The sequence below is a fragment of the Streptomyces sp. NPDC026301 genome (assembly GCF_055567935.1).
This window is the reverse complement of record NZ_JBVHPN010000018.1, coordinates 1-57,671: the sequence shown is the minus strand read 5'-3', so window position 1 is coordinate 57,671 and position 57,671 is coordinate 1. Positions and strand designations below refer to the sequence as shown.

The window sequence follows — 57,671 nt, the reverse complement described above, 5'->3', positions numbered from 1 at the left end:
GGTCTGAGTGTGCTGGCGCTCGTCCGAGCCGTCCCCGGCGTCGGGCAACGCGCAGCCGTGCCATGACGCCGGGGAAGGAGCGGCCGCGCCCCCCTCGGCGAAGGGAGTGCGGCCGCTGTGCGGCGAGTGGGTCAGAGGCGGTCGAGGATCTTGTTCATGCGCTCGACCTCGGCCTTCTGGTTCTTCACCACGTCGTCGGCGAGCTTCTTGGCCGTGGCGTTCTTGCCGTTCTTCTGCTCGTCCTCGGCCATGTCGATCGCACCGTTGTGATGGTCGATCATCATCTTCACGAACATCGTGTCGAAGTCCGTGCCCGTGGCGGCCTTCAGCTCATCCATGTCCTTGGCGGACATCATCCCGGACATCCCGGAGCCGTCCGAGGATCCGGAGCCGTGGTCCATCCCGGGCATGCTGGAGCTGTCCGAGCCGGAGCCGTGGTCCATGCCGGGCATGCTGCTGCTCGACTCGGGCTTGCCCCACGCCTTGAGCCAGGACCGCATCTTCTCGATCTCCGGGCCCTGGGCCTTCTCGATCTCCGTCGCCAGGTCCTTGACCTGCGGGTCCTTGGCGCGCCCGTCGGCGAGCTCGGACATGGCCACGGCCTGCTGGTGGTGCGGGATCATCAGCTGCGCGAACTTCACGTCCGCGTTGTTGAACGCACCCGGGGCGGGGTTGTCCCCGGCGCTCCGGGTGGCCGACGCCGATGCCTTGGCCCCGTGGTGCTCCGGGGTGCTCGTGTCGTTGTTACCGCACGCGGCGAGCACCAGCCCGGCGGTGGCAACGACGCCGACCAGGGCGACACGGCGGGCTCGGGGACGGCGCATGCTGCGCTTGATGGCGGTCATGTCGAAAAACCTCGTGTCTGTGTGTTCTGCGGAGTGGGCGAACGAGAGACGCGGGCAGTGGGAAACGCCCGCGGTGGCGTTCGGCCTAAATCCGCAGGACAGACAGGTGAGCGAGGTCCGGTGGTCTGGGCGGCGGTGCATTGGGCCGCAGCGCGGCCAGGACCTCGGCGCGAAGCCGTACCAACCAGTCCTCCCGGCGCGCCAGCGCCGCCCGGAGGAGGCCGAGGAGAATGCCGGCACCGAGCACGGCCACGCACAGAGACGTCATGTCCATCCCCGCTCCCGGGGCGTTGGAGGACGTCTTGGTGTTGTGTTCCGAAGCGTGCGCGGCAGCCGTGACGTACTGAGGTGAGACCGTACCGGCGGCGTCGTTGCCGGCGTTGCCGTGAGTGGTCATGGCGGGCGCGTGAGCCGCGGCCCCCATGGCCGGGCCGGAGGTGTCACGGGGATGGCCCACCGTGTGCATCACGAAGACGCCCAGCGCGAGCACGACGACGAGCAGCAGATGCCCCCAGGCACCGGCCGTCTGCATTCGCCGATTCACACTCACAACAACCTCCGCGGTCGACAATACCGAAGCGAGCCCGCTCGCCGAACGACAGGTCGTCCTGCTTCGCTCAGTGGTCTGCTCAGTGGCCTCCGTGTCAGTGGTCCGCCGCTTGGAATCCGCGCAGTCGCAGGCTGTTGCCGACGACGAAGACCGAGGAGAAGGCCATGGCCGCGCCGGCGATCATCGGGTTGAGCAGGCCGGAGGCGGCGAGGGGCAGGGCCGCGACGTTGTAGGCGAAGGCCCAGAAGAGGTTGGACTTGATGGTGCCGAGGGTGCGGCGGGAGAGGCGGATGGCGTCGGCGGCGGCGCGCAGGTCGCCGCGTACGAGGGTGAGGTCGCCGGCCTCGATGGCGGCGTCGGTACCGGTGCCCATCGCGAGCCCGAGGTCGGCCTGGGCGAGGGCCGCGGCGTCGTTCACGCCATCGCCGACCATGGCCACCGACCGGCCCTCCGCCTGGAGGCGCTTGATGACGTCGACCTTGTCCTGGGGGAGTACTTCGGCGATCACCTCGTCGATGCCGACCTCCGCGGCGACGGTCCTCGCGACGGCCTCGTTGTCACCGGTGAGGAGGATGGGCGTCAGGCCGAGGGCGCGCAGTCGCCGGATGGCCTCCGGGCTGGTGTCCTTCACAGCGTCGGCGACCTCCAGGACGGCGCGTGCTTCGCCGTCCCAGGCCACCGCGATGGCCGTACGGCCGGCCGCCTCGGCTGCCGCCTTCGCACGCTCCAGATCGGCCGGCAGTTTGATCGCCCACTCGGCGAGCAGCTTCTCGCGGCCGACGAGGACGGCATGGCCGTCGACGACGCCTTGGACACCGAGTCCCGCGATGTTCGTGAAGTCCTCGGGAGTGGGGAGGGCGCCGACCTTGGCGCTCGCTCCGGCGGCGACGGCCTGCGCGATCGGGTGCTCGGACGCGTGCTCCAACGCGCCTGCCAGCCGCAGTACTTCGGTTTCGTCCGTGCCGGTTGCGGCGTGCGTGGCGAGCAGTGTCATGCGTCCCGTGGTCACCGTGCCGGTCTTGTCCAGCACGATGGTGTCGACCTTGCGGGTCGTCTCCAGCACTTCCGGGCCCTTGATCAGGATGCCGAGCTGGGCTCCACGGCCGGTGCCGACCATCAGCGCGGTCGGCGTCGCGAGGCCGAGGGCGCAGGGGCAGGCGATGATCAGTACGGCGACGGCGGCGGTGAACGCGGCCGTCAGGCCCGCGCCGTTGCCCAGCCAGAAGCCGAGGGTGGCCAGCGCGAGGGCGATCACGATCGGCACGAAGACCGCGGAGATCTTGTCGGCGAGGCGCTGGGCGGCGGCCTTGCCGTTCTGCGCGTCCTCCACCAGCTTCGCCATTCGGGCGAGCTGGGTGTCGGCGCCGACGCGGGTGGCCTCGACGACGAGCCGGCCGCCGGCGTTGAGAGTGGCGCCGGTGACGTTGTCGCCGACCGTGACCTCCACCGGTACCGACTCGCCGGTCAGCATCGAGGCGTCCACGGCGGACGCGCCCTCGACCACCGCGCCGTCCGTGGCGATCTTCTCGCCGGGCCGCACCAGGAAGCGGTCGCCGACCTCCAACTCGGCCGTGGGCAGGGTCACTTCCCGTCCGTCGCGCAGTACGGTGACTTCCTTGGCGCCGAGTTCGAGCAGCGCCTTCAGGGCGGCGCCCGCCTTGCGCTTGGAGCGGGCTTCGAAGTAGCGCCCGGCGAGGATGAACGCGGTGACGCCGGCGGCGGCTTCGAGGTAGATGTTGCCCGCGCCGTCGGTGCGGGCGATGGTCAGCTCGAAGGGGTGCGTCATGCCGGGCGTGCCGGCCGTACCGAAGAACAGCGCCCACAGCGACCACAGGAACGCCGCCGTCGTGCCGACGGAGATCAGCGTGTCCATCGTGGCGGCGCCGTGCTTGGCGTTGGTCCAGGCGGCGCGGTGGAAGGGCCAGGCGGCGTACGTGACGACGGGTGCGGCCAGGGTCAGTGAGAGCCACTGCCAGTACTCGATCTGCAGCGCCGGGACCATCGCCATGGCGATCACGGGGACGGCGAGCGCGGCGGCGGTGATCAGGCGCTGGCGCAGCGGCCGGAGTGCGTCGTCCGACTCGTGGCCGTCTTCGGCCAAGCCCCCGGACTCACCCGGCGTCCGGGCCGGCGGGGCGGGCTCCTGAGCGGTGTACCCAGTGGCCTCCACCGTGGCGATCAGGTCGCTGACGGCGACGTCCGTACCGCGGTAGCTGACCTTGGCCTTCTCGGTGGCGTAGTTGACGGTCGCCTCGACGCCTTCCATGCGGTTGAGCTTCTTCTCGATCCGCGCGGCGCAGGAGGCGCAGGTCATGCCGCCGATGGCGAGCTCGACTTCGGCGGCGCCGGAGGGGTTGCCGGAGCGGGTGCCGGGACCGGTGTCGGGGCTGGTGGTGGTCATGTCTGTTCCTCCTGTAGAAGGGTCGCTACGGCCGACCATACCCCCCGGGGGTATTGCCTGGCGTGATTCATGTATACCCCCGGCCCGTATGTATGGCAAGGTCGGGATCACGCTTGACCTAGTACCCCCCGGGGGTATGGTGAGGGCGATTGGTCGCCGTCGGGCGGCCCAGGAGAAGGGGATGCGTCATGCACACCGGACTGAAGGTCGGCGCCTTCGCCGCCGCGCTCGCCGCGACGTTCGGCACGGCATACGGAGTGGGAAGCGCGGTGCACCCCGTCGTCTCCGATCCCGCTGCCGCGCAGCACGGCCACGGGGGAGATGCCGCCGAGCACGGCGCGGCCACGCCTGGCGGTCTGCAGGTCGCCGAGCGCGGCTACACGCTCGACCTGAAGACCCCTGAGCTCAAGGCCAAGGCCCGCGCCGAGCTGCGGTTCGCCGTTGTCCGGGACAGCACCGGCCGCCCAGTGACCGCGTACCGGCGCGCACACGGCAAGGAACTGCACCTCATCGTCGCCTCACGCGACCTGACCGTGTACCGGCACCTCCACCCGACCCGCGCCGCGGACGGCACCTGGTCCACGCCCGCCGAACTGCCCAAGGCCGGCGGCTACCGGGTCTTCGCCGACTTCACCCCGAAGGGCGAGAAGGAGGGCCTGACCCTCGGCTCGGACCTCGCCGTGACCGGCTCTTATGAACCGGCCGAGCTGCCGGAACGCGCCACCACCGCGACCGTCGACGGCTATCAGGTCAGCCTCGACGGCGAGTTGACCCCGACCAAGCCGAGCGAACTCACGCTGCGCGTGACGAAGAACGGCAAGCCGGTGCGGGATCTCCAGCCGTACCTGGGCGCGTACGGCCACCTCGTCGCCCTGCGCGCGGGCGACCTGGCGTACCTCCACGTCCACCCCAACGGCGAGCCGGGCGACGGGGAGACGAAGCCCGGGCCGGAGGTCTCGTTCACCGCGACCGCGCCGAGCAAGGGCGCGTACCGCCTCTTCCTGGACTTCCAGCACCGGGGCACGGTCCGCACGGCGGCCTTCACCGTCCGCACGGCGGCCTTCACCGTCCACGCGGACGACAGCCGAGCCACCGGTGCCGGCGACGACGCCGCTGACCACGCGTGACCCACCGCGCCAGGACCGGCTGTCCAGCGGCGGCAAGCCAGGCGCGTGCGTATGCCGCCGATATTCACCCTCATCGGTGAGAGGTGTGATTGGTCGGTGGCCTTTGGGGAACCAGGAGGCAGGCAAAGCAGACAAAGGCAGTCACCGGAGGCGGTATGAGCGAGGAGCAGTCGTCGTCGGCAGGCAGGCTTCCGGGACCGCTTCGCGCGTTCTCGCCGGACCACCTGCGGCAGGTGCCGGGTGTCAAAGAGGTGACGAAGGCGGCCGAGGGCGCGCTGAACGCGGTGGGCGTGGTGTCACCGCGCGGGCGACGCGTCGCGGCGTACACCGGCGTGGGGCTGCTCGGCGTGGCCGGTGTCATCGAGTGGCCGATCGCGGTGGCCGGCGCGGCTGCGGTGTGGCTGACACAGCCCCGTCCCGAAGAGGACGGACAGGGCGGCCAGACCCAGAGCAAGTCCCAGAGCAAGGCCCAGAGCAGGGCCAAGCCCCAAGCCAAGCCCCAGCCCAAGCCCAAGCCCCAAGCCAAGGCGACGGGGAAGGCGGCGGCGGCGACGAGTGGTGGGCGGTCGCGTTCCGCTTCTGGTGCGCAGGCGGCGAAGCGGCAGTCAGCGCGGGGAACGGCCTCCTGACCGTGGGTCTTTTCCAGGGGGTGGTCGGCGGCACGACGTCCGTACCTCTGGAGGCGCGTGCCCGTGTGCGTGGGATGTTCGATGAGGGTGGGACATGGTTCTTGGGTTACTGACCCGCTTGCCCGCGGCCGGACTGGGCGCAGCCCTGTCCGCGCCCGGCTACGTCGCCCGTGGGCTGGAGGCGTGCGCCACGGTGGCCGGAGACGCCCTTGACGTCGGCTTGCGCGCGGCGTCGGACGGTGCGGCGGCGGTGGCGGACACCACCGTCCACGTGGCTCACGTGGCGCGCAACGCGCTGCCCGGTGGGACGGAGGAATGGCGGGCCGGCTCACGGGTGCACCTGGCGTTGGAGCCGTCCTCCGACGCCCGGGTACGGCGTGCGGGCGGAGTGGAGGCGGTGGCCAAGAAGGTGGCCACCGCGCTCGCGGAACGTCCGGACGTACTGCTCGCCTACTGGGACGGCGGCCTGGCGCGGCTGGTGGTCACCGCCTCACAGGACGCGGCCACCGACCGTGTGGTGAAGAAGGCCACAGAGCTGGCCGAGCGGTACGGGCTGACCCATGCGGCCGCGCCGTTGCACGAGTTCGCGCACCCGGAGGGCACCACGGCGGTGCGGGTCGCCGCGACGGCGCTGGCGATGGACGCCGTCGGCGTGGCGGCGGCGATGGCCGGGCGCGCGTGGCGAGTACCGCGCTCGTCCAGGGTGGTGACGGCGGGTGTGACGCTGCTGCGGGAGAACCCGCGGTTCCGGGCACTGCTGAACAGCCGGCTCGGTGCGGCGGGAGCGGACCTGGCGCTCGCCGCGGCGAACGCCGCGGTTCAAGGCGCGGGGCAGTCCCCCACCTCGTTGGTCCTGGACGGAGTGCTGCGCGCGGGACAGTTGGTGGAGAGCGTGGCACGGGCGGCCGTCTTCGACGCCGCCCACGACCGGGTGTGCGCGCCGGAACGCTGCGGCATGACGAAGCGGGAGGTGGCCCGGCCGCCGCTGCGTCCGACCGCGGCGCAGCAGTACGCGGCCCATGCCGCCACCGGCAGCATGCTGGGCGCCGCTGCGACGCTGTTGCTCAGGCGGAATCTCGATGAGGCGGCGGAGGCGGTGCTGTCGGGTTCCCCGAAGGCCGCCCGGTACGGCCCGGTGGCCTTCTCCACGGCCCTGGGCAGTGCTCTCGCGCGCTCGGGCGTACTGGTCCGTGACCCCGAGCGGCTGAAACAACTGCAACTGGTGGACACGGTGGTGTTGCATCCCAGCGCCCTGCGCGGCAGCAGGCGCACACTCTGCGAGGTGCATCCCAGTGCGGAGGGCTGGGACCACGACCGACTGTGGCGGGCTGCCGCCGCGGCCCTGAGCCGAGGAGAGACCGCGGCCCTGAGCCGAGGAGAGACCGCGGCCCTGAGCCGAGGAGAGGCTGCGATCCCGAGCCCGGGGGAGAGCGACGAGGGGCTCGACGGAGAGAGCGACGAAGCGCTCGACGGGGAGAGCGACGACACGCGTGAGGTGGAGCTGCGTCCAGTACCGGGCGAGCCCTCGGCCGAGACGACCGAGACGGGCATGATGATCGCCTCGGTCGGCGGGCGGGACGTCGGCACGGTGACGATCGGCTGGGAACCGGACCCGCTGACCGAATCCGTACTGGACGCGGCCCGGCAGGCGGACCAGTACACCATCGTGGTGGACGACCCGGCGCTGGGCGACTTCGCCGCCCTGGCCGACGAGGTCGTCTCCTCCGAATACCCGCTGGCCGACCACGTAAGGAGCCGGCAGGCAGACGGGCATGCGGTGCTGACCGTCGCGCGAGTACCGGCCCCGCACCCGCACGATGCGGAAGGCCACGCCGAGGAGGACGAGGAGCTGCAGACCGGGCTGCTGAGCAGCGACGTGGCGGTGGCCCTCACCGACGACGACAGCGCCGTCGTGTGGGACGCGGATGTACTGGCCTTCGGTGGCCTGAAGGACGTGTGGCGGCTGCTGGTGGCCGTTCCCGCGGCACGGTCCGTGGGCCGGCAGTCGCAGATACTCGCCCGGGCGGGCGCGGCACTGTCCGGTCTGCTGGTCGCCACGGGCGCCCAACGGCGCGGGCTGGCCTTCCTCACCGGCTCGCAGCACGCCCCGGTCAACGCCGCGGCCATGGGAGCACTCGCGGCCGGGTGGTGGGCGGCCCTCGGCGTGGCCGCCACATCGGCCCCGCAGCCCCGGCCCCGCGTACCGTGGCACGCCCTGGAACCCGACGAGGCGGTGGCCCGGCTCGAAAGTGGCCGCCCCGGTACCCCCACACCACTGGCCGGTGCGGTGACGACGACCCGGGCCGCGGCCGCACGGGTGACGGGCCACCCCGTCTTCGCACCGGCCCGCTGGTCGGTACGGCTCGCGGGCGCGGTACGGGCCGAACTGGACGACCCCCTCACCCCCGTTCTCGCGGTCGGCGCGGCAGCCTCCGCCATCGTGGGATCGGCCGTCGACGCGACCCTCGTCGTCGGGGCGATGGGCATGAACGCGCTGGTCGGCGGCGTGCAGCGGCAACGCGCCGAACAGGCACTGACCGCACTGGCCAGGGGCCAGAAGCAGCAGGCCCGACGCGCCGACAGCCGCGACGACGACGCGCCCGCCACGGTCGACGCGACACGGCTGGTGCCGGGCGACGTGATCAAACTGGACGTGGGCGACGTGGTCCCCGCCGATGCGCGCCTGCTGGAGCTGACCGGCCTGGAGGTCGACGAGTCCTCGCTGACCGGCGAGTCCCTCCCCACCACCAAACAGCTCACCGCGACCCCGCGGGCAGCCATCCCCGATCGCCGGTGCATGGTCTTCGAGGGCACCACCGTGGTCGCCGGCCAGGCCACCGCCGTCGTGGTGGACACGGGGGAGCACACCGAAGCCGGCCGGGCCGTCACGCTCGCCTCCCGCACGCCACCGGCCGCCGGCGTCCAGGGGCGCCTGCAGGAACTCACCCGCAAGGCACTCCCGCTCACCTTCGCGGGCGGGGCCGCGGTCACCGGGCTCTCCCTGCTCCGGGGCCGTCCGATCCGCCAGGCCGTCGGCGGCGGTGTGGCCGTCGCGGTCGCGGCCGTCCCCGAGGGACTTCCCCTGGTGGCCACGGTGGCGCAGCTGGCAGCCGCCCGCCGGCTGACCCGCCGCGGCATTCTGGTACGTACTCCCCGGGCCCTGGAGGCCCTCGGGCGGGTGGACACGGTGTGCTTCGACAAGACCGGCACGCTGACCGAGAACCGGCTGCGCGTGGTCCGTCTCACCACCGCCGACGGCACCGTGTGCGAGCCGCACGACGAGGAAGCCGTCGACGTCCTGCGGCTGGCGGGGCGTGCCTGCCCGCAGGAAACCGAGGACACCGCCGGCCGGCAGGCGCACGCCACCGACGAAGCCGTACTGGCCGCCGCCCCCGCCGATCCCGAGTGGAACCCCACCGCCGGCCTGCCCTTCGAAGCCAGCCGCGGCTACACCGCCGCCATCGGCGAGAACGGGGCCGGGGATCGCCTGCTCGTGGTCAAGGGAGCACCCGAAACCGTCCTGGACGCCTGCGAGGGCCTCCCGGCGGAGGCGACCGAGTGGGCCCAGTCCCTCGCCGGTGAGGGACTGCGCGTCCTCGCCGTCGCCACCCGCCGCCGCAAAGCGGTCAGCGCACCGGACGTACTCGTCAACGAACCGCTGGAGAAACTCGAGTTCGCGGGATTCGTGGCACTCGCCGACGCCCCGCGCCCGGGCTCGGCCCCCATGATCCAAGGGCTGCGGGAGGCAGGGGCAAAGCCGGTCATGCTGACCGGTGACCACCCCCATACCGCTCGCGCGGTCGCCCTGGCGCTGGGCTGGCCGGACGACACCAAGGTGGTCACCGGTGAGGAGCTCGCGGCCTCGGACCGGGCGGGCGGTGCCCGCCTGCTGCGCGACGCGGGGGTCGTCGCCCGGGTCGCTCCCGAGCAGAAGCTCCAGGTGGTCGAGGCGTTGCGGGCCGCGGGCAGGGTGGTGGCGATGGTCGGGGACGGCGCCAACGACGCCGCGGCCATCCGGGCAGCGCATGTCGGTGTCGGTCTCGCCGCCCGTGGCTCGGCCGCCGCCCGTAACGCCGCCGACCTGGTCCTGACCGACCCGGACCTGTCCGTACTGGTCGACGCCGTCACGGAAGGACGGGCGCTGTGGCGCAGCGTCGCGGACGCCATCAGCATCCTGATCGGAGGCAACGCCGGCGAGGTCGGCTTCACCGTGCTCGGCACCCTGATCTCCGGAGCGTCGCCGCTGTCCACCCGGCAGCTGCTGCTCGTCAACCTGCTGACCGACATGTTCCCCGCGATGGCCGTGGCCGTCACACCCCCGGACGACCAGCTCACCGAGGAGTCCGAGTCCGCCACCGGGGGCAGCGCACCGGTCGGTATCAGCGCCCTGGGAGCTCCGCTGCTGCGCCAGATCCGTCAGCGGGGTGTGGTGACCGCGTTGGGTGCCACCGTCGCCTGGCTGATCGGCCGCTTCACGCCCGGCACCGCGCGCCGTACCAGCACCATGGCCCTGTGCGGTGTCGTCGGCGCCCAGCTCACCCAGACCCTCACCGGCCGCCACCGCAGCCCACTGCTGTGGGCGACCACGCTCGGCTCCGCCGCCGCCCTGATGGCCGTCGTACAGACCCCCGGCCTCAGCCACTTCTTCGGCTGCACCCCGCTGGGGCCCGTGGCCTTGGCGGGCGTGGCCGCCGCCATCGCCACCACCGCAGCAGGGCCGCGCGTCATGCCGCCCATCGAACGGCTCCTCACCCGCATCCAGAGCCGACTGCGCCCGGCGACGCCCGCGACCGCGTAGCCCCGCACGAGGGCCACCGGCCGGGCCGCTCGGCCGTCCACCCTCCGCACTCACCGGTAGTCTCGGCGTCTTGTCTGTTACTCATGGTGTTTTCGGTGCTGGAGGGTATGCGTGCGAGTGTGGCGACGTTGTATGGACGCGGCCGAGGTGCGGGGGAGTGAAGCGCGCACCGACTATCTCAAGGTCGCGCAGTTCATGCAGCGCAGGGAGCCGGCCGGCTACGCGGCGGTGCGGCTGCTGACACCCGCGTACTTCCAGCCCCACGTGCTGGCCGGTTACGCGTTCGCGGCGTTCACCGACGACCTCTGCGACCGGGGCACGGTGCCGGAGCGGACCCGGCGCTTCGACGCCTGGGCGGGGCAGATCCGGGCGGCGCTGGACTCCGGCACCGCCCGGCATCCGCTGCTGCGCGCGTTCCTGTACACGTCCGCACTGCGGGACCTGCCCCGCCACTGGATCGAGTCCTACCTGGACGGCGCGCGGATCGACCTGGACTTCCCGGGGTTCGCCACGGAGGCCGACTACCAGGCGTACGTGGACCGGCTCACGTGGCCCTTCCTCATGATCACGACGGGGCTGGCGCAGCCGGGCGGCGGCACACCGGAGTTCGCGCAGAGCTGCCGGCTGGTCGCCGACGCGGGCCAGCGCACCGACATCCTGACGGATCTGGCCGAGGACCTGCGGGACGGACGGCTCTACCTGCCCCTTGACGCACTCGAGCGCCACGGTGTCGACCGCGCCGACCTCGTCGCGGGGCGGGACGTCCCCGGCGTCCGGGCGCTGCTCTCCGACGCCGCCGACAAGGCGCACGGCACGCTCCGCGAGGCGACCCGGCTGCTGGACGAACTCCCCGAGGAGTACGGGCCGCTGGTGCGGTTCGTACTGGGCCTGCACCATCAGCGGCTGGAGACGGTGGTGGCCATGGGGGCCGCTGCCACCCGGCGGCCGGCCCGGGACAATCCGGTGGCCTGCCTGCGCCTGCTGGCCAGTGCGCGGCGGCCGCACGGCGACCGGCGGCCCGCGCCGCGGCACCAGCCCGCGCCGCAGCACCGGCCAGTGGGCGGCGGCGCGACGGACGGTGAGCGCATCGCGGCCTGACCGATACGTCCGAGCGTCGGCTCTCGGCGCCAGGCGCCCGGCGCTCGGCGCCCGGCGCTCGTCACGATGTTCGTACCGTCAGCGGTCCGCGAACTCCTCGATCAGCGCCTCGGCCTGGGTGATCTCGTCGCTGAGTGGGTGGTCCTCCGCCACGTGCGGCAGGCGTTCGGCGGCCATGGTGAAGGCGTCGGTCACCGGAGCCGGGGGGAGGTCGGCCCCGGACATTCGCAACGCCCGTACCGCGCCGATGAGTTCGCAGGCCAAGACGGCGCGGTAGGCCGACACCGCCGAGGTGGTACTGCGGGCGGCCTGGGTGGAGAAGCTGGCGTGGTCCTCCAAGCCGCGCGAGATCACCGCGGTGCCGAGGGTGACCGGCGCCGCGGCGTGCCGGAGCTGGCCGAGCGCGTCGTGCGCCACGTATTCGAGGATCATGATGCCGGAGCTGCCCGCCGGGCCGGCCGCCAGGAACGGCGGCAGCCCGGTGAGGTCCGGCTCGACCAGGTCGCTCAGGCGCGCCGCCGACAGTTCCGCGGCGTGGTGCAGGGCGGCGCGCAGGCCGTCCAGGGCGAGCGCAAGGTAGGCGGTGGAGAACTGGCCGTGGTGGTGGACCTGTTCGCCGTCGATGTCGATCAGTGGGTTCTCGGCCGCGGCGTTGATGTCGATGGCGAGGACGCGTTCCAGCGCGTCACCCGCGTCCAGCGCGGGCCCGTGCACCTGCGGGAAGGCCCGCAGCCCGAAGGGGTCCTGCAGCCGCCGCCCGGCGGGCGGATCGTCGTCGAGGCGGAGCAGGCGCCGCATCTCGGCGGCGCAGTGCAGCGACCCGTGGTGCGGCCGCGCGGCGTGCACCACCTCGGAGAACGCCTCCGGTGAGCCGCCCAGCGCGCAGTAGGACAGCGCGGTGATCACATGGCTCGCCCGCAGCAGCCGCCGCAGCTCGTGCCAGGCCAGTACCGACTCCGCGAGCGTGACGGCGTTGCTGGAGATGAACGCGAGGGCGTCGCCCGGGCTGACCGGCACCGGGTCCAGGCCCTTGCCGGTCCAGGGCCGCTCGCCGGCGAGCGTCAGGGCGATCTCGGCGAGTGTGGTGAGGTCGCCGGTGCCGATGGCGCCGCGGGCGTGCACGGAGGGCAGGGCGTCCTGGTGCAGCGCCGACTCCAGGGCGCGCAGCAGTCGGGGGTGCACACCGCTGCCCGCCGCGGCCAGCTGGTTGAGGCGGATCACCAGGGCACCGCGGACGACGTCGTCGGGCAGCGGATCGCCGCTGCCGCCCGCGTGACTGCGCAGCAGCCGCAGTCCGTGCTGGTCGACGGCGTCCGGGGTGACGACGGCGTGCCGGTTGGCGCCGACGCCGGTGGTCCGTCCGTACACCGCGCGTTTCGCGCCACTGTCCCGGGCGATCTCGTATGCCCGCCCGGCGCGCTTGAGCGCCTCGTCGTCCAGGTCCACCGTCGCGCCGCGGCGGGCGGCCCGGACGACGTCGGCGCAGCGCAGGTTCGTACCGGTGATGCGGATCGGGATCGGAGTGCTGTCGGGCATGAATCTCCCTCTTGACAGAGAACTATTCATCTCACAGGCTGCATGAAACCTTCCATTCTTCAACTTGGCAAGAGCAGTTGATGCAGGTGGCACCTAGTAACCTGCGCCCTCCTCCCCGCCTGACACCGTCGACAGGCGCGGCTGTCCCTTCCGATCGGAGAGCTTGTCGAGCCATGCCAGAAGACCGGACCCTTTTCCCTCCCGCCGATGCCGCCACTTCTCCTCCCGCCGATACCGCCGATACCGCCGATCCCGCCACGGCCGGGCGCCCGCCCGGCGACGCCCACCCCGACACCTTCGACGACGTACCGCTCAACCGCTTCCACCTCAAGATCACCGCGCTGACGTTCGGGGCGAACTTCTCCGACGGCTACCAACTGGGCATCATCGGCATCGCACTCACCGCGATCGCCCCGCAGATGCATCTCGACTCCTGGTGGCAGGGGCTGATGGGCGCCTCGGCGCTCCTCGGGGTCTTCGCCGGCAGCATCGTGATCGGCTGGGCCGCCGACCGGATCGGCCGGCAGCGGCTCTACATGCTCGACTTCCTGCTGATCGCCGTCGCGTCCGTCCTGCAGTTCTTCGTCAACGGCCCGGTCGAACTGCTCGTCCTGCGGCTGCTGATCGGTTTCGGCATCGGTGCCGATTACGCGCTCGGCCCCACCCTCGTCGCCGAATTCGTGCCCCGCCGCTACCGAGGCGGCCTGCTGGCCTCGCTGACCTGCCTGTGGACCGTCGGCTACATCGCCGCGTTCTTCTTCGGCACGTACCTGATCGGCCTCGGCGGCGACTCCTGGCGCTGGCTGCTCGCCAGCAGCGCACTGCCGGCGATCGCGGTACTGCTGCTGCGGATCGGTACGCCCGAATCGCCGCGCTGGCTGCTCAGCAAGGGGCGGACCGCCGAGGCCCGGCAGGTGGTCGCCCGCTTCATCAGCGGCCACGTCGACTTCGACGCCTTCGCGGCACAGCAGCACGCCACCCGGCGCGCTGCGTCCTACCGGGAGCTGTTCGGCGCCGAGCACTGGCGCAACACCGCGTTCGGAATGCTCTTCTACAACTGCCAGGTCATTCCGTACTTCGCGATCTACACCTTCCTCCCGCTGGTACTGGTCAAGATCCAGCTGGACGGCGGGGACTTTCTCAGCGAGGCCCTGCTCAACGCGTTCCTGCTGCTGGGCGGGATCGCCGGACTGTGGTTCGTGGCCAAGCTGACCCGGCGGCGGCTCACCATCGGCTCGTTCGTCGTCCTCGCACTGTCCCTGGCGCCGATGGGCATCTGGCCGGACGCCCCGGCCATGGTGCTGTTCCCGCTGTTCCTCGTCTTCACCTTCACCATGTCGGCGGCGACCAACCTCGATCAGGTCTACCCGCCCGAGCTGTTCCCCACCGAACTGCGCAGCTCCGGGGTCGGCCTGCTGAACGGCATGAGCCGCATCGGCTCCGCCGTCGGTACCTTCCTGCTGCCGGTCAGCCTCGGCTCCCTCGGCTTCGCCCCGACGATGGTGGCCCTCACCGCCGTCCTGGTCATCGGCGCGGTCGTCTCCGCACTGTGGGCCCCCGAGACGAGCGGGGCGGCACTGGACTGACCCGCCCGCCCGGAAGCCTTGGTGCGGTGCGGTGCGGTGCGGTGCTGCTGCCGCCTGCCGGGTCAATTGGGCAGGCGGCGCTTCGCGGCCGCCCGCAGTTCCTCGCGGAGCCGGTCCGGGGCCCAGCCCTCGGTGACCGCCTGCCACAGGATGTCCGCCTGGGAGGGCGGAGCAAGGCCGTCGACCGGTGGGTCGAGGTCCAGGTCGGTGGGGAAGGGGTAGCCCTCGGCGCTCGCGGCGATCACCCGCAGCAGCCACTCCTCGTCGGCTCCGGCGGCCTTGCGCTCCCGCAGCACCGGATACACCGCATTGACCACCGCCTCCCGGTCGACGGTCTCCATCGCGCGGCCGAAGGCGGAGGAGACCTGCAGCAGGTTGGCCATGCGCTTGATGCCGGTGGAGTGGTTGCGGCCCGCGGCGTGGAAGAGGGCGGGGTTGAAGAACACCGCGTCGCCCTTGGCCAGCGGGAGTTGGATGTGGTGCTCCTCGAAGTACGCGATGAACTCCGGGCGACGCCAGGCGAGATAGCCGGGCGCGTACTTCTGGGAGTACGGGAGGTAGCGCGTCGGCCCGGACTCCACCGGCATGTCGCAGTGGGCCACCGCGCCCTGCAAGGTCAGTACGGGGGAGAGCCGGTGCACATGGGCCGGGTACCGGGCGGCGCGTTCCTCGGTGAGGAAGCCGAGGTGGTAGTCGCGGTGCATCTGCTGGGCCGCGCCGCCCGGGTTGACCACGTTGATCTGGGAGGTGACCTGGTAGGCCGGGCCGAGCCACGCCTCGGCGGTCAGCGCCAGCATGTCGTTGGCGTAGTAGTCGGCGAACGCCTCCGGCTGCCGTACGGCCATCTTGTCCAGCGCGCTCCAGACCCGGTCGTTGGCGCCGGGCTCGGCGAAGTGGTCGCCGCGGGACGCGCCCGTCGCACGCTCCTCCTCGATCAGTGCGGTGAAGGCGTCGGACGCCCGGTCCACCACGGCGAGGTCGGCGAACGCCCGTTGGAGGACCACGATGCCGGGGCCTTCCAGAAGGGCCCGTACCAGCTCCTCCTGCACGGTCCGGCGCCCCTCCGGGGTGCCCGCGAGCGCACGGAGCCGGACGCTGTCGTAGAGGGGGACGTTCTGCTCGACCCGCTCGGCCGAGGGGTGGTCGCGGGGGTCGGTGCGCTGCCCGACCAGCGAGCGGAACGCATCGAGGGAGCAGTCGTCCGCGCTCAGCCACGTACGTGATGCCGCGTCGGCGAGGGACATCGATTCGGCATCAGTGAGGGACACCCCGGATCCTTTCGCCGTACTTGCCCTTCTGACAGTCTGGTCAGCTCAGGACCGTCATTCAATCCGCAAAAAGCCATCAAAAACCCCTCACGCATAACCCCTCACCCATAACCCTTCACCCATAACCCCTCATCAACTTATGGAAAAGTCATGCGACACCCCTACCCGATCAGGGAGATCGCCCGGCAGGCCGGGCTGAGCGAGGCCACCGTCGACCGGGTCCTCAACAGCCGGGGCGGCGTACGGGAGAGCACCGTCATGGAGGTGCACCAGGCGATCAAGGACCTGGACCGGCAGCGGACCCAGGTACGCATCGGCGGCCGCACCTTCATGATCGACATAGTGATGCAGGCACCGGAGCGCTTCTCCACGGCCGTACGCAACGCACTGGAGGCCGAACTTCCCTCCCTGCAGCCCGCGGTGCTTCGTTCGCGCTTCCACTTCCGCGAGACCGGCCCCGTCCCCGAACTGGTCGCGACCCTGGACAAGATCGCCAAGCGTGGTTCGCAAGGAGTACTCCTCAAGGCCCCCGACCTGCCGGAGGTCGGGGCCGCCGTCGGCCGCCTGGTCGCGGCCGGCATCCCCGTCGTCACCCTGGTGAGCGACCTGCCCAGCAGCGCGCGCATGGCCTACGTCGGCATCGACAACCGCGCCGCCGGTACCACCGCCGCGTATCTCATCGGCCAGTGGCTCGGCGACCGCCCCGGCAACGTGCTCACCACCGTCAGCCGCGGCTTCTTCCGCGGCGAGGAGGAGCGCGAGATGGGCTTCCGCAGTGCCGTACGCAACACCCAGGCGCACCGCACCCTCGTCGAGGTCACCGACAGCGACGGCCTGGACGCGACCCAGTACGACCTCGTACTCGGCGCGCTCGACCGGGACCCGGCCATCAACGCGGTCTACTCCATGGGCGGCGGCAACGCCGCAACCGTGGCGGCCTTCGCCGACCTCGGGCGGGAGTGCGCGGTGTTCATCGCCCACGACCTCGACCAGGACAACACCCGCCTGCTGCGCGGGCGCCGCATCTCCGCCGTCCTCCACCACGACCTGCGCCAGGACATGCGCCGCGCCTGCCAGACCATCATGCGCGCCCACAAGGCACTGTCCGACGCAGGGCCCGCGCTGCCCTCGGCGATCCAGGTGGTCACGCCGTACAACATGCCGCCCGGAGGTCCGGTCACGTGACAGCAGCGGCCCCGGTCGGGTGTTCCATCGTTAGTCGAACTGGCCGACCTGGTAGTCGCCGGCGGGCTGCTGGGTGATGACGTTCCCGCGGTTGAAGGCGTTGATGAGGGCGATGGTGCACACCAGGTCGGCGAGTTGGTCCTCGTCGTAGTACTTGGCGGCGTTCGCCCATACTTCGTCCGGGACGCCACCGGCCGCGTCGGCGATGCGGGTGGCCTGCTCCGTCAGCTCCAGGGCGGCGCGCTCGGCATCGGTGAATACCGTGGCCTCCCGCCAGGCCGCGACCAGGTTGAGGCGCACCGCGGTCTCCCCGGCCGCGGCGGCGTCCTTGGTGTGCATGTCGATGCAGCCGGCGCAGCCGTTGATCTGGCTGGCGCGGAGCTTCACCAGTTCCTGCGTCGCGAACGGCAGCGTCGATTCCGCGAGCGCCTTGCCGGCAGCGATGATGTGCTTCATGACCTTGGCCGCGACCGGGCTGGCCATGAGATTCAACCGAGCGTTCATGGTGCACTCCTGTGTCGTTGTTGCTGGACACCCCCTTGGACGGAACAGCTCGGCGAGATGTGACATGGGCGAATGTGACGCGCGTCTCCTTGAGGGGGCGGCCCTGCGCCCGGGGGAGGACGCCAGAGTTCCGCGTACGAAATCTGTTCAGTGGAATTCCCGGGAAATTGAGCTGTGTTCAGAATTCCGCTTGAAGCGGTGTCGACGTGCGTCGAAGTGCGTCGGAGTGCGTCGAAGTGTGTCGAGGGAGGCTGGCAACCGGGGGTCCTGGGGCGCCGGCGGCCCCTTCCGCGGCGGCCTCGCCGCACCATCGGCCGGTCGGCAGGCCGCGCCCGCCGCGCCGTCGCCCAGCGGGCACCCCGAACCCCCGCGACACCACCGCTACCAGGCCATATGCCTCGCTAAACGGGATAGTGGCATTAAGGCGGGCCCGGAAACTATGAAACGGCTTGAGAGAGCCTTGAGTCGCTCAGTAGTCCAAGAGGGTGGCAGCGCGACGCAATGGTTGAATTTTCTTGTAAATCGCGACCGCTGGAGACACTGCAGGTCGAAACCGTTGCCCTGATACGCGAGCAGCCCTCGCGGCAGCGGCAGGATATGCGGAGAAAGTTTTGCAGTTCTTTACCGAACCGGTGGGCCGGGGGTCGGGCTTACAGTGCGGTGATTGACAAACCGCGCGTACCGAAATTTACTCGATCCGGCGCCTGCCGGCTGACCATGGCAAGACCTTTGCGCGCCACGAGGATTCATGTACGTACGAATGGGGGAGACGGCATGGACATCGAAGTGCTGGGCGTGTTGAAGGTCAGAGAGAACGGGGTCTCGGTCACGCCGACCGCGCCGAAGGCCCGTCAGGTGCTGGCCATGCTCGCACTCCGCGCCGACCACCTGGTCCCTGTCAGCGAGTTGATCGGGGAGCTCTGGGGCGAGCAAGCGCCGCGCAGCGCCCGCACCACCCTCCAGACCTACATACTCCAGCTGCGCGAGAGGATTTCGGCGGCGATCGAGGACGACCCGGAGGGGTCCGCGCCGCGCACTGCCAAGGACGTGCTGGTCACCTCGCCCGGCGGCTACCTCCTGAACACTTCGGGCGGCCGCAGCGACGTCCGCGAGTTCGAGCGGCTGGCCGGCATGGGCTACCGGTCCATCGATGCCGGCGACTACGTGGGCGCCGCGCGACGGCTGCGCGAAGCGCTCGCACTGTGGACCAACTCCGCCCTCGCCGACGTGCAGGCGGGTGGGTTGCTCGAACGGGAGATCAAGCGGCTGGAGGAGACGCGGCTCTGCGCTCTCGACCAGCGCATCGAAGCCGACCTTCGCCTCGGACGCCACCGCGAACTCCTCGGCGAGCTCACCGCGTTGGCGAGCCGCTACCGCACTCATGAGACCCTGCACGGCCAGCTCATGCTGGCCTTTCACCGGTCGGGCAGGCGCAGCGAGGCGCTCGACGTGTACCAGCGGCTGCGCAACACCCTGGTACGGGAACTCGGTCTCGAGCCGTCCCCGAGACTGCGCCGGGTGCAGCAGTCGATCCTAATGGCCGGACCGGAGCCCGCCCTGGACACGGTGGCCCCGGCGAGAGGCGAACGTCTCAGCCGCGTCGGCTAGGGCTTGACTGCCGTCGCGCCGCGCGGTCCTGGGTGCGTAACAACTGAACGAACCTGCGGTGAAGAGTGAAGAGGACGGTGACCCGGTAATGGGTCGCCGTCCTTCTTCGTTGAGGAATTGAGTTTTTCTGCTTCGGTGAGGGCTGGTCAGCCGGTCTGCGCGGACCCGCATCCAGGAACGCCGCTGGGAAGCAAGTGGAGAGGTGCTTGACGCGTGCTCAAGGAAATCGGGCCGGGCGCGCTGGGCCGCTACGGTTTCCGAAGTCATACCGCTTCTCCGGAGAAGGAATTCGACGAGAAATCAACAGCAAAAAGAGGGGACCAGTACATGAGGATACGAATTCTGGGCCCGCTGAGGGCCGAGCTCGACGGTGTTTCCATCGTGCCGACGGCGGGAAAGCCGCGTCAGATCCTGTCACTGCTCGCAGTGTGTCCCAGCCGCGTGCTGCCGGTGTCCACGCTGATGGAAGAAATCTGGGACGCCGACCCTCCGTGCAGCGCGGTCACCACATTGCAGACCTACATACTGCAGCTGAGGCGCAGGCTGGGCGCCGCCATGGGGCCCGATGCCCCGCGCACCGCGAAGGACGTGCTCGCGACCTCGCACGGCGGATACGTGCTGCAGATACCGCCGGAGAGTACGGACGTGCACGAGTACGAGCGGCTGGCGTCGGCGGGCTTCGCGGCATTCGAGGCCGGCGACAACGAGCGCGCGGCGGAAACGCTGCGCCGGGCGCTGGATCTGTGGCAGGGGAAGGCGCTGGTCGATGTGCGCGTCGGCCCTGTGCTGGCGATCGAGGCGGTGCGTCTGGAGGAGAGCAGGCTGGTCACCCTGGAACGACGCATCGATGCCGATCTGCGGCTGGGGCGGCACACCGAACTGATCGCGGAACTGCGGGAGTTGATAGCTCGGCAGCCGCAGCACGAAGGGCTGCATTCACAGGCGATGGTGGCGCTGTACCGCTCGGGTCGGCAGGCCGCTGCCCTCGACGTGTACCGCAGGCTGCGCATGAGGCTGATAGAGGAACTGGGCGTCGAACCGTCGCCGCCGCTGCAGCGTCTGCATCAGGCGATGCTCACCGTGGACCCCGCCCTGGACATGGCCGCCGGCCCCCGACGCAGCTCGACCTTCGATTTCTACGCCGCCTGAGCACGCCCGTCCGCCCGTCCGCCCGACCGCCCGTCGGTCCGTCCACCTGTCCGCCCGTCCGCCCGACCGCTTCGAGCCTGCCTCTAGGACCATCGGCGAGCCTGGTGAGGCCCAGGAATTGCCATAGGCCGAGGAGTGGCAGAGATGGCGGACACCGCACCACCGGTACGGCTGTACTGCTTCGCCCACGCGGGGGCCGGCGGTTCCGCCTTCCGGGGCTGGGCGCGCGGCGTGGGACCAGGCGTCGAGCCGGTCCCCGTCCTCCTGCCGGGTCGCGAGGGCAGGCGCCGTGAACCACGGCTGACGGATCCCGACGCACTGGTGGCCGACCTGCTGGACCGGGTCCGCGCCGAGCCCGGCCGGCCGTTCGTCCTGTACGGGCACAGCCTGGGCGCGCTGGTGGTCCACTGCCTCGCGCGGGCCCTGCAGGAGAGGGGGATGCGACTCCCCGCGCTCGTCGCTGTCGGCGCCTGCCCACCGCCCGACGCGGCCAACGAGCTCCCCGACGCCTGCGAAAGCTACGACGAGGATCTGATGGACCGGCTCCGGAAGCTGGGGCTGCTGCCGGACGGAACGGAACACAACGCGTACTGGCGCCGGGCGGTGATGCCCGTGCTCCGGGACGATCTGCGCCTGGCACGTGCCCTGCGGGCCGCCGCCTGCGGAACCGCGGCAGTACAGGGACCACTGCGGGTGCCGCTGCTCGCGGTCTCCGCGGGCGGTGACCTGCTGGCGCCGCCGGGGGTGGTCGCGGGCTGGAGCCGGTGGAGCGCGGTATCCGTGACGACCCGCACCGTAGCCGGTGACCACTTCTTCGTACGGGGCGGGGTGCTGCCGCGTCTGCTGGGCCGTGCCTGCCGCGTGGTGCAGCGGCTGGACGCAGCGGCGACAACCCTTTGACGTCCACCGACCCCACCGACCCGACCGATGCACTCGGTCCGAAAGCACCGGCACCAGAGAAGACCTGAATGTGCCGGCACGAGGAGAGAGGCAATACCACCATGCAGCAGTTCGACATCACCGCTCTGATCACCTTGTTGCGTGACAGCGCGGACGACGGCGAAACCAACGATCCGGACGGTGACATGCTGGACGTACCGTTCGCCGAACTCGGCTACGACTCACTGGCGTTGCTCCAGGTCACCGGAATCATCGAGCGCGACGCCGGCATCACGCTCGATGACGAGGCGCTGGGCGAGGCGGAGACCCCGCGCCAGTACCTCGAGGCCGTCAACCGCGTACTGTCCGCGCGCACTGTGGCCTGAACTCGGGCATCCCCGCGAGGATGCCGATAGCGGCAGGGGCCCTTACGGCCCCTGCCGCTTTGCAATTCTTTCCGTACTTCGCGATGGCGTTCATGGCTTCATGACGTCCATGACGTCCATGACGTTCCAACCGCGTTCCACCGTGTCACGAGCGGCATGTCCGAAGGTCGTCACAGGTGGTCGGAGAGCCACAGGGCCGGGAGAAGGGGGTGAACCGTCGTGGACGACCGGACCACCGCGCTGCACCGAGCCGCTCTCCTCGACGCGCTGCTCGGTGACCCGTACGACCCGGTGAACGCACACGGTTTCCGCGCGTTCCTCGCGGCCGACAGGGAGCGCCGCCCGCCGGAGGCCGCTGAGCTGCTGCTCGCGGCGGCGGGGCTGGCGGCCGAATTCGTCCCCGCCCGGTGCGGTGGCGCGCTGACCCGCGCCGATTCGCTGGTCCGGGTGTTGCGTCCCGTCTTCCGACGCGATGTCTCCCTCGGCTTCGGGTGCGGCCTCACGTCGCTGTTCGCCGCCTCCGCGGTGTGGGCCGCCGGCACCGACGTGCAACGGCGCTCCACCGCCCGGCTTCTGCTGGGCGGCGGGCGGCTCACCGTCGCGCACCCCGGGCTCGCGCCGGCCGGGGGAGTGCTGCGCGACGCGTTCACCGTGCGGGGGCCGGCCGACGGGGGGCTGTCCCTCGGCGGCCGCAGGCACGTCATCATCGATGCAGCGCGGGCGGACGTCTATGTCGTCCATGCCCGCACCACCGGCGCCCCCGAGGCGCGCGACCACTCCGTGTTCCTCCTCGACCCGGCGCGGCTCCCGGACGACCGGCTGCACCGGCTGCCGCGGGTCGCGACAGCGGGGATGCGCGCCGCGGTCTTCTCCGGGCTGCGGTTCGCCGACTGCCCGGTACCCGAGGGCGCGTTGGTGGGCTGCATCGGCGAGGGGGCCACCCTGGCCCTGCGTACGAATCACGTCAACCGGTGCGTCGTCGCCGGAGCCGTGATCGCGGCTGTCGACCCGGTACTGCGCTGCGCTGTACGAGCCGCCACCGAAGGGCGCGCCGGACGGCCCGCCCGGCGTTGGCACCGCCCGCTCGCAGGGGTCTTCAGTGACCTGCTCGCTTGCGACGCCATGGTGACGGTGTGTCTGCGGGCGGCGAGCGTGTTGCCCGACCGGGCTCACGTCCCGACCGTGGCAGCCGCCTATGTGGTCCCCCTCCTGCTCCAGGACGCTCTGGAGGAACTCTGTGCCGTCCTCCGCCCGGACGGCCGGCGGGACGGCGGCCTCGTCCACAAAATCCTCGCCAAGCTGGTGCGGGACCTGCCGGCCGTCGGCATCGGACGTGCCGGAGCCGCCTCCTGCCAGGCGGTGATCGTTCCGCAGCTGAGCACGCTGGCGACCGGATCCTGGCTGGTGGAGGAGGAACCACCACCCGATGTGTTCCGCGGCCGGGCGGACCTGCCACCGTTGGACCACCGGCTGCTGACCTTCGCGGGAGGCAAGGACTTCCTGGCCGCGTCCCTCGTCGGCGCCGCCGACCGGCTCTCCCGCGTCCGGTCGGCCGGCGGCCGGAACGCCCTGCTCGGGCGACTGGCCGAAGCGTTCCTCGGTGAACTGCGCCTCCTGCGCGAGCAGTGTGCCGCCCTGTCCGATGTCGCCTTGTCGGGCCCGGCTGCGGGTGCGTTGAGCGACCGGTACGGGCTGGTCGCCACAGCGGCCGCCGTCCTCGGGGTCTGGGAGGGCCAGGAAGGGGACGACCCGTTTCTCGCCGACCCCGGCTGGGCGGTGGTCGCACTGTCCCGGCTCGGACGGCGGCTGGGCCGCACGGTGCCGGACGTGCCGGACGACTGCGTCACCGAGGTACTCGACGAACTGCTGCGGCGCCACCGGGCCGGCCGCGGCCTCGACCTCGACGGCATGGAACTCGCGCTGTGACGCACCCCGGGAGGGACGCCACCCTGATGACGGAAGCGCCGCGCCTCGCGGCCCCCGTGCACGTGCGCGGGCCGGACGGCCCATGGCACGAGGTCCGCGAAAGCCTTCAGCGACGCGGTAACGCGGTCGTCCACACCAACTCGGGGGAGTGGCCGACCGCGGTCACGGCCGAGCCCCGGCTGCGCCACCTGCTCGGCCGTGACTGGCAGCACTACCGGCGTACCGCCGATCCCGCCGCGCGTCATCGGTTCGCCGCCGCCCGGCTCGTCCTCAAGTACACGGCGGCGGCCGCGCTGGGCACCAAAGCCGCGGAACTCGACCTCGCGTACAAGATCGGTGGGCGTCCGTACCTGCGGGGCCTGCGCGGCGTCGACGTGGGCCTCACCCACACCGGTGACCTCATCGCGGTGGGCATCAGCCGCGTCGGAAGGATCGGCATCGACGCGGAACCACTGTCGCGCGCGCTCTTCTACGACGTGTTGCTCGACCGCGTGTGCACGCCCGCCGAACAGGCCGTACTGCAGTACCTCGACGGGCCCGAGCGGACGGCCGCCATGTTGCGCCTGTGGACCCTGAAGGAGGCGTACACCAAGGCACTTGGACAGGGACTGCGTTTGCGGTTCGGCGAATTCGACCTCGCGCCCGGCATCCGGGGAGACGTGCCGGCGGGCCATGACGGAGGGCTGCTCGCGCCGGACGGCACGCCGGCCTGCCGCGGTGCGTGGGCCTTCGGCACCTACCGGGTCCTGGGCCGGTGGCTGCTCAGCGTGGCCGCTCACGGCCACGGTTCCGTATCGGGAATTCCGGCCCGCGGCATCGTGGACGAGCGGTCCATGACGTTGGTGACCCGGCTGCTGTCCGAAGAAGCCGCACCGCCGCGCGGCCGCATCGGCCCCGCTCAACGAGGGAGCGCATGACCAGCGGCCGTTCCGCGGCGGCTTCGATGACCGTGGTCGCGGCGGGGCCGGTCCTCGAACTCCACGGCGCCCTGGACCCGGCCGTGCTGGAGAGGGCCCTCGCCTGCGTCGTCGCACGCCATCCGGAACTGCACGCCTGGTGCATCGGCACCAACGGGGCCGCACATGTCGATGAGGGCGGCGTGCTCCACGCTCACCTGGAACGACACGGCACCGCCCACCACACCGTGCGCCTCGCCGGGTACCGGGGCCGGTGGCCCGCACAGCCGATCCGGGACCTCCCCGTGGGGATGCTCGCCGATCTGCTGACCACGGCGGCCGGTTCCGTGGCGCTGAGTCCTGGCCAACGCGATCTTCTGCGTTCCGCACACGGCGGGCCGTCCCGTGCGCACCACAGTGTCCTGCTCCGGCTGTCCCACCGCGTCGAGGAGGATGTACTGCGACGCGCACTGCGTGCCGTCATCGCCGCCCACCCGATGCTGACCGCGCGCACTCCGCCGAATCCCGAGGGCCGGCTGCCGCTGACCACCGGCATGTATGACGGGACCGGCTGCGAGGACCCGCTGCGGACGATCGAGTGCACCGATCGCCCGGCAGTCGAGCAGGCGGTCGCCGCGACCCGCCGCGGCCTCGCCCCGCACACCGGCGTACTGCTGCGGGCTCTGCACGTCAGGGGCCGCGGCGAAGGGGCTCCGGCCGACGGCGACCGGCTGTTCATCGCCGTGCACGACCTCGCCGCCGACCTGGCGTCCTGGCGGATCCTGCTGGAGGACCTGGACGCGGCGCTGACCGCGCTCGGAGCCGGCACGCTGCCCCGCCCGGAGAGCGACGCGGGCCGGTTCGAGGAGTGGGCCGACCGGATGCGCGAGCTGACCGCTGCCGGCGGGGGTGTGACCCGCGGCCGCGCGGGCGTCGATGACCGGTCCGCCGTTGCGCGGCCGGCCGCCTCCGGGGCGCAGCGGCCACCAATGTGCCGCAGCGACTTCGTACTGCCGACGGAAGCGACCAGGGCGCTCACCGAGGTCCTTCCGGCCCGCTACGGGCTCTTGGCCGCCGAACTGCTCGCGGGGGCGTTCGGCCAGGCCCTGGCCCGCTGGGACCAGACCCACGACGTCACCTTCGACCTGCGCACCGACGGGCGCGACGGCCTCCCCGGGTATGCGCGCGCTATCGGGCCGTACTCCCGCATACGGTCCGTACGGTTCGACAGCGACCGGCACTTGTCGCCCGGCCACTATCTTGCCGCCGTCGCACCCGCGCTCACGCCCGACACCGACCCGTGCGGCTCCATCGGCGCCACCCCACTCCCGCTCGGCGCACCGCGCCCGACATCGGCCTGCTTCACTCACCACCCGCCGGAACAACTGCTCCCGTACTGCGAGAACTTCGTGCTCGATGACCCCGCGCCGAACCGGCGGCCCCAGCCTGCCCACAGTGCTTCCGTCTACGGGATCGAAGTCTCCAGCCATGTCGAACGCGACAGACTTCGCGTCCGGACCGAGTGGTACTCCCGTACCGCTGACGGCGGCGACGAGACCGCAATCGACGCCCTGAGCGGCCTCCTGCGCACCGTACTGGAGGCATTGGCGGACGCCGGGAAGGACGGGGCGCCCATGCCTGCCGCCGGACCGGCCATCGCCGCCACGCCCCGCCAGCGTGAACTGCTCGCCGCGTGCCTGGACCGTCCCGGTGCGGGGCATCACATCGAGCAGCTTCATTGGGCCTGGCAGGGACCGCTGGACAGCGAGCGGTTCATCGCTGCATGGCAATCCGTGTTCGACAACGAGGCGCTTTTGCGCGCAGCCTTCGACCGCAGCCACTCCCGTGTCGTGTTGCACGGCAGGGCCACTGCCCAGGTCGTACGTCTGTCGCGCACCGACGTCAGCTGGGCCCGGTTGCTGGAACGCGACCGCAGCCGCGGGATCGACCCGCACCGTCCCGGAGCGTTGCGGATCACCCTGTTCGACGACCATGCGGGCAACGGCGGAGCGGTGGACACGACGCTCGTCCTGCTCACCTACCACCACGCGCTCGTCGACAGCTGGAGCGTCCGACTTCTGCTGCGCGAGTTCTACCGCGCATACCTGCGGGACGGCCGCGCGGGCGGCGGTGAGCGCCGCCCCGACCTGCGCGACTACGCGCGCTGGCTCAGTGAACAGGACCTCGGCCCGGCGCGCGAGTTCTGGTCAGGAGTGGTCTGGCGGCCCGGTACGGCACTGCACCCGGCACGTGCCGGGGCACCCACCGGTCTCACCGGTTTCGGACGTACCTCACACCGTCTGCCCCGGCCCGACGCGGTACGGCTCGGTCATTGGGCCGCCTCCTGGGGCGGCACCCAGTTCACCGCGCTGCAGGCCGCCTGGGCCCTGCTGCTGTACCGTGCCGCCGGCGCCACGGGTCCGGCCACGGTGAGCTTCGGAGTCTCGGTCGGCGGCCGTGGTATTTCTCTGGAGGGCGCCGAGCAACTGCCCGGGCCGCTGCGGAACATCCTGCCGATGACCGTCGGTGTCGATCCCACGGCCGGCGTGGGCCAACTGCTGACGGCCCTGCGGGACAGGGCCCTCGACATCTCCGCGTACGAATGGGTGAGCACGGAGCACATACGTCATTGGACCGGCTGCCCGGCCGCCGACGGTCTCTTCGGCACGGCCCTCGTCTTCGATTCGCCCCAGCGCCCGCCGGACGGTCTCCTGGCGGAACTCGCCGACCACGGCATCCGGGTCGGGCCGCCCCGCAGCACCGGCGTCACCAGCACGCCGGCGATCGCACTCATCACCTCCTTCGACCACCTCGGAGACCTGGTGGTGACGGCCGTCTACGACCGCAGCCGCTTCGACGACACCGAGGCGGCGAAGGCCCTCGCCCAGAGCATGCGGTTACTGCGGGAGTTCACGGACCGCACCGACGGCACCGGGTCCATCGCCGCGGCGCTGGAGGCGCTGCGTGACACCGACGTTCCCCGGATGGCGGCGCGGGGTGTGCGGCGCGACCACGGCGTGCTCACCGAGTTGCGCGAGGGCCGGGGGCCCGACGCCGGGACCGTGTGTCTCGTCCCGCCGCCGGGCGCGGAACACACCTGCTACAGCGCGGTACTGGCGAGCCACACCGGGCCCGAGCGGCTGCTCGCCCTGCGCTCTGGTACCGAAGCGCCCGACGCGGCGGCGGAGGCACTGCGCACCGTACTGCTCCCGGGCCGCCGTCTCCTGCTGGCCGGCTGGTCGGGCAGCGGACACCCCGCGCACGAGATCGCCCGGCGCGTCACCGGTGGGGGAGCGGCCGGTCCACTCGTGGTGACGTACGGCGGAGGCCCGGCCGACGCGGAGGGCCTGGCACGCACGCTCATGCGCCTGGCCCTCGAGCGGGTCTCCAAGTGCTCTTGAGCCCCATGGCCGACCGTTGACCGAGTGCGACATCGCGTACCACAAGTATGAGGAGGCCGGTCCATGCCCATATGGACGACCAGGTCCTCGGTAAGGGGCAGGCCCGTGGGCTTCGGCTCCAGATCCGTCACTTTCCTGCGGTGCATCGGCCGGATGCTGGCCACGGCCGGTGCCATGTGGTCCCCCGTTCACCTGCCCGATGACCCGGAAGAGGACTGGACGCTGTCCCCGCCTCCGCCGGGCCATCCGGAGCGGCTCCGCCCGGACGTGCCGCTCGACGCGGTGGAACGGGACCTGGCACGCCGGATGTCGAACCCGAAGGAGAGCGCGTGATCATTGAGACCGAGGGCTTCGTACAGGACCGATTGGCCGAACTCGCCGAGCTGAAGGAAAGTGCCGCTCGGGGCCCCGACGAGCAGGCCACCGAGCGGCAGCACGCCAAGGGCAAGCTGACGGCCCGCGAGCGCATCGAACTGCTGCTGGACGAGGGGTCGTTCCACGAGATCGAGGCCCTGCGCAGGCACCGCGCGACCGGCTTCGGCCTGGAGGACAAGCGCCCCCACACCGACGGTGTGATCACCGGATGGGGCACCGTCCACGGCAGTACCGTCTTCGTCTACGCCCACGACTTCCGGATCTTCGGTGGTGCGCTCGGCGAGGCCCACGCCCAGAAGATCCACAAGGTGATGGACCTGGCGCTGGCCGCCGGAGCGCCCCTGGTCTCCCTCAACGACGGTGCCGGCGCCCGTATCCAGGAGGGTGTCACCGCGCTCGCCGGATACGGCGGCATCTTCCAGCGCAACACCCGCGCCTCCGGCGTGATCCCGCAGATCTCCGTGATGCTCGGTCCCTGCGCGGGCGGCGCCGCCTACTCGCCCGCCCTCACCGACTTCGTGTTCATGGTCCGCGAGACCTCGCAGATGTTCATCACCGGACCGGATGTCGTCAGGGCCGTCACCGGCGAGGAGATCACCCAGAACGGCCTGGGCGGGGCCGACGTCCACGCGTCCGTCTCCGGCGTCGCGGCCTTCGCCTACGACGATGAGGCCGGCTGCCTGGAGGACGTGCGCTTTCTGCTCACCCTGCTGCCGCCCAACAACCGCGAGACGGCGCCCCGCGCGCCCTCGGCCGACCCGGCCGACCGGCTCACCGAGGCGCTGCGGGACATCGTCCCCGCCAACGCCCACCAGGCGTACGACATGCGCGCGGTCATCGAGGAGATCGTCGACGACGGCGAGTACTTCGAGATCCAGCCGGACTGGGCGCACAACATCGTCTGCGCGCTGGTCCGCCTCGACGGTCATGTCACGGGCGTCGTCGCCAACCAGCCCGCCGCCTTCGCCGGCGTCCTCGACATCCACGCGAGCGAAAAGGCCGCACGCTTCGTGCAGTTCTGCGACGCCTTCTCCATCCCCCTGGTGACCCTCGTCGACGTACCCGGGTTTCTGCCGGGCGTGGACCAGGAGCACGGCGGCATCATCCGGCACGGCGCCAAGCTGCTGTACGCGTACTGCAACGCGACCGTCCCGCGGGTCCAGCTGATCCTGCGCAAGGCATACGGCGGTGCGTACATCGTCATGGACTCGCGCTCCATCGGTGCGGACATCTCGCTCGCCTGGCCGACCAACGAGATCGCGGTCATGGGTGCCGAGGGAGCCGCCAACGTGATCTTCCGTCGGGAGATCGCCGCGGCCGACGACCCTGACGCCGTACGGGCACAGAAGGTCAAGGAGTACCGGACCGAGCTGATGCACCCCTACTACGCCGCAGAGCGCGGCCTGGTGGACGAGGTGATCGACCCCGCCGAGACGCGCTCCGCGCTCATCGGCGCGCTCGACATGCTGCGGTCGAAGCACGCGGACATCCCGTCGCGCAAGCACGGCAACCCGCCGGTATGACGGGGGAGAAGGGAAACGGTGATCCCCTCTGGCGGATCACCGGAGGCAGCCCCGGCGTGGAGGAGACCGCCGCACTCACGGTGGTACTGACGGCCCTGCTGGCCGCGCGGGCCGCCGCTGCGGCGGTCACCGGGGAGCGGCGCGCGGCCGCCGGCTGGCACCGCCCGCACCGCAATCCGCACCGGCCCGCCGGGACGTGGCGCAGTGGCTGACTCCTGCCGCCCGCTGTGTGCTGCAGAGCCGTTCGAGTACCACTCCAGCACGCGGTGACACCGTATCGACGGCACACGACGCAACCCGAGACCCACGGCAGGAGCATCGACATGAACGACGCGAGGCTGGTCGGCACCTGGACCACCGAGCTGGAGGACGACGGCAAGTCCGTGTTCGGACTGGCGTCCTTCACGGGTGACGGCGGCGTCACCTGCTACCAGGCCAACGCCAAGAACATCGGTCTGGGCAACTGGGAGGCCACCGGCAAGGACTCCTTCCAGTACAACTTCCACATCATCGCCGTCAGCCCGGAGGGCGAGCACGTCGGCGAGGCCCATGTCTTCGTCAGCGGCGAGTTCGTCTCCGAGGACCGCTGGGAGGGCACCGGGGGCGCCAACTTCTACTCGCCCACGGGTGCGCTGCTGCGCGGCCACGAGGGCTCCAAGGTCGCCGCGCGCAAGTTCGGCATCGACAAGTAGGCCCAACGGCGCACCGCCTCGTACCCCGGACCGAGACGTTACGGAGGAAAACCCCATGCTGCGGGACCGACTCAAGGGCGAACTCGTTCTCCCGTCCGATCCGGGTTACCAGCTCGCCAAGCAGTTGCAGAACACCGAATACGACAGCGTCACGCCGCAGGGCATCGCCTACTGCGAGTCGCCGGAGGACGTCGTCGCCTGTGTGCGCCACGCCCAGGAGACCGGCGTTCCGGCACACGTCCGCGGCGGCGGTCACAGTTACAACGGCTGGTCCACCGGTGCGGGCCTGGTCATCGATGTGTCCCGGATGAACCACGCCGTCGCGGACGGACCCACCGTGCGCATCGGCGGCGGCGTCCAGTCCCTCGATGCGCTCGACGCCCTGGCGCCGCAGGGCCGTCAGATCATCAGCGGCACCTTTCCCACCGTCGGCCAGGGCGGCTTCCTGACCGGCGGTGGGCTGGGCTGGCAGACCCGCAAGTTCGGCGTCGGCTGCGACCGGATCGTCTCCGCGCAGGTCGCCCTCGCCGACGGCCGGCTCGTCCGGGCATCCGCGAACGAGCACGCGGACCTGTACTGGGCACTGCGCGGCGGTGGCGGCGGAAACTTCGGCATCGTCACCGAGTTCGAGCTGCGCCCCGTCGACGCCCCGCAGCTGACCGGCTTCGAGACCCTGTGGTCGTACGAGGACGCGGCCGACGTGCTGGTCGCCTGGCAGGCCTGGGCCGTGGAGGGCTCCGACGACCTCGGCACCTCCCTGGTGGTGCTGCCCGGCATGTTCGGGCCGGGCGGCAGGCCGGTCGTCAAGATCTGGGGCGTGCACCACGGGATGCCCGAGGACCTGGAGCGTGCCCTCGACGAGCTCACCGAGCGTGCCCGCACCAAGCCGCTGCACCGCGAGGTCGGTGCACCGGGCGTGTACGCGGACGTGATGCACGAGGCGTTGTGCGGCTCCAAGACCGTCCAGCAGTGCCATCGCGTCGGCACCCACCCCGACGCGATCGGCCACCGCCACCCGTACACCCGCCAGGCCTACCGGCTCACCGGACGCGCGGCCGACCACGACGAGGCCAACGCCCTGCTGCAGGCGTGGAACCCGGACCTGGACGGTGAGCGCTACCTGCTGTGCATGGCGCTGGGCGGCGCCGCCAACCGCGTCGACCGCACCAGCACCGCATACGTGCACCGCGACGCACACTTCCTGACCGGCTTTCAGATCGCCACTCGTGACGAGGAAGAGGCCGCTCGGGGCCCGGCCCGGTACGACGAGTGGGCCGACCGGTGCGGCGCGGCCCTCGCCCCGCTGGCGACCGGCTCGTACCTCAACTTCCCCGACTCGCGCATACCGGAGAACTGGGAGAGCGAGACGTACGCGGAGAACGCCCCCCGCCTGCGTGACATCAAGCGCGCCTACGACCCCGACGGCTTCTTCCGGCACGCGCAGAGCATCACGCCCTGAGAGCCGGGTTCGGGCCCGGGGGCCGTGCGGTGCCCCCGGGCTCGAGTCCCGCTCCACGCCCGTACCACCGCCACCGAGAACCATGACCGTATGGAAATCCGCAGCCTTGACGGCGACGATCCGACCACGGTCCCCCTTCTCCTCCCGGGCTTCCAGGAGACGATGAGCCTCGAACTGCCCGGCGACCCCCCGGTTTCGGCGGCGCTGCTGGCCCGGCTGCTGCAGCGGCGGCACGGCGCCGACCGGATCATCCTGGCCGCCTTCGACGGCGACCGGCCCGTCGGCTGCACCAAGCTCGGCCTCGACCTCGGCGACCCGACGGGGCCGGGGCACGGGTCGCTGTGGGTCTTCCCCTCCTTCCGCCGCCGTGGCGCCGGCACCGCCTTGGTGGACGCCGCCCGCGCCGAACTGCGCGTCCGCGGCCGAAGCCACCTCGTCATCGACGCCCCCGACACACCCGCCGCCGCGGCCTTCGTCTCCGTCTGCGGCGCGGAACTCCGGGGCACCAACCTGCGCAACCGTCTCTTCCTGCGCGGCCCGGCCGGCGCGGGGCTCGACGACCTCGCCGCCCGCGCGGTCGCCGGCCACCGCCTGGTGCAGTGGACCGACCGCTGTCCGGACGAGCTCGTCGACTCCTACGCCCGCGCCTGGGGCACCCTGGACGCCCCCGTCAACGGACAGGCGCGGGTCCGTACCCCCACCGCCGAGGACGTCCGCGCGCGCGAGGCCGAGGGCGAGCGGGCCGGACACCGGCAGTATGCGAGCGCCGCTGTCGACGCCGAGACCGGCGAGGTCGCCGGGTACGCCACCCTCTTCGTCCGGGACAGCCCGATGGCCGATGCGGGGGAGACCCTCGTGCTCGGCAATCGGCGGCGCCGGGGCCTGGGCACCTGGCTCAAGGCGAACCTGCTGGTCCGGGCCGCCGGTGAGAACGAGAACCTGGCCCTGGTGCAGGCATGGAACGACGTCCGCAACGACGCCGTCGTCGCGCTCAACCGCCGGCTCGGCTTCCAGGCGGACAGCGCCTGGTCGACGTATGCCGTCAAGGCATGACCGTCCGAGCAGGCTTCGAGTCCAGGTCCACCGGCCACTGCCACGATCGGCCCGACAGCTCAGCGCGAGAGGGGTTCTTGGTGACTGACAACGGCAGACGTGTACTGATCATCGGTGGCAGCCTGGTCGGCCTGTCCACGGCGGTGTTCCTCGCCCATCACCACGTGCCCTGCACCGTGGTCGAGCGGCACCCCAGTACCTCCATCCACCCCCGCGCGGTCGGGTACTACCCGCGCACCGCCGAGCTCCTGCGCACCGTCGGAGTGGAGGAGGCCGCGAAGGCGGCCGCGGCCGGGTTCGAGAAACACAGGACCCGGGCCGGCGTGGTGTCGCTCGCCGGCGAGGTCCTCTTCAGCAAGGAGGAGCTGGCGGGCGGCGACGAGCTCGCGGACCTCACCCCGTCCGAGCTGCTCCTGCTGCCCCAGGACCGGCTGGAGCCCCTCCTGCGCGCACGCGCCGAGGAGCTCGGCGCCGACCTGCGGTTCAGTACCGAGTTGGTCTCCTTCACCCAGGACGACGACGGCGTCACCGCGGTCGTCAAGGACGAGCACGGCGTCGAGAGCACCCTGCGCGCCGACTACCTGGTGGCCGCCGACGGGCCGCGGAGCACCGTACGGGAGTCCCTCGGCCTCGCGCGTGCCGGCCGCGGGGTCCTTTCCCAGCACGTCAGCATCGCGTTCGGCGCCGACTTCGGCGCGGCCCTCGGGGACCGCCGCTACAGCGTCGTACACGTCAAGAACGACACGGTCACCGGCATCCTCGTGCACGATGACACCCTCACCGAGGGCACCCTGATCGTCGGCTACGACCCCGAGAAGGGGGAGAGCCTCGACGACTTCACCGACGCCCGGTGCAGCGCACTCGTCTCCGCCGCGATCGGGTCGGACGCGGTCGAGGTCACCATCCGCTCCCGCTTTCCCTGGGACATGGCCGAGCTGGTCACCGAGAAATTCGTCCAGGGCCGGGTGCTGATCGCAGGCGACGCCGCCCATCAGATCCCGCCCACCGGCGGTTACGGCGCCAACACCGGCATCGCCGACGCGTGCAACCTGGCCTGGAAGCTGGCCCTCGTCCTCAAGGGCGTCGCGGGCACCGCCCTGCTCGACACCTACGAGGAGGAGCGCCGGCCGGTCGGGGTCCACACGGCCCGTCAGGGCTCGCTCCAGCTCGCCGTGCGCTCGGGCACCGCGACGCGGGAACAGAAGGCCGCCACCGATGACGCGATGAAGGTGACGATGGGTCAGGCATACGGTTCCGGCGCCTTCGTCCATGACGCCGGCGCGGAGCCGTTGCCCCTGACCAACGACCCACGCGCGCTGCGTGGCGAGCCCGGCACTCGTGCCCCGTACGTGATGCTGGAGCGGGACGGCGCGCCGGTGGCCACGCTGGACCTGTTCGGTGCGGGCTTCGTCCTGCTGGCTGCGCGGGACAAAGACTCCTGGGGGAAGGCGGCCGCGGCGGCCGGCTCCGCGCTCGGTGTGGACATCGCCTTCCACCGCATCGCGCCGACCGTCGAGGACGGAGGGCTGGTCGACCGGCAGGGCCGCTGGGGCGAGGCCTACGGCGTGCGCGCCGAGGGGGCCGTCCTGGTCCGTCCGGACGGCATCGTCGCCTGGCGTGCCCCGGCCTCCGTCCCCGCCGCCGAACAAGGCGCGGCGCTCGAATCGGTACTGCGCCGGATACTGGGACGCTGAGCGGTCATCCCGACGGGGACTGCCCCTCTCCTCACCAACTCATCGACAACAAGCATGTCTTGCATCGACCTCTCTCCGGAAGGACTGCAATGCCGGACACCCAGGACTTTGATTTCGATGTCCTCATCGTCGGCGGAGGTCCGGTGGGCATGCTGCTCGCCTCCGAACTCCGCCTCGGCCGCGTCACCACGGCCGTACTGGAACGCCTCCCCGAACGCACCCCGCACTCCAAGGCGTTCGGCCTGCACGCGCGTTCGCTGGAGTCGCTGGACCGCCGCGGCCTCGTCGAGGGCTTCCGTGACGGCGCCCGTTCGTGGAACAACGGCCACTTCGCCGGCCTCGACGTCTGGGTCGACTTCGCGCTGCTCGACAGCGCCCACAACTATGCGCTGCTCTCCGAGCAGACCCGCACCGAGCGGCTGCTGGAGGAGCGCGCTTTGGAGCTCGGTGCCGACATCCGCCGCGGCCACGAGGTGACCGCCGTCCGCCGGCACGAGAACGGTGCGGAGGTCGACGTCACCGGGCCCGACGGCACGTACACACTGCGCGCCCAGTACGTCGTCGGCAGCGACGGCGGCCGCAGCCTGGTGCGCAGGTCCTCGGGCATCGGATTCCCGGGCACTGGCGGCCGCGTCACCGCGCGCTTGGCCGACGTCGTCCTCGCCGACCGGGAGAAGGCGCCGATGGGCATGGAGCGCACGGAGCGCGGCCTGCTCTTCTGCGTACCGCTGGACGAGAAGTACCACCGCGTCGCCACCTTCGACTTCGAGCAGGGCAAGGAGGCGGGCTCCGAGCTGACGCTGGAGGAGTTCACCGAGAGCCTGCGCGAGATCTGGGGCGATGACCTCGGGGCGAGCGAGCCGCGCTGGCTGTCCTGGTTCACCGACTCCGCCTGCCAGGCCGAGCGCTACCGCGAGGGCCGCGTCTTCCTGGCCGGCGACGCCGCGCACACCCACTTCCCCGTGGGCGGGCAGGGCGTCAACCTCGGACTGCAGGACGCCTTCAACCTCGGCTGGAAGCTCGCCGCCGCGGTCAACGGCTGGGCTCCCGAGGGGCTGCTCGACACGTACGACGGAGAGCGACAGGAGCCGGCTCGCCAGGTCCTGTCCAACACCCGGGCCCAGATCGCGCTGATGAACCCCGACCCGTACGTCACCCCACTGCGCGAGCTCTTCCAGGACCTGATGGTCAAGGACCCGGTCAACCGCCATGTCGCCGAGATGCTCAGCGGCGTCCGGGTCCGCTACGACCTCGCGGGGGCTCCGCACCGCCTGCTCGGCGACTTCGCGCGTGATCTGAGGCTGGAGACCGAGGAGGGCGGCGAGACCCTTCCGAAGTTCCTGCACGAAGGCCGGTTCGTGCTGCTCGACCTGGCCGGCGGCCCGGCGGTCGCCGAGGTCTTCGAGGAGTGGGCCGCAGGGCAGGAAGGGGCCGACCGGGTCAGGCGCGTCGTGGCCACGTGCGAAGAGGAGCCGGACCTGGCAGGTGTCCTCGTCCGGCCCGACGGCTATGTCGCCTGGGCCGCTGACAGGACCACCCCCGCCGACGAGATCGCCGAGGGCCTGCGCGCTGCCCTGGCCGCCTGGGCCGGTACCACCGGGCCCACCCGGCACGTCGCCGAGTAACCGGGCCACTCCTGGGCGAGCCGCGCCCGCCTGATCGTGGCGCGTGGTCGAAGGACCGCCTCCCGCACGGCGAACTGCCGTGGGAGAGGCGGTCCTTCGCCTTGTAACGCTGCAGGCCGCTTCGAGCGGTACTCCACGCGAACCGGCCATCGTCGGAGGAAGACCTGTGTCCCTGAGCTCGCCAGGAGGCTTGCGTGACAACGACCGATGTCCGTACGACGGCCGCTGCGGTTGATCCCGGTCCGCTGATCAAGCTGACCATCGCGGACTGTGCGGCCAAGGTGCTGCACAGCGCCGTGACGCTCGGTGTCTTCGGTGTCCTCGCCGAGGGGCCGGCCGACGCGGACCACGTCGCCGCCGCGACCGGCCTGCACCCGCGCATGGCCGCCGACTTCCTGGACGCGCTGGCGGGCCTCGGCCTGCTGGAGCGCACCGAGGACCGCTACGGCAACGCCCCGCTGGCCCAGGCGTACCTGGTGCCCGGCGCCTCCACCTACCTGGGCGGGTTCGTGGAGCTGACCAACGAGACCCTCTACAGCACGTGGGGCCGGCTCACCGAGGCGCTGACCACCGGTGCCCCGCAGTACCTCGACCCCGACAAGGGCGGCTTCGTCGGGGACAAGCACAAGGACCCGGAGAAGATGAAGCGCTTCTTCGCCGGCCTCGACGCGTACAGCGACCGGATGGGCATCGAGCTGGCCGGCCGGATCGACTGGAGCCGGCACTCCTCCGTCCTCGACCTCGGCGGCGCGCGCGGCAACCTCGCCTCCGTACTGGTCACGGAACACCCGCATCTGCAGGGCGGCGTGTTCGACCTCGAGCGCACCCGTCCGCTGTTCACCGAGCACACCGGCCGGCTGGGCCTCGGCGGCCGGATCCAGTTCACCGGCGGCGACTTCTTCACGGACGACATCCCGAAGGCCGACGTCATCGTGCTCGGCCACATCCTGCACGGCTTCGACACCGACCGGCGCCGGGAGCTGCTCCGCCGCGTCCACGACTCCGTCAACCCCGGCGGGCAGGTCCTCGTCTACGACCGGATGATCGACGACGAGCGCCGCGACGCCGAGCGCCTGCTGTCCAGCCTCCACATGCGTCTGGTCAGCCCCGACGGTTCCGAGTACCGCGTCGCGGACCTCCGTACCTGGCTGAGTGCGGCCGGCTTCACCGACGGCGCCGCGCAGCCGCTGCTCGGCACCCACACGCTGGTGACCGCGGACCGATGACCGCCCGGGCGTGAGCCGCCCACCCCGACCACCCAAGGAATCACCATGAGCCAGCAGCAGGTGCCCGTACTCATCGTCGGCGGCGGCCTCGCGGGCCTGTCCGCTGCCGTGTTCCTCGCCCACCACGGAGTGCGGGCGACATTGGTGGAGCGCCACCCCGGTACCTCCACGCATCCCAAGGCCCGGGCCATCAACCCGCGCACGATGGAGCTCTACCGTGCCGTGGGCATGGCGGAGCGGGTCAAGGCCGGACGTTCGCCGATCTCCGGCAACACCGATCTGGTGCACGTCGAGACCCTCGCCGGCAAGGAGCGGGTCCGGATGCCCAACGCCTCCATCGAGGACATCAGCCGGATCAGCCCCGCCCAGTGGACCCTGATCGACCAGAACCAACTGGAGCCCATCCTGCGCGAGCGGGCCGAGGAGGTCGGCGTCGACCTGCGCTTCCACACCCGGCTCGACGCGGCCACCCAGGACGCGGACGGTGTGACCGCCACCCTCACCGACCTCGGCACCGGCGTGCGCTCCGAGCTGCGCGCCGGGTACGTGGTCGCGGCGGACGGCAGCCGCAGCCCGGTCCGCGAACTCCTCGGCATCGGCGCCCACGGCCGCGGCACCCTCACCAACCTGGTGAGTTTCTTCTTCGACGCCGATCTGGAGGAGGCACTGCGCGGCCGCCGGATCATCGCCGCGTACGTCAACAATTCCGAGGTGCGCGGCACGATCATCCCGATCGACAACGACCGCAAGTGGGTCATCAACGTCTCCTTCTTCCCCGACAAGGGACAGAGCGCCGACGACTTCACCCCGGAGCGCTGTGCCGAACTGGTGCGGGCGGCGGTCGGCGTCCCCGGCCTGCCGCTGACGATCGAGTCCGTCGACATGCCCGCCTGGGACATCTCGGCGCGGGTCGCCGACACCTTCACCGCGGGGCGTTTCCTCATCGCCGGGGACGCCGCGCACGTCATGCCGCCCACCGGCGCCTTCGGTGCCAGCACCGGCATCCAGGACGCCTACAACCTGGCCTGGAAACTGGGCCTGGTGCTGGCCGGCAAGGCCGGCGCCGCCCTGCTCGACTCCTACGACGCTGAGCGCCGTCCGGTGGCCGAGGAGACGGTGCGTCAGGCGATGCTGCGGTTCGCCGTCCGCGAGGGCAAGCAGTTCCAGGACGTCGCCGCCGACCTGGTCGACGAGACCACCATGACCTTCGGGTACGCCTATCCGGCGGGCGCCTTCGCCGCCGAGGACCCGGCGCTGTGGACGGTCACCGAGGACCCGGACAAGCCCAGTGGCCGGCCCGGCACCCGTGCCCCGCACGTGGTCGTCGAGGGGGAGCACGGCCCGTTCTCCACCGTCGACCTCTTTCCCGTCGGCTTCACCCTGCTGACCGCCGGACCCGCCGCCCCGTGGGCCGCCGCCGCTGCGGCCGCACGCGACCTCGGCGTGGTGCTGAGGGTCCACGGCATCGGAGAGGGCGGCGACTACGCCGACACCAAGGGCGTCTTCACCCGGCAGTACGGCATCTCCGACGGCGGCGCGGTCCTGGTCCGCCCCGACGGCTTCGTCGCCTGGCGCTCGCCGAACGGCCCCGAAGGCGACATCGGGCAGACCATGACCGGCCTGCTGCGGCAGATCCTCGCCCTGGACTGAGCCCTGGACTGAGCCCTGGACCGACCGGCACCGCAGCCCGGCGGAACGACTCGGCGCGCTTCCCGTCATCGGGAGGCGCGCCGAGTCGTTGCGGACGGGGAAGAGCGGGCGGCCCGGGCGGCCGGCCGGGGTCAGACGGTACGTGACAGCACGGGGTCAGACCGTACGTGCCAGCAGGCGGTGGACGACCGCCGACAGCTCGGCCGGCGCGTCCGCGGGCCGGTGGGTCGCGCGCCAGGCCAGGAATCCGTCCGGGCGGACCAGCGCGGCGCCGGATGCGGTGATCCCGTACTTCTTGAGGAATTTCTCGACCGCGTCGGGCGGCTCCTGGCCGCCCACCTCGTGGAAGGCGATGCCGATGCCGGTGAGCCGGGAGACGTCGGCTGCCGCGCGCTCCCACTGGCCGCTGTCCGGTCCGGCCAGCAGCCACCAGCCGCCCGTCAGCAGGTCGTGCAGCGGGGTGTCCGTGCCGTCGACGCGCACATCGATGTGCGGGGCCCGGGTGCCCGGCCGGCCGGAGGGCTGGGTGGGGTCCTCCACCGGGGCGCCGTCGTCCGCGCCCGGCTCGGCCGCCACCGCGCCCGAGCGGTAGACATGGCCGAAGAGCACGGTGGTCTCCGGACGGTGCCGGGCCGCGACCTCCTCGTCCAGGCCACTGCGCTGCAGATACCGGATCACGCCCTGCTCGACGGTGAACTCGGCGACCGGGGCACGCTCCTGCTCGTACGTGTCCAGCAGCTCGGCCCCGGCCTGCCCGCGCAGCACCAGCGCCAGCTTCCACGCCAGGTTGTGCGCGTCCTGTACGCCCATGTTGCCGCCGAAGCCACCGGTGGGCGGCATGACATGGGCCGCGTCACCGGCCAGCAGCACCCGGCCGGAGCGGAACCGGTCCGCGACCCGCGCGGCGATCTCCCAGCTGGTGCTCGTCTCCACCGCGACGTCCAGGTCCGGCACGCCGACCGCGGCCCGCACCATCTCGACGCAGTCCTCCTCGGAGTACTCGGCGTGGGTCTCCTGCGGCGGCAGGCTCGGCGCCAGCACCCAGCGGTCGGCGTTGTCGAGCCGGCCGAGCACGCCCTTGACCTTGTCGTTGCTGACGAAGCAGAGGAAGAACTCGCGGTCGGCGACGTACTCGTCGAGCGCGGCGTGGAAGATGACGTTCATCTGGCGGCCGAAGACGCCCTGCCCGTGCATGCCGATGCCCAGCCCGTCGCGGACCGGGCTGCGGGACCCGTCAGCGGCGATCAGGTACTGGGCACGGACGGTGGTCTCCGTGTCGTGCCGCACATCCCGCAGGACCGCGGTCACCCCGTCGGCGTCCTGCTCGTAGCCGACCAGCTCGGTGCCGAAACGGATGTCCGCCCCCAGCTCCTCGGCCTTCGCGCGCAGCACCGGCTCGAAGCGGTCCTGGCCGATCAGCGTCCAGCCGGTGCTGCTGACCTCGTCCGGGTCGTGCCGGAACGGCCCGTCGAACCGGCCGAGTTCGGCGCCCGCGAGCGACTCCACCTGCATGATGTCGCCGTACTGCGCGTGCGGGTTCTCCTGCGCGCGCACCGCCCGCTCCAGGCCCAGCGCGCGCATCAACTCCATCGTGCGGGGGCTGGCCGCCTGCGCCCGCGGGTGCGCCGAGATGTGCGGGTGCCGTTCGACGAGCACCGGCCGGATGCCCTGCTGGGCGAGGAACAGCGCCTGGGCCAGGCCCACCATGCTGCCGCCCACAATCAACACGTCGGTTCGCTCCGCCACCGGATGTGCTCCCTCGTCTCGTTGCCGTTCCGTCTCGATACGGCGATGGACACTCCCGGCCAGCCAACACGGACCGGCTAGAGGGCCGCTCGGGCTCCGAACGGGCGCCCGTTGCGCGGCGGGGCCGCGGGGCCGGCCTGTCCAGACCGCTTCGAGCGGCACGCGAGGGACGGCTGGAATCTTCGGAGCGCATCGGACGAGCAATGCTGGACGGGAGGCCCCGGGCCGTGGTGGAAACCCTGAGTGTGCTGGTGCTGTTGGGCACCGGGATGGTGGCGGGCGTGCTGTTCGCCGTGGCGATCAGCGTGATGCCGGCGCTGATCGCGATGACCCCCGACCGCTATGTCGACACCCACAAGCTGCTCGGCAAGCGGTACGACCGGATCATGCCGTTCATCGTGAGCGGCTCCGTCGTCGTCGACGCCGCCTTCGCCGTGCGCGCCGGGGAAACCGGGCCGCGGGTCCTGTTCATCGCCGGCGCGCTGGCCATGGTGGGCGTCGCGGTGGTCTCGCAGACCCGCAACGTACCCATCAACACCCGGGTCAAGAAGACCCGGCCGGAGGACATCGGTCCCGGGTGGGACGACCCCCGCGCCCAGTGGCGCGACTGGCACCTGCTGCGTACCTGCTTCGCCGTCGCGGGCTGCGCCCTCACCGCCGCCGCCGTGGTCCTGTCATGACCGCCGGGGACGAGCGGACCGCCGTGACACGCCCGCGCATCGCCCGGGCCCTGCCCGGCGACGAGGACCGGGCCGCCGCCAACGCGCGCATGACCGCGCTCCTCACCCGGCCCGACCCCGGCCCGGTCGCGGCGCACCTCGCGCTGCTGCACTTCACCGGACGGCGCAGCGGCCGCGGCTACACCGTCCCCGCGGGCGTCCACCGCATCGGCGACGCCCTGTACATAGCCTCCGGCAGCGCTTGGCGCCACAACTTCAGCGGCGGCGCCGACGGTGAACTCACCTGGCGCGGCAAACGCACCGCCGCCCGCTTCGAGCTGGTCACCGACCCGGAGCCGACCGCCAGGGGATACCTGGAGCTGTACGAGCGTTACGGCGCGGAGGCCGCCCGGCGTCGCCTCGGCATCACCGTCGACGACAGCCGGTCCGCGCCCACCCTGGAAGACTTCCGCGCCGCCGTCACCGGCATCCCGCTCGCCCTCGTCACCGTCACGCTCGCCGATGACACCGGGGACACCGGCGGCACCGGCGAACTCGCCAAGAATGAGAGGACCGCCCGATGAGTGCAATCGCCGGCTGGGTCGACTTCGACCGGGACCTGGCCCCGCAGACCGGCGTCGTCGAGGCCATGGCGGACACCCTCGCCCACCGCGGCCCCGACGGCCGGGGCAGCTGGCTCGAAGGCCATGCCGCGCTCGCCCACAGGCGCCTGGCCCTCCTCGACGTGACGGAGACCGGCCGACAGCCCGTCGCCCACACCACCGAAGGCGGCACCACCGTCGCGGTCCTCACCCTCGACGGAGCCCTCACCAACCACTCCGCGCTGCGCACCGAACTGGCCGCGAAAGGCCACCGGTTCACCGGCGGCGGGGACGGCGAGACCGCCCTGCACGCCTACCTGGAGTGGGGCGCCGACTTCCTCACCCACCTCGAAGGCCTCTTCGCCCTCGCCCTGTGGGACGTCCGCAGCCAGGAACTCCTGCTGGCCCGCGACCGCCTGGGCGTCAAGCCGCTCAGTTACTACCCGACCCCCACCGGCGTGATCTTCGGCTCGGAGCCCAAGGCGATCCTCGCCCACCCCGATGTGGCCCCGGTCGTGGACGCCGATGGCCTGCGCGAGCTGTTCGCGCACAGCCGCAAGCCCGGCACGGCCGTCTACCGCGGCATGCGCGAGGTCGTCCCCGGCCATGTGCTGGTCGTACGCCGCGCCGGAAGCCGGGAGAAGCGCTACTGGTCGCTGCCCGCCCGGCCGCACACCGACAGCCTCGACGACACCGTCGCCACCGTCCGCCGGCTGCTCGGCGACGCCGTCACCTCCCACCTGGGCGCCGACGTGCCCGTGGGCGCCATGCTCTCCGGAGGCATCGACTCCAGCGCCCTGACGGCCCTCGCCCAACAGTCACTGGGCGGCCGAGGCGGCCCGCTGCGCAGCTTCTCGGTGAACTTCGCGGGGTACACCGAGAACTTCGAGCCGCACCCCACGATGCGGGCCACCCCCGACGCGCCCTTCGCGACGCTCGCGGCCGCGCACATCGGCTCGCAACACACCGAGATCCTCCTCGACATGGCCGCCCTCACCGACCCCGAGGTGCACGCCGCCGCCCTGCGCGTCCAGGACGCTCCGTCCCCGCTCGGCGACATGGACGTCTCCCTCATGCAGTTCTTCGCCCGGCTGCGCGAAGCGGGCTTCACCGCCGTGCTCTCCGGCGAGACCGCCGACGAGGTCTTCAACGGCTACTTCTGGGCGTACGACCCGCAGCACAGCAACTCCCAGACCTTCCCGTGGGTTTCCTTCGAACGCGGCCACGACGCCGCGGCGGGCGGCCTGGGCACCTCCATGGTCGACCGGCAGCTGCGCAAGGAACTCGACTTCATGGGCTACGCCGACCAGCACTACCGCGACGCGCTCGCCGAGGTGCCGCAGGTCGGCACCGAGTCCCCCGCCGAGCGCCGGGCCCGTGAGGTCACCTACCTGGCCCTCACCCGATGGGCACCCACCCACCTCGACCGTGCCGACCGCATGAGCATGGCCCACGGAGTGCAGTTGCGGCCGCCGTTCTGCGACCGCGCACTCGTCGAGTACGTCTACAACGTGCCGGCCGCCATGAAGCGGGTGGACGGCGTCGAGAAGAGCCTGCTGCGCTCCGCTGTCGCCGACCTGCTGCCCGAGGCCGTGCTGCACCGCAAGAAGAGCGCGTACCCGGCCACGCAGGAAGCGGCCTACGGCGACTTCGTGCGCCGCAGGTTCGCCGAGCTGGCCACCGACCGGAACGCCGCGGTGTCGGGGCTGCTCGACGCCTCGGCCACCGCCGCGGCACTGAACGCGGGCAACTCGCCCCAGGGCGCGTTCGCCTGGGTCGAGCGGGCCGGCATGGAGATGGTGCTGCAGCTGGAGACCTGGATGACCGAGTACCGGATCGACCTGCGCCTGTGAGCGCACAGGCCGACGGTCCAGACGGTCCAGACCTCTTCAAGAAAGCTTCGAGAGCCCTCCACGAGGGTGGGACAACGACCGAAGAAGCCAGGAGGGCACCGTGCACCGCACACTGATCGTGGCGCGTATGAACCTCGCTGACGCCGAAGGCGTCGCCGGGGTCTTCGCGGACTCGGACAGCACCGGCCTGCCAGAGATGGTGGGCGTCTCCAGGCGGACCCTGTTCGCCTTCCACAACCTGTACTTCCACCTCGTCGAGGCGGAGCAGGACATCGGCCCGAACCTCTACAAGGCGCGCAGCCACCCGCTGTACAACGACATCAACACCCGCCTGCAGGAGTTCATCTCGCCGTACGACCCGGACTGGCGCGAACCGCGCGACGCGATGGCCGTACCGTTCTACTCCTGGTCGCCGCAGGACGGACCGGCCATCACCCCGCCGTCCGCGCCGAGCCTGGGCGGCGGTGCCCGATGACCGCCGCGGCGAGCCCCACCAAGGTCAACTCGGCGGATGTCGCCGCCAACCGCAAGCGCGGCGGCGACATCCGGATCACCCTCAGCCCGCGCACCGTCGGCTGCACCTCCGGCTTCGGCGGGACGCTGTGCCTGAGCCCGGAGGAGTACGTCACCGAGCATCTGCACCCGTACTCCGAGGAGTTCCTGCACGTCGTCTCCGGCGACCTGGAGATCACCCTCGACGGTGAGCCGGTACGCCTCGGCCCGGGCGACTCCCTGCTCGTCCCGATCGGCGTCCGCCACCGGCTGGTCAACTCCGGCCAGGAGCCGGCGCGGGTGGTCTTCCATCTGTCACCGCTGGCACCGCGCCCGGAGCTCGGCCACGTCGACACCGAGGCCCCGCTCGTCGAGGGCGGCGCCAACCCGGACGTCGGAGCGGCCCGATGAGCCGTCGCGCCGTCATCACCGGGGTCGGCGCCGTCGCCCCCGGCGGCATCGGCCGCGACGCCTACTGGGACCTGCTTTCGGCCGGCCGTACGGCCACCCGGGGGATCAGCCTCTTCGACGCGTCGAACTTCCGCTCGCGGGTCGCCGCGGAGTGTGACTTCGACCCGGTGGCCGCCGGCCTGAGTCCGCAGGAAGTCCGCCGGATGGACCGGGCCGCCCAGTTCGCGGTCGTCGCCGCCCGGGAAGCCATCGCGGACAGCGGCATCGACATCGCGGCCGGCGACCCGGGCCGTATCGGCGTCAGCATCGGCAGCGCCGTCGGCTGCACCACCGGCCTGGAGGACGAGTACAAGGTCCTGTCGGAGGGCGGTAAGCACTGGCTCGTCGATCACACCTACGGTGTGCCGCACCTGTACGGCTACATGGTCCCCAGCACGCTGGCGGCCGAAGTCGCCTGGCAGGCAGGGGCGGAGGGCCCGGTCGCGCTGATCTCCACCGGCTGCACCTCCGGTCTCGACGCGGTCGCCCACGGGGTCCAGCTCATCGAAGAGGGCACCGCCGACATCGTCATCGCGGGTGCCACCGACGCCCCGCTGTCGCCCATCACCTCCGCCTGTTTCGACGCCATCAAGGCCACGACGCCCCACACCGACGGCGACCCCGCCGCCTCCCGGCCCTTCGACGCCCGGCGCGACGGCTTCGTGCTCGGTGAGGGCTCGGCGGTCATGGTGATCGAGGACGCCGAAGCGGCCCGGCGCCGCGGCGCCACCGCCTACGCCGAGGTGGCCGGCTTCGCGAGCCGTTCCAACGCCTACCACATGACCGGGCTCAAGCCCGACGGCCGGGAGATGGCCGAGGCCATCGGCATCGCCCTGGACCGGGCCCGGCTCGACCCGCAGGACATCGACTACATCAACGCGCACGGCTCGGGCACCAAGCAGAACGACCGGCACGAGACGGCCGCGTTCAAGCGAAGCCTGGGGCAGCGCGCCTACGACGTGCCGGTCAGCTCCATCAAGTCGATGATCGGCCACTCGCTGGGTGCGATCGGCTCGCTGGAGGTGGTGGCCTGCGCGCTGGCCCTGCGCCATCAGGTGGTGCCTCCGACGGCGAATCTGGCGGTCCCCGACCCGGAGTGCGACCTGGACTACGTGCCGGTCACCGCGCGCGAGCACCGCATGGACCACGTGCTCAGTGTCGGCAGCGGGTTCGGCGGCTTCCAGAGCGCCATGGTCCTCGGCCGCCCCGGCGCCGTGAGCGCAAGGGAGGCGGCATGAGTGCCCTGGGCATACCCGACGGGCGACGGCGTCCCGCGGTCGTCACCGGCCTCGGCGTGGTCGCCCCCACCGGCATCGGGGTCCGCGACCACTGGAACTCCGTGCTGGCCGGCAAGAGCGCGCTGGGCCGCATCACACGCTTCGACCCGTCCACGTACCCGGTCCGGGTGGCCGGCGAGGTGCCCGACTTCGAGGCCCGGGAGCAGATTCCCAGGTCCCTGGTCAGCCGCACCGACCGGTACACCCACTTCGCCCTGGCCGCGGCCCAGGCGGCGCTCGCCGACGCGGGCGCCGACCCGGCACGGCTGCCCGAGTACGAGATGGCCGTGGTCACCGCGAGCTCCTCCGGCGGCACCGAGTTCGGCCAGCACGAGATGGAGCAGCTGTACCAACAGGGCCCGGCGTGGGTGGGCGCCTACCAGTCGATCGCCTGGTTCTACGCGGCGACCACGGGCCAGGTCTCCATCCGCCACGGTATGCGCGGTCCCTGCGGGGTCATCTGCGCCGAGCAGGCCGGCGGCCTGGACGCGCTGGGCCAGTCCCGGCGGCTGCTGGACAGCGGCTCCCGGCTGGTGCTGGCCGGCGGCACGGACGCCTCGCTGTGCCCGTACGGCCTCACCGCCCAGCTGTCCACCGGCGCGCTGTCCACCGAGGAGGACCCGACCCGCGCCTACCTCCCCTTCGACGAGGCCGCCGGTGGCTATGCGCCGGGCGAGGGCGGGGCCATGCTCGCCGTGGAGACGGAGGCGGGCGCCCGCGAGCGGGGCGCCCGGCACTACGGCCGCATCCTCGGCTACGCGGCCGGGTTCGACCCGCCCGCCGGCTCCGCGCGTCCGCCCGTGCTCACCTCGGTGATCCGCCGGGCCCTCGCGGACGCCGGGCTCGGTGCGGGCGCCGTGGACGTCGTCTTCGCCGACGCCGCCGGTGTCCCGCACCACGACGCGGCCGAGGCCGCCGCGATCAACGCGGTGTTCGGCGCCGGCCGGGTACCGGTGACCGCGCCCAAGACCCTCACCGGCCGGCTCTACGCGGGCGGCGCCGCCCTGGACGTGGCGACCGCCCTGCTCAGCCTGAGCTCCGGCGTGGTCCCGCACACCGCGGGCGTCTACCACCCCGCCGGGTCTCTGGGCATCGACCTGGTCGTCGACCGCCCACGGCACACCGCGCCCCGGACCGCCGTGGTCCTGGCCCGCGGACACGGCGGCTTCGCCGCCGCGCTGGTCGTGGGCGCCGGGGACCGCACCGACCACCTCACCTGACCCCGCCGAGTGAAAGGCAGCACGTCATGCGCGAACGCACCGCCGCACCGCTCCCGGAGGGACGAGTCTGATGGCAGGCCACACCTCCAACTCCGTCGTCATCGACGCCCCGCTGGACCTCGTCTGGGAGCGCACGAACGATGTGGCGTCCTGGACCGAGCTGTTCAGCGAGTACTCCGTCGCCGAAGTCCTGGAGCAGGACGGCCCGACCGTCACCTTCCGCCTCGCCCTGCACCCGGACGAGAACGGCAAGGTGTGGAGCTGGGTCTCCCGGCGCACCACCGACGTGGCGACCCGTACCGTCCGCGCCCACCGCGTGGAGACCGGACCGTTCGAGTACATGAACATCCGCTGGGAGTACACCCAGCAGGCCGACGGCGTCCGGATGCGGTGGACCCAGGACTTCCACATGAAGGACGGGGCTCCGCTCGACGACGAGGGCATGACGGACCGCATCAACCGCAACACCGCGGTCCAGCTGAACCTGATCAAGGAAAAGCTCGAGGCCGCCGCGCGCGCCGCCCTCGCCGACCGACTCCGCTGACGCACCCCAGGAAGGAAACACCATGGAACTCGCCCTGCACGGAAAGAAGTTGCTCGTCACCGGAGGCACCCGCGGCATCGGCCGCGCCATCGTGCTGGCCGCGGCACGCGCGGGCGCCGACGTGCTCACCTGCTACCGCCAGGAGAGCGAATACGTGGAGAGCCTGCGCCGTGAGCTCAAGGAGACCGGCGGACAGCACCACGTCATCCGCGCCGACGTCGGCGAGATCGCCCAGGTGGACCGGCTCGTCGAGGAGGCCGGGAAGCGATTCGGGCGGCTCGACGGCGTCGTCAACAACGCCGGCACGATCACCCACATCCCCTTCGCCGACCTGCCGGCCGAGGAGTGGTCGCGGGTCATCGACACCAACCTCACCGCTTCGTACCGGGTCATCCAGCAGGCCCTGCCCCTGCTCGGCCCGGGTGGCTCGATCGTCAACATCGGCTCCCGCGGCGCCGCCGCCGGCATCCCGCTGCGCGCCCACTACACCGCCGCGAAGTCCGCGATGATCGGCCTGACCCGCTCGCTGTCCAAGGAGCTCGGCGGCAAGGGCATCCGCGTCAATGTCGTCGCGCCCGGCGTCATCGAGACGGAGGCGTTCGCCGACATGCCGGCGGAGCGCGCCGAGGGACTGCGTGCCACCTACTCCCAGAAGACGGCGCTCGCCCGCCTGGGCACCGTCGAGGAGCTGGCCGCACCGGTCCTCTTCCTGCTCAGCGACCTCTCCGCGTACATCACCGGCGAGACGCTCAACGTCGACGGGGGAATCTGAGGTGTCTGGGCCCGTATTCCGAGTCATGCTGCGCATGCAGATCAAGCCCGGTATGGGCGCCGAATTCGAGCGGGTGTGGAAAGAAGTCGGGGAATCCGTCACCAGTCACCCGGCCAACATCGGGCAATGGCTTTCCCGCAGTGTCGAACAGGGCGAGGAGGAGGTCTATTACATCGTGAGCGACTGGCTCGACGAGCCCCGGTTCCGCGCCTTCGAGACCAGCGACCGCCACCTTCAGCACCGCACCAAGCTCCACCCGTACCGCAGCGGGGGCTCCATGACGACCATGCACGTCGTCGCGAGCCTCGCGGGCGCGGCCGCGTGAGCGCCCCCGCCGCCCCGGCGGTGCAGGTGGTGCTCCATCACCTCACCGACCGGGGGCCCGCCATCATGGCCGCGTACCACGAGGCCAGCCGTCGCATGGCCGGGACCCCGGGCCTGCTGGGCAATGAGCTGATGCACCAGGTGGGCCGGCCCGACAGCTACGCCGTGGTCAGCCACTGGGACAGCTGGGAGTCCTTCGAAACATGGGAGGCCGGCCCGGAGCACAAGGACCAGACGGCTCCGCTGCGCGAGTTCCGGGACACCGCTCGCGAGCGTCCCTTCGAGATCTACAAGGTGCTCGCGAGCTACTGAGCGCCGCCCACGCGAAACCGCGGCGAATCCGGGATTGGAATTCCGCTTGAAGCGCGGTCGAAGCAGCCTCGACCGGGGTGGGAACTCCCTTACTCCTATGGCTGAATGAGACCCGGGAAAAGCAAGCATCCGCGAACTGAACGCACGAATCCGCCGTCATTCGAGGGAGCCCCACGTGGCCAGTGCCGCGCCGACGAGCACAGTGCTAGAGCTGTTCGACTCCGATTTCATCCGCAACCCGCACCCCACGCTCGCGTCCTTGCGCGAGGAGTCGCCCGCACGCCTGGTGGCCACTCCCAACGGCCTCAAGACGTGGCTGGTGACCCGCTACGAGGACGCCAAGGCGCTGCTGACCGACCCGCGGGTGAGCAAGGACATGCGCGTCGGCTACGGCCTGGTCCCGCACAACTTCGTGGACCCGGAGAAGCAGGCGCACTTTCAGGCGCAGCGGGGAACCCGCAAGCAGTTCGCGACCGAGCTGAGCACCACCATGCTGGACAGCGATCCGCCGGACCACACGCGCCTGCGCAAGCTCGTCGCCAAGGCGTTCACCATGCGCCAGGTCGAGGCGCTGCGGCCGCGGATCACCGAGCTGGTCACCGAGCTGCTGGACGCCCTGGAGGGCCGGGACGAGGCGGACCTGATGGCCGCCCTCAGCTTCCCCGTCCCCTTCACCGTGATCTGCTGGCTGCTGGGCGTGCCCCCGGAGGACCGCGACAGGTTCCGCCGCTGGTCCAACCTGCTCACCTCCGGCCAGGGCACCGAAGAAGCGCTCGACGCCAGCCAGGACATGGTCGCCTACTTGCGCGCCCTCATCGCCGCCAAGCGCGAGAACCCGGCCGACGACATGCTGACCGCGCTCATCGAGGCGACCGACGAGGGCGAGCAGCTCGACGAGGTCGAACTGATCTCGATGGCCTTCCTGCTGCTCGTCGCCGGCCACGAGACCACCGTCAACCTGCTCAACACCGGCACCTTGGCGCTGCTGACCAACCCCGACCAGCGTGCCCTGCTGGACGCCGATCCGGGCCTGTGGGACAGCGCGATCGACGAGTTCCTGCGCGTCGACGCGCCGCTGGCCAACGCCACCTGGCGCTTCACCCTGGAGCCGATCCAGCTGGGCCAAGTACTGATCCCCAAGGGCGAGTTCCTCACGATCTCGCTGAGCGCCGCGGGCCGCGACCCGAAGCGCTACGACGACCCCGACCGCGTCGACATCACGCGGAAGAACTCCGGGCACCTGGCGTTCGGCCACGGCATCCACCACTGCATCGGCGCGCCCCTGGCCCGGCTCGAAGGCCGCATCGTGCTCAGCGAGCTGTTCCGCCGATTCCCCGGACTGAGCCTCGCGACGCCCGAGGGCGAGCTGTCCTGGCGGCCCAGCTTCAACCTGCGCGGACTGGCCTCCCTGCCGGTCCGCCTGCGCTGACCCGCGTGGTCCGCGCCCGCCCCGTTCCGTACGCCTGCCGTATGAGGAGACTCCCGTGAACCGTCCGTCCTGGGCACCGCCCGAGGTCGACATCGAAAAGCCGAGCATCGCCCGGGTCTACGACTACTGGGTCGGCGGCACCCACAACTTCCCGGCCGATGTCGCGGTCGCCAAGTCCATCGCGGACAAGAACCCGCTGCTGCCGCGTACCCTGCGCTCCAACCGCGCGTTCCTGCGCCGTGCCGTCGAGGAGCTGACAAAGCTCGGCATCGACCAGTTCCTCGATATCGGCTCCGGCATCCCGACCGAGGGCAACGTGCACGAGACGGCCCTTGAGAACAACCCCGCCAGTCGCGTGCTGTACGTGGACATCGACCCGGTCGCGGTGGCCCACGGCAAGGCCATCCTGGCGGGCAACGCGCAGGCCGCCTCCCTGCTGGGCGACCTGCGCGAGCCCGCCGGCATCTTCGCCGCGCGGGAGACCGAGGACCTGATCGACTTCTCGCGCCCCGTCGCGCTCATCCTCGCCGCGGTACTGCACTTCATCAGCGACGCGGACGACCCGAAGGCGATGCTGCGCGAATTCACCGACAAGCTCGCGCCGGGCAGCTACGTCGTCATCTCGCACGCCGGCATGGAGAAGAAGCCGGCCGCCGAGGACGTGCCCGCCTCCGCGGCGCAGACCTACCAGGAGAACGTCAGCGAGGTGTACTGGCGGGACATCGACGAGGTCAACGCGCTGTTCGAGGGCCTTGAACTCATTGACCCGGGCGTGGTGCCGGTTCCGTTGTGGCGCATCGGCCCGGAGGGCGACCCCGAGGGCTTCGGCGCCGAGGCGCACGCGCTGGCCGGCGTGGCGAAGAAGGTCTGAGCTGCCGGACGTCCGCAGCGACCGAACCGACAATCCGCTGGAATGGAGTGACTGATGGAGACCGATCTCCGTAACAAGGCAGTGCTGGTGACGGGGGCATCCTCGGGCATCGGACGGGCCACGGCCATCGCCTACGGGGCGGACGGCGCCCGAGTGGCGATCACCTACCACAGCAACCGGGAAGGCGCGGAGGAGACGGCCCGGCTCGCCCGCGAGGCGGGTGCTGCCGAGACCCTGACGGTGCGTTATGACCTGGACGACGAGACCGTCATCCGGGACGCGGTCAGGACCGTCGCCGACGCCTGGGGCGGAATCGACGTCCTGGTCAGCAACGCCGTGGTGTGGTCCGAGGGCATCCCGCGCCCCGGCCGGGCGATGCCCGACTTCGAGGACGCCGACCCGAAGCTGTGGCAGGAAGTGCTGCGCACCACCGTCGACGCGACCTTCCACACGATCGCCGCCGCGTTGCCGGCCATGCGCGGCCGCGAGTGGGGCCGCATCGTCATGATCTCCTCGGGCCTCGCGGACTACGGGATGCGCGGAGGCGCGGCCTACGGTGCGGCCAAGGCCGGTCTGCTGGGCATCGCCCGGAGCCTCACCTGGGAGCTCGCCCCGGAGAACATCCTGGTCAATGTGGTCGCTCCCGGTCAGACCATGACCGAGAACGTCCGCCGGATCGCCCCGGCCGCGGCGCTGGAGGCCAAGGCGAAGACCCTCCCGTCGGGCCGCCTCTCGGTGCCCGAGGACGTGGCCAACACGGTCGTCTTCCTCGGCTCCCGTGCCAACGGCAACATCAACGGCCAGACCATCCGGGTCACCGGCGGCGCGTGACGCCCGCCGGCAGGTCCGCAGAAGCGAAGAGACTCCGATGACCGAAGAAGCACCGAAGTTCACCTTTCCCTTCCACCGGGACCACCCGACCCGCTGTCCGGCCGACTTCGCCGCGCTGCGCGAGGAGCGTGTGGCCCGGCTGACGATGCCCAGCGGTTCGCCCGGCTACATGGTCGGCCGTTACGAGGACGTACGCCGCGTCCTGCTCGACCCGCGGTGCAGCGCCGATCTGCACCGCCCCGGCGTGCCGTTGATGACCAACTGGCCGCCGCTGGAAAGCCTCAACTTCACGGATCCGCCGCAGCACACCCGGCTGCGCCGGCTCGTCGCCAAGGCGTTCACGCCCGAACTGGTGGAGAGCTTCCGTCCCCGCATCCACCGGCTGACGAACGAACTGCTCGACGCCATGGAGCGGGGCGGCGACTCGGCCGACATCGTCGAGGCGTACGCGCATCCGCTGCCGATCAACATGATCTGCGACCTGCTGGGCGTGCCGCGAGGCGACCGGTCCCGGTTCCGCAAGTGGTCCGAGGCGTTCCTCGTACTGGAGAACAATCCGGCCCACGAGATCCGGGCCGCCGCCGAGGAACTGCGCGAGTACCTCGGCTCGCTCGTCGCGGACAAGCGGCGCGCTCCGGGCGACGACGTGCTCAGCGCGCTCGTCGCGGCACGTGACGTGGACGACCAGCTCAGTGAGGGGGAGCTGGTGTCCACGGCCACCCAACTGCTCATGGCCGGCCACGAGACGACGTTCCTGCAGATCGGACTGTGCGTCGCGACGCTGCTGCTGCACCCCGAGCAGCTGGCCGAGCTGCGCGAGCATCCGGAGCTCATGCCCAACGCGGTCGAGGAGCTCATGCGGTACCAGGGTCCCGGCGACGGCGCCGCCTACCGGATCCTGCTGGAGGACATGACCTTCGGGGACACCACCATTCCCGCGGGCAGTGGAGTCCTCGCCGCGATCAGCGCCGCCAACCGGGACGAAGAGCGCTTCCCGGACGCCGGACGCCTCGACATCCACCGCGCGGACACCCGCCACCTCACCCTCGGACACGGCATCCACCACTGCCTGGGCGCCGCGCTGGTGCGCATGGAAATGCAGATCGCTCTGACCAACCTGTTCGACCGGTTCCCCACGCTGAAGCTCGCGTGCACCGAGGACGAACTCGAGTGGATGCCCGGGCGGTTGCTCAGCGGCTTCCGTACTGTCCCCGTCACGTGGTGACGACCGAACCCCGATTCCGTGGAGGAACCATGCGCGTCGTCCGTTACTACGAGCACGGCGACCCGGGCGTGCTGCGCCTTGAGGAGGCCCCCGTACCGGAGCCCGGTCGCGGCGAGGTGCTGATCCGCGCCGAGGCGATCGGCGTCAACTACGCCGACGTCCAGAAGCGCCAGGGGCTGCCGATCGGCGGCCCCGCCACCCTGCCCGCCGCACCCGCCGGTGACGTCGCCGGTGTCGTCGAGGCGGTCGGACCGGGCGTGACCCACGTGGCCGTGGGGGACCGCGTCGTCGCGCCGGTCCGCCACGGGGCCTACGCGGAATACGCGACCGCGTACGCGGCCACGGTGTTCCCGATACCCAAGAGCATCGACGCCGCGCAGGCCACCGCGCTACCGAGTCCGGGGGAGACCGCCTACCACGTCCTCACGACGGTCGGGCAGCTCAGGCCCGGCGAGACCGTACTGATCAACGCCGCCTCCGGCGGCATCGGCCACCTGCTGGTGCAGCTCGCCCGCGCCCGCGGTGCGGGCCGCATCATCGGCACGGTCGGTTCGCCCGCCAAGCTCGACTTCATCCGCTCCATCGGCGCCGATGTCGCGGTCTGCTACGGGCACGAGGACTGGGTGGACGAGGTCCGGGCGGCAACCGGCGACAAGGGCGCCGACCTCGTGCTGGAGACGGTCGGCAACGAGGTACTGAAGCACAGCATCCACCTGGCCGCCCGCTTCGGCCGCATCGTGTGTTACGGCGGCGCGTCGGGCGAGCGCCCGCCGGCCATCTCGCCCTGGGACTTCGTCGACATGAAGTCGCTGCACGGCTTCAACCTCTATGCGCTGTTCCAGGACCGGCCCGAGGCGGTCGCCGCCGGGCGCAAGGAACTCCTCGAGTACGTCGAGTCCGGGCAGGTCACGCCGGTCGTGCACAGCCGGATACCGCTGGCGGAAGCGGCCGGGGCACACCAGCTGATGGAGGCGCGCCTGCACACCGGAAAGCTCGTACTGGTCCCCTGAACCCGGGGTCGGCGAGCTCCGCCGACCTCGGCCGCGGTTGCCCCGCACACGGACCTTCCGCTACGGTACTGGGCATCTGTAATCGGCAGAGAGGGAGTGGCGAGTAGCGAAGACGAACCACGAAGAACCGTGATCAGCACATGTGCTGGCGTCTGATCAACGGTTGAGAGGGCCGGAAAGGCCGGAGTCGGACGAGATCCGACCACCCCATCTCCGCTGCTGAAGTCGAGCAGCGTTCTTCAACGATTTCGTTTTGCGCACTCTCATTCCGAGCGGTGCCCGTGTATCGCGGCGCCACTCCTCGATTACAAGGATTCCTCATGGCTTCCTCTTCAGCCGAGCCTGCCACCGGCACCCCTGCCGCACCGGCTCCGTCGGTCAAGACCAACGCGGTCGTCCTCACCCTCATGGTGGCGGTCTTCCTCTCCCTGCTCGACTCCCAGATCGTCGCCACCGCACTGCCCCGCGTCGTCAGTGACCTGGGCGGACTCGACCAGTTCGGCTGGGTCACCACGGGCTATCTCATCGGCGGCAGCGCCGCCGTCCCGGTCTACGGCAAGCTCGGCGACCTGTTCGGACGCAAGCGCGTCTTCATGAGCTCCATCGTCGTCTTCCTCGTCGGATCGATGCTCTGCGGCGTCGCCCAGACGATGGGTCAGCTCATCACCTTCCGCGTCCTCCAAGGCGTGGGCAGCGGTGGCCTGTTCATCTGCGTCCTCGCCCTCATCGGCGAGATGTTCTCCCCGCGTGAGGGCGCGCGGTACTACGGCTGGTTCTCCATCACCTTCGGTGCCGCCTCGCTCGCCGGCCCCACCCTCGGCGGTGTACTGACCGATCTCGCCAGCTGGCGCTGGGTGTTCTTCGTCAACCTGCCCGTCGGCATCCTGGTCCTGGCCGTCATCTCCTCGTTGCTGCGCCTGCCCGCCCAGCCCAAGAAGGCCGCCCACATCGATTACGCCGGGGTCCTCCTCCTCGTCGTCGCGATCGTCGCCCTGAACCTCCTCACCGGCTGGGCCGGCGTCACGTACTCCTGGAACTCGCCGGTCATCCTCGGCCTCGCCGTCGGATCCGTCCTCGCGGTGACGCTGTTCATCCTGTCGCAGCGCCGCGCGGTGGACCCCGTGGTCCCGCTTCGGCTCTTCGCCAACCAGACCTTCAGCCTTGTCGTCGTCCTCGGCTTCATCGCCGGTTTCGTCGGCCTGGGCCTGATCAACTACCTGGTCCTGTGGCTCCAGACCGTCCTCGGCCTCGACGTGGAGAAGTCCGGCTACATCCTCACCGCGATGATGCTCGGCGTCGTGGTGACCTCCTGGGTCAGTGCCAAGATCATCGGACACACGGGCTCCTACCGCTGGTTCCCGGTGGTCAGCATGGCCGTGTTCGCCGTCGCCGCCGTGCTGTTCTCCACGGCCGGCCCGGAGACGAGCGTCGCCCTCGCGATCGCGTACGTCCTGCTCTTCGGGGTCGCCGGAGGCCTCAACTCCCAGGCGCTGAGCCTCGCCGCCCGCAACACCGCGAACATGCAGGACATCGGCGCCGTACAGGGCACCGCCACCCTCATGCGGCAACTGGGTACCGGACTCGGTGTCTCATTCTTCGCCGCGTTGATGAACGCGCGTCTCGGCGCCGGGCTCCAGGAGCGCTTCAGTGGCGCATCCGGCGTCCACCTCGACAAGGACGGCTCGCTGGCGCCCGAGGTCCTCGGCCGCCTCTCCGCCGCCGTCCGCCTCGAAGTCGCCGAAATCTACGCGGACTCGCTCCGTGCCATCTTCTACGCGGTGATCCCGATCGTCCTCGTCGGACTGGTGACCGCGCTCTTCCTCAAGGACGTCAAGCTCTCCGGCGGGCACGGCCACGACAGCGCCGAGCCCGAGCAGTCCGGTGACGCGGCCGTGAGCGACTCCTCCGCCGCCCGCGACGAGTCCTGATCCAACTCCCCTTCACCAAGCACGTTTTCCGCACGGCGTCCGCCGTGCTGCCCATCCATCCCAAGGAGATCCACGCAATGATTCTGGTAACCGGCGCCACCGGCAATGTCGGCAGCGAACTCGTCGCCCAACTCGCCGCTGACGGCGTGCCCGTGCGGGCCATGACCCGTTCGCCCGAGAAGGCCGACTTCCCCGTCGGTGTGGAGGTGGTCGGCGGCGACTTCGACAAGCCCGAGACGCTGCCCGCCGCCCTGGCCGGCGTCGACCGCGTCTTCGTCGTCCCGCCGGGCTACGGCCCCGAGGGCCCGGTCCAGGAGCGCACCCTCGTCGCCGCCGCCCGCGAGGCCGGCGTCACGCACCTGGTCAAGCTCTCCACCAGCGGCGTCGGCTTCGGCGCCACCGACCCGTTGACCTCGGGCCACCGCCAGGGCGAGCAGGTCGTCCAGGAGTCCGGGCTGGAGTGGACCCTCCTGCGCCCCGGCACCTTCATGGTCTACCTCTACGGATACGCCGACACCATCGCCAAGAAGCGGACCATGTACGTCACCGAGGGCGACCCGGTCTCCGCCATGATCCACCCGCGGGACATCGCCTCGGTCGCCGCCAAGGTCCTCACCACCTCGGGTCACGAGGGCCAGGCGTACACCCTCACCGGCGGCGAAGCCCTCAGCCCGCAGCGCCAGGGTGAGATCGTCGGCGCCGCCCTCGGCCAGGAGGTCGCGGTCGTCGAGCGCACCAAGGCGGAGACCCAGGCCGAGTTCGACCGCCTGGGCTGGGGCGGCCCCCGCCTGGAGGCCCTGCTGGAGCTCAAGCGCCAGTCGGCCGCGTGGGACTGGAAGATCTCCGACTCCGTCGAGAAGATCACCGGAACCGCGCCGCTGACCCTGCGCGACTGGGTCGAGGAGAACATCCACATCTTCGGCTGAGCCGACCCGCACACCGCATGGGGCCGGGGTGGTCGGGGAGGGCCTGGGAAGACGGACCCACGTCTTCGGGGGGGTCCTCTGGGGGGTCAAGTGGACAACAAGGTCATTTTAGGGGGGATGTTTCTTTTTAG

At 71.3% G+C, this 57,671-nt stretch carries 49 protein-coding genes (1 of these 49 running past the window's edge); 42 read left to right on the top strand and 7 right to left on the bottom strand.

Translation table 11 applies throughout. From position 1 onward, the window contains the following. Positions 1-66, top strand: partial view of a hypothetical protein gene (locus ACZ4MH_RS27660; protein ID WP_351586352.1) — the end only. It extends 342 nt beyond the left edge of the window; the window shows 66 of its 408 coding nt (coding positions 343-408); its start codon lies beyond the left edge, outside the window; the stop codon is at positions 64-66. Between the two features lie 65 nt (positions 67-131). On the opposite strand, the gene ACZ4MH_RS27655 is transcribed toward ACZ4MH_RS27660, so the two are convergent. The 3 genes from ACZ4MH_RS27655 to ACZ4MH_RS27645 form a co-directional block, all read right to left on the bottom strand. After that, positions 132-845, bottom strand: a complete 714-nt coding sequence (locus ACZ4MH_RS27655) for a DUF305 domain-containing protein (protein ID WP_351586354.1) — start codon at positions 843-845, stop codon at positions 132-134. A gap of 85 nt (positions 846-930) precedes the next feature. Continuing rightward, positions 931-1,377 (bottom strand): DUF6153 family protein, encoded by a 447-nt coding sequence (locus tag ACZ4MH_RS27650; protein ID WP_351586356.1) that lies wholly within the window; start codon positions 1,375-1,377, stop codon positions 931-933. A 112-nt stretch (positions 1,378-1,489) separates the two neighbouring features. Beyond that, positions 1,490-3,796 (bottom strand): heavy metal translocating P-type ATPase, encoded by a 2,307-nt coding sequence (locus ACZ4MH_RS27645; RefSeq protein WP_351586357.1) that lies wholly within the window; start codon positions 3,794-3,796, stop codon positions 1,490-1,492. Positions 3,797-3,984: 188 nt separating this feature from the next. Between ACZ4MH_RS27645 and ACZ4MH_RS27640 the strand changes: the two genes are divergently transcribed. The 4 genes from ACZ4MH_RS27640 (at position 3,985) to ACZ4MH_RS27625 (ending at position 11,448) form a co-directional block, all read left to right on the top strand. Further along, complete coding sequence (locus tag ACZ4MH_RS27640; RefSeq protein ID WP_351586358.1) at positions 3,985-4,923, top strand: hypothetical protein; 939 nt, start codon at positions 3,985-3,987, stop codon at positions 4,921-4,923. Positions 4,924-5,078: 155 nt separating this feature from the next. Beyond that, on the top strand, positions 5,079-5,552 hold the full coding sequence (locus ACZ4MH_RS27635) for a hypothetical protein (RefSeq protein WP_351586360.1): 474 nt from the start codon (positions 5,079-5,081) through the stop codon (positions 5,550-5,552). Between the two features lie 94 nt (positions 5,553-5,646). Then, positions 5,647-10,350: a cation-translocating P-type ATPase gene (locus ACZ4MH_RS27630; protein WP_351586362.1), complete on the top strand. Its 4,704-nt coding sequence runs from the start codon at positions 5,647-5,649 to the stop codon at positions 10,348-10,350. A gap of 111 nt (positions 10,351-10,461) precedes the next feature. Next, positions 10,462-11,448, top strand: a complete 987-nt coding sequence (locus tag ACZ4MH_RS27625) for a phytoene/squalene synthase family protein (protein WP_351586364.1) — start codon at positions 10,462-10,464, stop codon at positions 11,446-11,448. Positions 11,449-11,526: 78 nt separating this feature from the next. On the opposite strand, the gene ACZ4MH_RS27620 is transcribed toward ACZ4MH_RS27625, so the two are convergent. After that, entirely contained in the window at positions 11,527-12,984 is a 1,458-nt protein-coding gene (locus ACZ4MH_RS27620; protein WP_351586366.1) for an aromatic amino acid ammonia-lyase, read from the bottom strand. Between the two features lie 173 nt (positions 12,985-13,157). Here ACZ4MH_RS27620 and ACZ4MH_RS27615 point away from each other — a divergent pair, with 173 nt between their 5' ends. Beyond that, complete coding sequence (locus ACZ4MH_RS27615) at positions 13,158-14,570, top strand: MFS transporter (protein WP_351586368.1); 1,413 nt, start codon at positions 13,158-13,160, stop codon at positions 14,568-14,570. A gap of 62 nt (positions 14,571-14,632) precedes the next feature. Here ACZ4MH_RS27615 and ACZ4MH_RS27610 read toward each other — a convergent pair whose 3' ends face one another. Beyond that, entirely contained in the window at positions 14,633-15,814 is a 1,182-nt protein-coding gene (locus tag ACZ4MH_RS27610) for a phytanoyl-CoA dioxygenase family protein (protein WP_351586482.1), read from the bottom strand. Between the two features lie 174 nt (positions 15,815-15,988). On the opposite strand from ACZ4MH_RS27610, the gene ACZ4MH_RS27605 reads away from it, so the two are divergent. After that, positions 15,989-17,023 (top strand): LacI family DNA-binding transcriptional regulator, encoded by a 1,035-nt coding sequence (locus tag ACZ4MH_RS27605; RefSeq protein WP_351586370.1) that lies wholly within the window; start codon positions 15,989-15,991, stop codon positions 17,021-17,023. A 30-nt stretch (positions 17,024-17,053) separates the two neighbouring features. Here ACZ4MH_RS27605 and ACZ4MH_RS27600 read toward each other — a convergent pair whose 3' ends face one another. Then, positions 17,054-17,527 carry a carboxymuconolactone decarboxylase family protein gene (locus ACZ4MH_RS27600; protein ID WP_351586372.1) on the bottom strand — a complete coding sequence of 158 codons (474 nt, stop codon included), beginning with the start codon at positions 17,525-17,527 and terminating at the stop codon, positions 17,054-17,056. A 774-nt stretch (positions 17,528-18,301) separates the two neighbouring features. On the opposite strand from ACZ4MH_RS27600, the gene ACZ4MH_RS27595 reads away from it, so the two are divergent. From ACZ4MH_RS27595 to ACZ4MH_RS27515, 17 genes are all read left to right on the top strand, one after another. After that, entirely contained in the window at positions 18,302-19,135 is an 834-nt protein-coding gene (locus tag ACZ4MH_RS27595; protein WP_351586374.1) for an AfsR/SARP family transcriptional regulator, read from the top strand. 327 nt (positions 19,136-19,462) lie between these two features. After that, positions 19,463-20,284 carry an AfsR/SARP family transcriptional regulator gene (locus ACZ4MH_RS27590; RefSeq protein WP_351586484.1) on the top strand — a complete coding sequence of 274 codons (822 nt, stop codon included), beginning with the start codon at positions 19,463-19,465 and terminating at the stop codon, positions 20,282-20,284. Between the two features lie 144 nt (positions 20,285-20,428). Next, on the top strand, positions 20,429-21,184 hold the full coding sequence (locus ACZ4MH_RS27585; RefSeq protein WP_351586376.1) for a thioesterase II family protein: 756 nt from the start codon (positions 20,429-20,431) through the stop codon (positions 21,182-21,184). Positions 21,185-21,285: 101 nt separating this feature from the next. Next, positions 21,286-21,549, top strand: a complete 264-nt coding sequence (locus ACZ4MH_RS27580) for an acyl carrier protein (protein ID WP_351586378.1) — start codon at positions 21,286-21,288, stop codon at positions 21,547-21,549. Positions 21,550-21,768: 219 nt separating this feature from the next. Beyond that, a complete protein-coding gene (locus ACZ4MH_RS27575; protein WP_351586380.1) occupies positions 21,769-23,475 on the top strand; it encodes an acyl-CoA dehydrogenase family protein in 1,707 nt (568 codons plus the stop codon). Beyond that, a complete protein-coding gene (locus ACZ4MH_RS27570; protein WP_351586382.1) occupies positions 23,472-24,392 on the top strand; it encodes a 4'-phosphopantetheinyl transferase family protein in 921 nt (306 codons plus the stop codon). Before ACZ4MH_RS27575 ends, ACZ4MH_RS27570 begins: the two co-directional genes overlap by 4 nt. Continuing rightward, positions 24,389-27,772, top strand: coding sequence for a condensation domain-containing protein (locus tag ACZ4MH_RS27565; RefSeq protein WP_351586384.1), 3,384 nt, complete (start codon positions 24,389-24,391; stop codon positions 27,770-27,772). The genes ACZ4MH_RS27570 and ACZ4MH_RS27565 overlap by 4 nt, the downstream gene beginning before the upstream one ends. A 63-nt stretch (positions 27,773-27,835) precedes the next feature. Further along, positions 27,836-28,105: a DUF6059 family protein gene (locus ACZ4MH_RS27560; protein WP_351586385.1), complete on the top strand. Its 270-nt coding sequence runs from the start codon at positions 27,836-27,838 to the stop codon at positions 28,103-28,105. After that, positions 28,102-29,670 carry an acyl-CoA carboxylase subunit beta gene (locus tag ACZ4MH_RS27555; protein ID WP_351586386.1) on the top strand — a complete coding sequence of 523 codons (1,569 nt, stop codon included), beginning with the start codon at positions 28,102-28,104 and terminating at the stop codon, positions 29,668-29,670. The genes ACZ4MH_RS27560 and ACZ4MH_RS27555 overlap by 4 nt, the downstream gene beginning before the upstream one ends. Next, the gene (locus ACZ4MH_RS27550) at positions 29,667-29,882 is read left to right on the top strand and encodes an acyl-CoA carboxylase epsilon subunit (RefSeq protein WP_351586388.1); all 216 of its coding nucleotides are present in this window, start codon (positions 29,667-29,669) and stop codon (positions 29,880-29,882) included. The genes ACZ4MH_RS27555 and ACZ4MH_RS27550 overlap by 4 nt, the downstream gene beginning before the upstream one ends. A gap of 111 nt (positions 29,883-29,993) precedes the next feature. Then, the gene (locus ACZ4MH_RS27545; RefSeq protein ID WP_351586389.1) at positions 29,994-30,362 is read left to right on the top strand and encodes a hypothetical protein; all 369 of its coding nucleotides are present in this window, start codon (positions 29,994-29,996) and stop codon (positions 30,360-30,362) included. A 55-nt stretch (positions 30,363-30,417) separates the two neighbouring features. Continuing rightward, positions 30,418-31,821: an FAD-binding oxidoreductase gene (locus ACZ4MH_RS27540; protein ID WP_351586391.1), complete on the top strand. Its 1,404-nt coding sequence runs from the start codon at positions 30,418-30,420 to the stop codon at positions 31,819-31,821. A gap of 90 nt (positions 31,822-31,911) precedes the next feature. Next, a complete protein-coding gene (locus tag ACZ4MH_RS27535) occupies positions 31,912-32,874 on the top strand; it encodes a GNAT family N-acetyltransferase (RefSeq protein ID WP_351586393.1) in 963 nt (320 codons plus the stop codon). Positions 32,875-32,954: 80 nt separating this feature from the next. Continuing rightward, complete coding sequence (locus tag ACZ4MH_RS27530; RefSeq protein WP_351586395.1) at positions 32,955-34,568, top strand: FAD-dependent oxidoreductase; 1,614 nt, start codon at positions 32,955-32,957, stop codon at positions 34,566-34,568. 89 nt (positions 34,569-34,657) lie between these two features. Continuing rightward, a complete protein-coding gene (locus ACZ4MH_RS27525) occupies positions 34,658-36,193 on the top strand; it encodes an FAD-dependent monooxygenase (protein WP_351586396.1) in 1,536 nt (511 codons plus the stop codon). 194 nt (positions 36,194-36,387) lie between these two features. Then, a complete protein-coding gene (locus ACZ4MH_RS27520; protein ID WP_351586398.1) occupies positions 36,388-37,419 on the top strand; it encodes a methyltransferase in 1,032 nt (343 codons plus the stop codon). A 45-nt stretch (positions 37,420-37,464) separates the two neighbouring features. Next, a complete protein-coding gene (locus ACZ4MH_RS27515) occupies positions 37,465-39,069 on the top strand; it encodes an FAD-dependent oxidoreductase (RefSeq protein ID WP_351586400.1) in 1,605 nt (534 codons plus the stop codon). Between the two features lie 156 nt (positions 39,070-39,225). Here ACZ4MH_RS27515 and ACZ4MH_RS27510 read toward each other — a convergent pair whose 3' ends face one another. Continuing rightward, positions 39,226-40,815: an FAD-dependent monooxygenase gene (locus ACZ4MH_RS27510; protein WP_351586402.1), complete on the bottom strand. Its 1,590-nt coding sequence runs from the start codon at positions 40,813-40,815 to the stop codon at positions 39,226-39,228. 227 nt (positions 40,816-41,042) lie between these two features. Between ACZ4MH_RS27510 and ACZ4MH_RS27505 the strand changes: the two genes are divergently transcribed. The 18 genes from ACZ4MH_RS27505 to ACZ4MH_RS27420 all read left to right on the top strand — a co-directional run bounded on the left by ACZ4MH_RS27505 (position 41,043) and on the right by ACZ4MH_RS27420 (position 57,540). Then, entirely contained in the window at positions 41,043-41,495 is a 453-nt protein-coding gene (locus tag ACZ4MH_RS27505) for an anthrone oxygenase family protein (protein ID WP_351586404.1), read from the top strand. Beyond that, positions 41,492-42,058: a PNPOx family protein gene (locus ACZ4MH_RS27500; RefSeq protein WP_351586406.1), complete on the top strand. Its 567-nt coding sequence runs from the start codon at positions 41,492-41,494 to the stop codon at positions 42,056-42,058. The genes ACZ4MH_RS27505 and ACZ4MH_RS27500 overlap by 4 nt, the downstream gene beginning before the upstream one ends. Next, the gene (gene asnB, locus ACZ4MH_RS27495) at positions 42,055-43,929 is read left to right on the top strand and encodes an asparagine synthase (glutamine-hydrolyzing) (protein ID WP_351586408.1); all 1,875 of its coding nucleotides are present in this window, start codon (positions 42,055-42,057) and stop codon (positions 43,927-43,929) included. Before ACZ4MH_RS27500 ends, asnB begins: the two co-directional genes overlap by 4 nt. Before the next feature lie 100 nt (positions 43,930-44,029). After that, positions 44,030-44,404 (top strand): TcmI family type II polyketide cyclase, encoded by a 375-nt coding sequence (locus ACZ4MH_RS27490; RefSeq protein WP_351586410.1) that lies wholly within the window; start codon positions 44,030-44,032, stop codon positions 44,402-44,404. Next, positions 44,401-44,832, top strand: coding sequence for a cupin domain-containing protein (locus ACZ4MH_RS27485; protein ID WP_351586412.1), 432 nt, complete (start codon positions 44,401-44,403; stop codon positions 44,830-44,832). The genes ACZ4MH_RS27490 and ACZ4MH_RS27485 overlap by 4 nt, the downstream gene beginning before the upstream one ends. Then, positions 44,829-46,109, top strand: coding sequence for a beta-ketoacyl-[acyl-carrier-protein] synthase family protein (locus tag ACZ4MH_RS27480; RefSeq protein WP_351586414.1), 1,281 nt, complete (start codon positions 44,829-44,831; stop codon positions 46,107-46,109). Before ACZ4MH_RS27485 ends, ACZ4MH_RS27480 begins: the two co-directional genes overlap by 4 nt. Continuing rightward, on the top strand, positions 46,106-47,368 hold the full coding sequence (locus ACZ4MH_RS27475; protein ID WP_351586416.1) for a ketosynthase chain-length factor: 1,263 nt from the start codon (positions 46,106-46,108) through the stop codon (positions 47,366-47,368). The genes ACZ4MH_RS27480 and ACZ4MH_RS27475 overlap by 4 nt, the downstream gene beginning before the upstream one ends. Positions 47,369-47,438: 70 nt before the next feature. Further along, positions 47,439-47,912 carry an SRPBCC family protein gene (locus tag ACZ4MH_RS27470; RefSeq protein ID WP_351586418.1) on the top strand — a complete coding sequence of 158 codons (474 nt, stop codon included), beginning with the start codon at positions 47,439-47,441 and terminating at the stop codon, positions 47,910-47,912. A gap of 22 nt (positions 47,913-47,934) precedes the next feature. Further along, entirely contained in the window at positions 47,935-48,684 is a 750-nt protein-coding gene (locus ACZ4MH_RS27465) for an SDR family NAD(P)-dependent oxidoreductase (protein WP_351586420.1), read from the top strand. Between the two features lie 25 nt (positions 48,685-48,709). Next, positions 48,710-49,009 (top strand): antibiotic biosynthesis monooxygenase family protein, encoded by a 300-nt coding sequence (locus tag ACZ4MH_RS27460; protein ID WP_351586422.1) that lies wholly within the window; start codon positions 48,710-48,712, stop codon positions 49,007-49,009. Beyond that, on the top strand, positions 49,006-49,320 hold the full coding sequence (locus ACZ4MH_RS27455) for an antibiotic biosynthesis monooxygenase family protein (protein ID WP_351586424.1): 315 nt from the start codon (positions 49,006-49,008) through the stop codon (positions 49,318-49,320). The genes ACZ4MH_RS27460 and ACZ4MH_RS27455 overlap by 4 nt, the downstream gene beginning before the upstream one ends. A 175-nt stretch (positions 49,321-49,495) precedes the next feature. Beyond that, positions 49,496-50,749 (top strand): cytochrome P450 family protein, encoded by a 1,254-nt coding sequence (locus ACZ4MH_RS27450; RefSeq protein WP_351586426.1) that lies wholly within the window; start codon positions 49,496-49,498, stop codon positions 50,747-50,749. Between the two features lie 55 nt (positions 50,750-50,804). Next, positions 50,805-51,620: an SAM-dependent methyltransferase gene (locus tag ACZ4MH_RS27445; protein ID WP_351586428.1), complete on the top strand. Its 816-nt coding sequence runs from the start codon at positions 50,805-50,807 to the stop codon at positions 51,618-51,620. Between the two features lie 54 nt (positions 51,621-51,674). Continuing rightward, a complete protein-coding gene (locus ACZ4MH_RS27440; protein ID WP_351586430.1) occupies positions 51,675-52,451 on the top strand; it encodes an SDR family NAD(P)-dependent oxidoreductase in 777 nt (258 codons plus the stop codon). Positions 52,452-52,488: 37 nt separating this feature from the next. Then, positions 52,489-53,676: a cytochrome P450 gene (locus ACZ4MH_RS27435; protein ID WP_351586432.1), complete on the top strand. Its 1,188-nt coding sequence runs from the start codon at positions 52,489-52,491 to the stop codon at positions 53,674-53,676. A gap of 29 nt (positions 53,677-53,705) precedes the next feature. Continuing rightward, complete coding sequence (locus tag ACZ4MH_RS27430) at positions 53,706-54,686, top strand: quinone oxidoreductase family protein (RefSeq protein WP_351586434.1); 981 nt, start codon at positions 53,706-53,708, stop codon at positions 54,684-54,686. A 320-nt stretch (positions 54,687-55,006) separates the two neighbouring features. Continuing rightward, on the top strand, positions 55,007-56,614 hold the full coding sequence (locus tag ACZ4MH_RS27425) for an MDR family MFS transporter (RefSeq protein WP_351586436.1): 1,608 nt from the start codon (positions 55,007-55,009) through the stop codon (positions 56,612-56,614). 77 nt (positions 56,615-56,691) lie between these two features. Further along, positions 56,692-57,540, top strand: a complete 849-nt coding sequence (locus ACZ4MH_RS27420) for an SDR family oxidoreductase (protein WP_351586438.1) — start codon at positions 56,692-56,694, stop codon at positions 57,538-57,540. Positions 57,541-57,671 lie beyond the last annotated feature (131 nt).

Coding starts and splice junctions, on each gene's coding strand:
- ACZ4MH_RS27600 (WP_351586372.1), bottom strand. CDS start 17,527: ATGAACGCTCGGTTGAATCTCATGGCCAGCCCGGTCGCGGCCAAGGTC.
- ACZ4MH_RS27550 (WP_351586388.1), top strand. CDS start 29,667: ATGACGGGGGAGAAGGGAAACGGTGATCCCCTCTGGCGGATCACCGGA.
- ACZ4MH_RS27610 (WP_351586482.1), bottom strand. CDS start 15,814: ATGTCCCTCGCCGACGCGGCATCACGTACGTGGCTGAGCGCGGACGAC.
- ACZ4MH_RS27460 (WP_351586422.1), top strand. CDS start 48,710: ATGCTGCGCATGCAGATCAAGCCCGGTATGGGCGCCGAATTCGAGCGG.
- asnB (WP_351586408.1), top strand. CDS start 42,055: ATGAGTGCAATCGCCGGCTGGGTCGACTTCGACCGGGACCTGGCCCCG.
- ACZ4MH_RS27435 (WP_351586432.1), top strand. CDS start 52,489: ATGACCGAAGAAGCACCGAAGTTCACCTTTCCCTTCCACCGGGACCAC.
- ACZ4MH_RS27545 (WP_351586389.1), top strand. CDS start 29,994: ATGAACGACGCGAGGCTGGTCGGCACCTGGACCACCGAGCTGGAGGAC.
- ACZ4MH_RS27440 (WP_351586430.1), top strand. CDS start 51,675: ATGGAGACCGATCTCCGTAACAAGGCAGTGCTGGTGACGGGGGCATCC.
- ACZ4MH_RS27500 (WP_351586406.1), top strand. CDS start 41,492: ATGACCGCCGGGGACGAGCGGACCGCCGTGACACGCCCGCGCATCGCC.
- ACZ4MH_RS27580 (WP_351586378.1), top strand. CDS start 21,286: ATGCAGCAGTTCGACATCACCGCTCTGATCACCTTGTTGCGTGACAGC.
- ACZ4MH_RS27635 (WP_351586360.1), top strand. CDS start 5,079: ATGAGCGAGGAGCAGTCGTCGTCGGCAGGCAGGCTTCCGGGACCGCTT.
- ACZ4MH_RS27515 (WP_351586400.1), top strand. CDS start 37,465: ATGAGCCAGCAGCAGGTGCCCGTACTCATCGTCGGCGGCGGCCTCGCG.
- ACZ4MH_RS27595 (WP_351586374.1), top strand. CDS start 18,302: ATGGACATCGAAGTGCTGGGCGTGTTGAAGGTCAGAGAGAACGGGGTC.
- ACZ4MH_RS27540 (WP_351586391.1), top strand. CDS start 30,418: ATGCTGCGGGACCGACTCAAGGGCGAACTCGTTCTCCCGTCCGATCCG.
- ACZ4MH_RS27655 (WP_351586354.1), bottom strand. CDS start 845: ATGACCGCCATCAAGCGCAGCATGCGCCGTCCCCGAGCCCGCCGTGTC.
- ACZ4MH_RS27525 (WP_351586396.1), top strand. CDS start 34,658: ATGCCGGACACCCAGGACTTTGATTTCGATGTCCTCATCGTCGGCGGA.
- ACZ4MH_RS27630 (WP_351586362.1), top strand. CDS start 5,647: ATGGTTCTTGGGTTACTGACCCGCTTGCCCGCGGCCGGACTGGGCGCA.
- ACZ4MH_RS27645 (WP_351586357.1), bottom strand. CDS start 3,796: ATGACCACCACCAGCCCCGACACCGGTCCCGGCACCCGCTCCGGCAAC.
- ACZ4MH_RS27560 (WP_351586385.1), top strand. CDS start 27,836: ATGCCCATATGGACGACCAGGTCCTCGGTAAGGGGCAGGCCCGTGGGC.
- ACZ4MH_RS27430 (WP_351586434.1), top strand. CDS start 53,706: ATGCGCGTCGTCCGTTACTACGAGCACGGCGACCCGGGCGTGCTGCGC.
- ACZ4MH_RS27465 (WP_351586420.1), top strand. CDS start 47,935: ATGGAACTCGCCCTGCACGGAAAGAAGTTGCTCGTCACCGGAGGCACC.
- ACZ4MH_RS27535 (WP_351586393.1), top strand. CDS start 31,912: ATGGAAATCCGCAGCCTTGACGGCGACGATCCGACCACGGTCCCCCTT.
- ACZ4MH_RS27590 (WP_351586484.1), top strand. CDS start 19,463: ATGAGGATACGAATTCTGGGCCCGCTGAGGGCCGAGCTCGACGGTGTT.
- ACZ4MH_RS27475 (WP_351586416.1), top strand. CDS start 46,106: ATGAGTGCCCTGGGCATACCCGACGGGCGACGGCGTCCCGCGGTCGTC.
- ACZ4MH_RS27565 (WP_351586384.1), top strand. CDS start 24,389: ATGACCAGCGGCCGTTCCGCGGCGGCTTCGATGACCGTGGTCGCGGCG.
- ACZ4MH_RS27480 (WP_351586414.1), top strand. CDS start 44,829: ATGAGCCGTCGCGCCGTCATCACCGGGGTCGGCGCCGTCGCCCCCGGC.
- ACZ4MH_RS27615 (WP_351586368.1), top strand. CDS start 13,158: ATGCCAGAAGACCGGACCCTTTTCCCTCCCGCCGATGCCGCCACTTCT.
- ACZ4MH_RS27485 (WP_351586412.1), top strand. CDS start 44,401: ATGACCGCCGCGGCGAGCCCCACCAAGGTCAACTCGGCGGATGTCGCC.
- ACZ4MH_RS27425 (WP_351586436.1), top strand. CDS start 55,007: ATGGCTTCCTCTTCAGCCGAGCCTGCCACCGGCACCCCTGCCGCACCG.
- ACZ4MH_RS27605 (WP_351586370.1), top strand. CDS start 15,989: ATGCGACACCCCTACCCGATCAGGGAGATCGCCCGGCAGGCCGGGCTG.
- ACZ4MH_RS27420 (WP_351586438.1), top strand. CDS start 56,692: ATGATTCTGGTAACCGGCGCCACCGGCAATGTCGGCAGCGAACTCGTC.
- ACZ4MH_RS27470 (WP_351586418.1), top strand. CDS start 47,439: ATGGCAGGCCACACCTCCAACTCCGTCGTCATCGACGCCCCGCTGGAC.
- ACZ4MH_RS27585 (WP_351586376.1), top strand. CDS start 20,429: ATGGCGGACACCGCACCACCGGTACGGCTGTACTGCTTCGCCCACGCG.
- ACZ4MH_RS27620 (WP_351586366.1), bottom strand. CDS start 12,984: ATGCCCGACAGCACTCCGATCCCGATCCGCATCACCGGTACGAACCTG.
- ACZ4MH_RS27640 (WP_351586358.1), top strand. CDS start 3,985: ATGCACACCGGACTGAAGGTCGGCGCCTTCGCCGCCGCGCTCGCCGCG.
- ACZ4MH_RS27650 (WP_351586356.1), bottom strand. CDS start 1,377: ATGCAGACGGCCGGTGCCTGGGGGCATCTGCTGCTCGTCGTCGTGCTC.